Annotated in this window: 48 protein-coding genes, 3 tRNA genes and 1 pseudogene (2 of these 52 cut by a window edge); 10 read left to right on the forward strand and 42 right to left on the reverse strand. The window is 50.5% G+C overall.

Annotation, left to right across the window (positions count from 1 at the left end; genetic code table 11):
- The 3 genes from asnS to IPN95_21125 form a co-directional block, all read right to left on the reverse strand.
- Positions 1-934 carry the 5' portion of an asparagine--tRNA ligase gene (gene asnS / locus IPN95_21115; protein MBK9451870.1) on the reverse strand. The gene continues 464 nt to the left of window position 1, outside the view, so 934 of the gene's 1398 nt are visible here — the first part of the coding sequence; the start codon lies at positions 932-934; the stop codon falls past the left edge of the window.
- Positions 935-1018: 84 nt separating this feature from the next.
- Positions 1019-1423 (reverse strand): hypothetical protein, encoded by a 405-nt coding sequence (locus IPN95_21120; GenBank protein ID MBK9451871.1) that lies wholly within the window; start codon positions 1421-1423, stop codon positions 1019-1021.
- Positions 1424-1427: 4 nt separating this feature from the next.
- Entirely contained in the window at positions 1428-1925 is a 498-nt protein-coding gene (locus tag IPN95_21125) for a hypothetical protein (GenBank protein MBK9451872.1), read from the reverse strand.
- 326 nt (positions 1926-2251) lie between these two features.
- Here IPN95_21125 and IPN95_21130 point away from each other — a divergent pair, with 326 nt between their 5' ends.
- The gene (locus IPN95_21130; GenBank protein MBK9451873.1) at positions 2252-3385 is read left to right on the forward strand and encodes a hypothetical protein; all 1134 of its coding nucleotides are present in this window, start codon (positions 2252-2254) and stop codon (positions 3383-3385) included.
- A gap of 266 nt (positions 3386-3651) precedes the next feature.
- Here IPN95_21130 and IPN95_21135 read toward each other — a convergent pair whose 3' ends face one another.
- Both IPN95_21135 and IPN95_21140 read right to left on the reverse strand, forming a co-directional pair.
- Positions 3652-4041: an endonuclease domain-containing protein gene (locus IPN95_21135; GenBank protein MBK9451874.1), complete on the reverse strand. Its 390-nt coding sequence runs from the start codon at positions 4039-4041 to the stop codon at positions 3652-3654.
- A gap of 16 nt (positions 4042-4057) precedes the next feature.
- Positions 4058-4672: an FKBP-type peptidyl-prolyl cis-trans isomerase gene (locus IPN95_21140; protein MBK9451875.1), complete on the reverse strand. Its 615-nt coding sequence runs from the start codon at positions 4670-4672 to the stop codon at positions 4058-4060.
- Between the two features lie 33 nt (positions 4673-4705).
- Here IPN95_21140 and IPN95_21145 point away from each other — a divergent pair, with 33 nt between their 5' ends.
- On the forward strand, positions 4706-6415 hold the full coding sequence (locus IPN95_21145; GenBank protein ID MBK9451876.1) for a hypothetical protein: 1710 nt from the start codon (positions 4706-4708) through the stop codon (positions 6413-6415).
- Between the two features lie 4 nt (positions 6416-6419).
- Positions 6420-7112, forward strand: a complete 693-nt coding sequence (locus IPN95_21150; GenBank protein ID MBK9451877.1) for a hypothetical protein — start codon at positions 6420-6422, stop codon at positions 7110-7112.
- A gap of 262 nt (positions 7113-7374) precedes the next feature.
- Here the strand turns inward: IPN95_21150 and IPN95_21155 are convergent, their stop codons facing one another.
- From IPN95_21155 to IPN95_21175, 5 genes are all read right to left on the reverse strand, one after another.
- Positions 7375-7536, reverse strand: a complete 162-nt coding sequence (locus IPN95_21155; GenBank protein MBK9451878.1) for a hypothetical protein — start codon at positions 7534-7536, stop codon at positions 7375-7377.
- A gap of 117 nt (positions 7537-7653) precedes the next feature.
- Positions 7654-8643 (reverse strand): hypothetical protein, encoded by a 990-nt coding sequence (locus tag IPN95_21160; protein ID MBK9451879.1) that lies wholly within the window; start codon positions 8641-8643, stop codon positions 7654-7656.
- Positions 8644-8654: 11 nt separating this feature from the next.
- Positions 8655-9251: a hypothetical protein gene (locus IPN95_21165; protein MBK9451880.1), complete on the reverse strand. Its 597-nt coding sequence runs from the start codon at positions 9249-9251 to the stop codon at positions 8655-8657.
- A gap of 136 nt (positions 9252-9387) precedes the next feature.
- Positions 9388-10014, reverse strand: a complete 627-nt coding sequence (locus IPN95_21170) for a response regulator transcription factor (protein ID MBK9451881.1) — start codon at positions 10012-10014, stop codon at positions 9388-9390.
- Between the two features lie 40 nt (positions 10015-10054).
- On the reverse strand, positions 10055-13099 hold the full coding sequence (locus IPN95_21175) for a hypothetical protein (GenBank protein ID MBK9451882.1): 3045 nt from the start codon (positions 13097-13099) through the stop codon (positions 10055-10057).
- Positions 13100-13501: 402 nt separating this feature from the next.
- Between IPN95_21175 and IPN95_21180 the strand changes: the two genes are divergently transcribed.
- Entirely contained in the window at positions 13502-14065 is a 564-nt protein-coding gene (locus IPN95_21180) for a hypothetical protein (GenBank protein ID MBK9451883.1), read from the forward strand.
- A gap of 472 nt (positions 14066-14537) precedes the next feature.
- Here the strand turns inward: IPN95_21180 and IPN95_21185 are convergent, their stop codons facing one another.
- Positions 14538-15566: a hypothetical protein gene (locus IPN95_21185; GenBank protein MBK9451884.1), complete on the reverse strand. Its 1029-nt coding sequence runs from the start codon at positions 15564-15566 to the stop codon at positions 14538-14540.
- A gap of 364 nt (positions 15567-15930) precedes the next feature.
- On the opposite strand from IPN95_21185, the gene IPN95_21190 reads away from it, so the two are divergent.
- Positions 15931-16530 (forward strand): tetratricopeptide repeat protein, encoded by a 600-nt coding sequence (locus IPN95_21190; protein ID MBK9451885.1) that lies wholly within the window; start codon positions 15931-15933, stop codon positions 16528-16530.
- A 144-nt stretch (positions 16531-16674) separates the two neighbouring features.
- On the opposite strand, the gene IPN95_21195 is transcribed toward IPN95_21190, so the two are convergent.
- The 6 genes from IPN95_21195 to IPN95_21220 form a co-directional block, all read right to left on the reverse strand.
- Entirely contained in the window at positions 16675-17508 is an 834-nt protein-coding gene (locus IPN95_21195) for a hypothetical protein (protein MBK9451886.1), read from the reverse strand.
- A gap of 35 nt (positions 17509-17543) precedes the next feature.
- Positions 17544-18584 (reverse strand): VWA domain-containing protein, encoded by a 1041-nt coding sequence (locus IPN95_21200; GenBank protein ID MBK9451887.1) that lies wholly within the window; start codon positions 18582-18584, stop codon positions 17544-17546.
- A 172-nt stretch (positions 18585-18756) separates the two neighbouring features.
- Entirely contained in the window at positions 18757-20085 is a 1329-nt protein-coding gene (locus IPN95_21205; GenBank protein MBK9451888.1) for an ABC transporter permease, read from the reverse strand.
- Positions 20082-21506, reverse strand: a complete 1425-nt coding sequence (locus IPN95_21210; protein ID MBK9451889.1) for an ABC transporter permease — start codon at positions 21504-21506, stop codon at positions 20082-20084. The genes IPN95_21205 and IPN95_21210 overlap by 4 nt, the downstream gene beginning before the upstream one ends.
- A gap of 23 nt (positions 21507-21529) precedes the next feature.
- Complete coding sequence (locus tag IPN95_21215; GenBank protein MBK9451890.1) at positions 21530-23338, reverse strand: hypothetical protein; 1809 nt, start codon at positions 23336-23338, stop codon at positions 21530-21532.
- Between the two features lie 111 nt (positions 23339-23449).
- Positions 23450-25246: a hypothetical protein gene (locus IPN95_21220; GenBank protein ID MBK9451891.1), complete on the reverse strand. Its 1797-nt coding sequence runs from the start codon at positions 25244-25246 to the stop codon at positions 23450-23452.
- A gap of 77 nt (positions 25247-25323) precedes the next feature.
- On the opposite strand from IPN95_21220, the gene IPN95_21225 reads away from it, so the two are divergent.
- The 3 genes from IPN95_21225 (at position 25324) to IPN95_21235 (ending at position 25757) form a co-directional block, all read left to right on the forward strand.
- Positions 25324-25412: transfer RNA gene (locus tag IPN95_21225), tRNA-Ser, on the forward strand.
- A gap of 79 nt (positions 25413-25491) precedes the next feature.
- Positions 25492-25569 (forward strand) — tRNA-Pro (locus IPN95_21230).
- Positions 25570-25683: 114 nt separating this feature from the next.
- A tRNA-Arg gene (locus IPN95_21235) sits at positions 25684-25757 on the forward strand.
- A gap of 102 nt (positions 25758-25859) precedes the next feature.
- Here the strand turns inward: IPN95_21235 and IPN95_21240 are convergent.
- From IPN95_21240 to xdhA, 12 genes and pseudogenes are all read right to left on the reverse strand, one after another.
- Positions 25860-27158 carry a hypothetical protein gene (locus IPN95_21240; protein MBK9451892.1) on the reverse strand — a complete coding sequence of 433 codons (1299 nt, stop codon included), beginning with the start codon at positions 27156-27158 and terminating at the stop codon, positions 25860-25862.
- A 137-nt stretch (positions 27159-27295) separates the two neighbouring features.
- Positions 27296-28726: a phosphoenolpyruvate kinase gene (locus IPN95_21245; protein MBK9451893.1), complete on the reverse strand. Its 1431-nt coding sequence runs from the start codon at positions 28724-28726 to the stop codon at positions 27296-27298.
- A 118-nt stretch (positions 28727-28844) separates the two neighbouring features.
- On the reverse strand, positions 28845-29153 hold the full coding sequence (locus tag IPN95_21250) for a type II toxin-antitoxin system RelE/ParE family toxin (protein MBK9451894.1): 309 nt from the start codon (positions 29151-29153) through the stop codon (positions 28845-28847).
- Entirely contained in the window at positions 29138-29380 is a 243-nt protein-coding gene (locus IPN95_21255) for a hypothetical protein (GenBank protein MBK9451895.1), read from the reverse strand. Before IPN95_21255 ends, IPN95_21250 begins: the two co-directional genes overlap by 16 nt.
- A 125-nt stretch (positions 29381-29505) precedes the next feature.
- The gene (gene uraH / locus IPN95_21260) at positions 29506-29847 is read right to left on the reverse strand and encodes a hydroxyisourate hydrolase (GenBank protein ID MBK9451896.1); all 342 of its coding nucleotides are present in this window, start codon (positions 29845-29847) and stop codon (positions 29506-29508) included.
- Positions 29844-30350 (reverse strand): 2-oxo-4-hydroxy-4-carboxy-5-ureidoimidazoline decarboxylase, encoded by a 507-nt coding sequence (uraD, locus tag IPN95_21265; GenBank protein MBK9451897.1) that lies wholly within the window; start codon positions 30348-30350, stop codon positions 29844-29846. Before uraD ends, uraH begins: the two co-directional genes overlap by 4 nt.
- Before the next feature lies 1 nt (position 30351).
- Entirely contained in the window at positions 30352-31368 is a 1017-nt protein-coding gene (gene alc / locus IPN95_21270) for an allantoicase (protein ID MBK9451898.1), read from the reverse strand.
- Between the two features lies 1 nt (position 31369).
- Positions 31370-32719 (reverse strand): allantoinase AllB, encoded by a 1350-nt coding sequence (gene allB / locus IPN95_21275; GenBank protein ID MBK9451899.1) that lies wholly within the window; start codon positions 32717-32719, stop codon positions 31370-31372.
- 189 nt (positions 32720-32908) lie between these two features.
- Positions 32909-34162, reverse strand: a complete 1254-nt coding sequence (locus tag IPN95_21280; protein ID MBK9451900.1) for a urate hydroxylase PuuD — start codon at positions 34160-34162, stop codon at positions 32909-32911.
- A 484-nt stretch (positions 34163-34646) separates the two neighbouring features.
- A complete protein-coding gene (locus IPN95_21285; protein MBK9451901.1) occupies positions 34647-35609 on the reverse strand; it encodes an XdhC family protein in 963 nt (320 codons plus the stop codon).
- Positions 35518-37955: pseudogene (gene xdhB / locus IPN95_21290) on the reverse strand (xanthine dehydrogenase molybdopterin binding subunit). The gene IPN95_21285 and the pseudogene xdhB overlap by 92 nt, the downstream one beginning before the upstream one ends.
- A gap of 34 nt (positions 37956-37989) precedes the next feature.
- Positions 37990-39450, reverse strand: a complete 1461-nt coding sequence (gene xdhA / locus IPN95_21295) for a xanthine dehydrogenase small subunit (protein ID MBK9451902.1) — start codon at positions 39448-39450, stop codon at positions 37990-37992.
- Positions 39451-39549: 99 nt separating this feature from the next.
- Here xdhA and IPN95_21300 point away from each other — a divergent pair, with 99 nt between their 5' ends.
- Positions 39550-40020: a nucleoside deaminase gene (locus IPN95_21300; GenBank protein MBK9451903.1), complete on the forward strand. Its 471-nt coding sequence runs from the start codon at positions 39550-39552 to the stop codon at positions 40018-40020.
- A gap of 66 nt (positions 40021-40086) precedes the next feature.
- Here IPN95_21300 and IPN95_21305 read toward each other — a convergent pair whose 3' ends face one another.
- From IPN95_21305 to IPN95_21355, 11 genes are all read right to left on the reverse strand, one after another.
- A complete protein-coding gene (locus IPN95_21305; protein MBK9451904.1) occupies positions 40087-40500 on the reverse strand; it encodes a hypothetical protein in 414 nt (137 codons plus the stop codon).
- 38 nt (positions 40501-40538) lie between these two features.
- Positions 40539-40949: a hypothetical protein gene (locus tag IPN95_21310; protein ID MBK9451905.1), complete on the reverse strand. Its 411-nt coding sequence runs from the start codon at positions 40947-40949 to the stop codon at positions 40539-40541.
- Positions 40950-41103: 154 nt separating this feature from the next.
- A complete protein-coding gene (locus IPN95_21315) occupies positions 41104-41751 on the reverse strand; it encodes a carbonic anhydrase (GenBank protein MBK9451906.1) in 648 nt (215 codons plus the stop codon).
- A gap of 130 nt (positions 41752-41881) precedes the next feature.
- Positions 41882-42652: a bestrophin family protein gene (locus tag IPN95_21320; GenBank protein MBK9451907.1), complete on the reverse strand. Its 771-nt coding sequence runs from the start codon at positions 42650-42652 to the stop codon at positions 41882-41884.
- Positions 42568-42843: a hypothetical protein gene (locus tag IPN95_21325; protein MBK9451908.1), complete on the reverse strand. Its 276-nt coding sequence runs from the start codon at positions 42841-42843 to the stop codon at positions 42568-42570. Before IPN95_21325 ends, IPN95_21320 begins: the two co-directional genes overlap by 85 nt.
- Before the next feature lie 146 nt (positions 42844-42989).
- Positions 42990-44654, reverse strand: a complete 1665-nt coding sequence (locus IPN95_21330; protein MBK9451909.1) for an FAD-dependent oxidoreductase — start codon at positions 44652-44654, stop codon at positions 42990-42992.
- A 16-nt stretch (positions 44655-44670) separates the two neighbouring features.
- On the reverse strand, positions 44671-46074 hold the full coding sequence (locus tag IPN95_21335) for a cyclic nucleotide-binding domain-containing protein (GenBank protein MBK9451910.1): 1404 nt from the start codon (positions 46072-46074) through the stop codon (positions 44671-44673).
- Positions 46075-46215: 141 nt separating this feature from the next.
- Positions 46216-47988 (reverse strand): ABC transporter ATP-binding protein, encoded by a 1773-nt coding sequence (locus tag IPN95_21340; GenBank protein ID MBK9451911.1) that lies wholly within the window; start codon positions 47986-47988, stop codon positions 46216-46218.
- Positions 47989-48162: 174 nt separating this feature from the next.
- Entirely contained in the window at positions 48163-48675 is a 513-nt protein-coding gene (locus tag IPN95_21345; protein ID MBK9451912.1) for a hypothetical protein, read from the reverse strand.
- Between the two features lie 78 nt (positions 48676-48753).
- Complete coding sequence (locus IPN95_21350) at positions 48754-50433, reverse strand: glutamine--tRNA ligase/YqeY domain fusion protein (GenBank protein MBK9451913.1); 1680 nt, start codon at positions 50431-50433, stop codon at positions 48754-48756.
- A gap of 302 nt (positions 50434-50735) precedes the next feature.
- A complete protein-coding gene (locus IPN95_21355) occupies positions 50736-52517 on the reverse strand; it encodes a tetratricopeptide repeat protein (GenBank protein ID MBK9451914.1) in 1782 nt (593 codons plus the stop codon).
- Positions 52518-52746: 229 nt separating this feature from the next.
- Here IPN95_21355 and IPN95_21360 point away from each other — a divergent pair, with 229 nt between their 5' ends.
- Positions 52747-54522 carry an alkaline phosphatase D family protein gene (locus tag IPN95_21360; GenBank protein MBK9451915.1) on the forward strand — a complete coding sequence of 592 codons (1776 nt, stop codon included), beginning with the start codon at positions 52747-52749 and terminating at the stop codon, positions 54520-54522.
- 16 nt (positions 54523-54538) lie between these two features.
- On the opposite strand, the gene IPN95_21365 is transcribed toward IPN95_21360, so the two are convergent.
- Both IPN95_21365 and IPN95_21370 read right to left on the reverse strand, forming a co-directional pair.
- Positions 54539-55999, reverse strand: a complete 1461-nt coding sequence (locus IPN95_21365; GenBank protein MBK9451916.1) for a hypothetical protein — start codon at positions 55997-55999, stop codon at positions 54539-54541.
- A gap of 235 nt (positions 56000-56234) precedes the next feature.
- Positions 56235-57671, reverse strand: the 3' end of a protein-coding gene (locus tag IPN95_21370) for an HYR domain-containing protein (protein ID MBK9451917.1). 8277 nt of this gene lie beyond the right edge of the window; 1437 of the gene's 9714 nt are visible here — the last part of the coding sequence; its start codon lies off the right edge, out of view; the stop codon is at positions 56235-56237.

The following is a 57671-nucleotide window of genomic DNA, read 5'->3' on the forward strand; positions in this document are numbered from 1 at the left end:
AGGTGATCTGCTCAAATTCGTTGTCGAGAATGTTGCGCAAACGTCCCAAAAGGCCTTTGTCGACCCATTCGTTGAAGAATTCCATCTCTTCAGGCGCCTTTTCCAAGACATAGTTGAAGATGTACTTGATCATGTCTTCGGCCAAGGCCTTGTCTGCCTCCAAGTCGCCAAAGGCAATCTCGGGTTCGATCATCCAAAACTCGTTGGCATGCTTGGGCGTGTTGGAATTCTCTGCGCGGAAGGTCGGCCCAAAGGTATAGACGTTGCGGAACGGCACACAAAATGGCTCCACGTTGAGTTGACCACTCACGGTCAAATAGCCGCGGGTACCGAGCAATTCTTCGCTCCATACCACGTTGCCTTCCTTGTCGTATTTGTAGTCCTTGGGTTCGATGGTGCTGATGCGGAACAATTCTCCGGCACCCTCTGCATCTGCGCTTGTAATAATAGGTGTATGCACGTACACGAAGTCACGCTCCTGAAAGAAGGTGTGGATCGCATGCGCGAGCAAGGACCGCACGCGGAACACGGCCATGAAGGTGTTGGTGCGCACGCGCATGTGCGGAATTTCCCGGAGGAACTCCATCGTCATGCGCTTGTTCTGGATCGGGTTGCTCAGATCTGCAAGCCCTTCGATTACAATTTCATGGGCGTCGATGTCATGGGCTTGGCCTTTGCCTTCGGAAACCTGCAAAACACCACGGACCGTGATCGACGAACCAAGGCTTGCCCTTGCGATTTCATCAAAGTTGGGCAGCGTATTTTTGGCGACGACCTGCATATTGCTGTAAAATGTGCCGTCGTTGAAGGCCAAAAATGCGACGTCTTTCTGGTCGCGGCTACCGCGGATCCAACCTTTGACTTCGATGGGTTTTCCGAGAAGCGTCTCTGGCTTCCGGTACATGTCTTTGACTCTAGCTGCCTCGTATTGCATCGTCTTGTTTTGAAAAATTCCGCGCAAAAATAGCGAATAATCTGACGAATTAGATGTCATTGTGAGCAATCCTGAATACAAATCTCACATCGGCAGCCCCTTGTCCTTGAGGTGGTCTTTGATTTTCTGCAGCTTGATTTTGGCAAAAGCCAAACTTCGACGGTTGCTTGCCTCAAATAAGACGGGATCAAAGAAGCCATCATAGCGCGCCTGCCTTGATGCAGAGTAAAGACTTGCGTAATTGTTTGCACATGCCATGTCAACATCAAGATTCGGAACCGAAGCGCCTTGGTTGCTCATGGCAATCCCTAGTTCCTTGTGTGAACCACCAACATTTACTCCGGTGTTAACAGCATACGCACGCAGCAGATGAAGGGCCGCATAAAACACCAACGTCACTTTCCAATCATTGTATTGAGTTGGAAACTGATATTCCAAATGAGATAGCAACGACTCATTGTGAGCCGCCTGCTTCAAATGATTGTCCATAAAATCAGAGGATGGAAATTTTGTTTGCTGGTAATAGCGCGATTTCGGTCTCCTGAATCACATTAAAACGAACGGCGTAGACGTCAGCAAGGTCGGATTGATGGTATTTGACGAGAAACGAATGCACCTGATCCCAAGTCGCCTCTGTTTCATCTGCCAAAATCAAATAATAGTCCAGCATCAATGCGTTGAGTGGAACCAAGTAGGCCTCGACCACGAGATTCGCATTCTTCAACAGGTGAGATTTGAACACATGGTGGAGCAATGACAATGCAGTCCTATTCACAGACAAGGCAACATTCATCACGTTTTGAAAGGGATCTTCGATATCCTTTTCCAGCTCTTTGATCAGGGCAGTCTTCGCTCCAAGCTCAATCAAAGCATTGCTTTTCTGCACCTCATCCAGTTGATCTTGGAGATGCGTCTCCAACAAAAACAAGATTGCCTTGATTTGCTCATCCTTCTTTTTTTCGTCAGTGGCCTTTTCTGGGCTGGTTTTCATCGTTGTTGTTTTCTTAAGCTTTATGAATTCAATGACCACCACTTACAGTACAAATATAGTGCATTTTGCTGATTTTGTTAGACAATTACGCAAAACTTCGATACTATTTTTCTATTTGAACGGATGACAAAGGTAGAGCCTGAAGAAGTTGATGCGCGTTTAGCCACCCACTGATCCAACTTTGAGCACGCTTCGTACCTCTTAGTGAAATGCTTGAATCCTTCTAACAATAAGAAACGCCCTCCTAACAATTATCCCATTCGATGAAAAACCCATTCCTGACGATAAAAAAATGCTAAATTCCATCCCACAATCGCGTTGCATTTATGAATACGAGAACTGCTGAAATTCGCTGGTCGGTGATTACCAGCTTGTTGTTTTTGGATTTGGCCATTCTGATCTCCTGGTTTGCCTACCATGGCTACCAAGGAGAATTGCTGACCAAGTTTGGGGTCATCCGCCCGGGAGTGGTGCACGATGCCCTCTGGTTGGTGATTTTGCAGGGGTTTATCCTGTTCATCACCCCTCCCATCGCCGGTTTGGCCGCTGACCGACTGATGAAAAAACGCGGAAATCTGCTTCCTGTCGTGAACATCGGCATCAATTTCGTGTCGATGGTCTTCATGGTTGTGGCGGTGACCATTTCGATACAAGAGCCGAGTGCATTTCTGAAGTTGATTTTCCCCATCATGGTGGCGCTTTGGCTGATCTCCATGAACATCTTTCACAGCCCGGCGATCTCCACGATCGAGACGTATGTCCCGGAAAACAAATTGCCGATCGTCATTTCGATTTTCGCCATTCTTGCCGATTTGATTGCGGCAACGGATCCGATCCTGACCGATTTGATTGAAAAAATCAGTGCGCCGATCACATTTGCCGTCGGTGGTGCCCTTGTTTTTGTGACTGGGCTTTGGTTCAGTAGAGCTGCGAAGAAAATGCAAGTTCAGGAGGGCGAATCACCGGCGGCTGTTTCAAGCACAAAAAAGACCAATTTCCCGGTCGTCTTCCTGCTCGGCCTCGTCGTCGGCGCTGCAACCACCTGCTTTTTCAAGTATTTTCCGCTGTGGATGGATGCCAAACATACGGATGTCGCCGCGCTTGTCGGGCTTGATCCAGCGGTATTTACATCCATTCTGATTGCAGGCGCTGCCGTTTTGTCCTTTCCGCTGGGCTTACTCGCCTCCAAGTTTGGAACCAAAAGAATGGCGATTGCGTCCGCGATCGTTTGCGCGGCCATCATCTCCGGGGTCATGACGAGCCATGGCACGCCTGCTTTGATTCTCTTCTGCTTGTATCCCTTGGCATTCGCAGCTGCAACGGTTTCGTTCCTGCCCATCGCGTTTTCGCAATTGGAAAAGCGCCATCTCGTGCTGGGAATCGGCATTTTCTTTTCGGGCGTGGAATTGTTGAGCAGTGTGGTGGATGTGATCAATGTGGCAGGGGCGCCGGTGCCGTGACCTCTCCCCCAACCCCCTCTCCATCGCTTCGCTTCTGGAGAGGGGGCTTTTTCTTCAGCAAGAAGGCAAAATCATCCTAGAATCTTTGCATTCGCCGATGACCAAACAAAAGGCTTATCAACCGGTAGAATTACGATTTCCATTACCCCCTCCCCAAAAGCGAAGCGATGGGGAGGGCCGGGGAGAGGAAAATCAAAATTCGTCTTAGCCCCCTCCCCAAAAGCGAAGCGATGGGGAGGGCTGGGGAGAGGACGCTAAAAAGCCGTTTACCATCGCTTGACCCGCGTCCTCAGCACCGCCAAAATCCTTCCAAGCAATTCATCCAGATTCTCCAAATCCTCATTCTTGAACCGAATCACAACTATCCCCAGCCGACTGATCAACGCATCGCGAACCTGGTCGTAGTCCTTGCTGAAATCATGGATTTTGCCATCCAACTCAATCGCAACTTTGCACGCTGGGCAATAAAAATCGGGAATGAAGAAAAGCCGACGCCCATCGGCTTCGTCATAGTAGACGAATTCCTGCCGACGAAATTTGTAACCTTCGAGTTTATGGTTTCGCAACGCCTGCCAGAGCACTTTTTCGGCGGGCGTTGCCTGCTGCCGCAGCTTTCGCAACAACTCGGTGACGTTGGTATAAGGTGGTCTGCCCACTTTCTCTGTCTCCCCCTCAATTCAAATCCACCAGCTTGATCCGAAACAACAAATCGGAAAACGGTGGAATCTCACCGGCGACATTGGGGCCGTAGGCCAATTCGCAGGGAATCCAGAAATAGCCCTCCTGCCCTACTTTGAGCATTTCCACGGCGCGGTCAAAGCCCGGGACGACTTCGTTCATCTGAAATCGGAACCGGAACGGCTTCTTGGAGCCAAAGTTGCCATCAAACACGGTTCCGTCTTGGAGGCAGCCTTCGTAGAATACGCCCACACGTTCGCCTTGGCGCGGAGCGGGTGCATTGGTTTGGGCCTGACCTGCAATCAATTGAAAGCCAAAACCATCCTCCTCCATCGTCAGGTTCAACGGCGGAAATTCGTTGCGTTTGCGTTTGGCATCCATCCTCACATCATCGATCAACAGCCCCTGATCGTCCCAGGTGCGGAAGGATTGCAAAACCCCCTTTTCGTCATGCACGACCTCGGCCTTGATTTGATCATTTTGATCCTTCCAAACGTGACGGCCGATTTTGATGCGGTCGTTGGTTTCGCCTTCGTGGGAAATCTGGGCGCATGCAAAAAACGGGACCATCGCAAACAGCAGGGCAATAAGGATCGATTTTGATTTCATGGCATTGAAATTACAAATTCCACCTGAATTCGAATGAAAATTGCCAGAACGGAAAGACGATTCGAAGCCGCCCCAAATGTGCAATTTGCTTCTTCCCTGCATCCTAACCATATTCACCCGTTGAAATTGAGTCCCAACATGTTGCTGCTTTTGTTTCGGTCTCGCGTATTGAATTTGCGTCTTGATGGGCTGTTTTCCATCCGATCCATCGCCGCGTTGATGCTTTTGGGCCTGTTCTTGCTCCAATCCTGCGACAAGGATGCGCCCGAACCGCCTCCTTTCGGTCAAATTTGCCTCTGGGATGTTCCTGCACGCCAACGCTATGGCTTTCAGGATGTCAAAGGCGGGCCGGATTCCGTGGATTTTATCGGGAGGGTGTATCAGGGCGTCACGACGGGCAATTGTCAAACGCCGGATGGCCAAAAACATCCCTTGGTGATTGTGGCCCACGGTCGCATCGCCATCGGAGTGCCCTACAACTATCTGGGAATGACCTATTTGACCCATCACCTTGCCTCTTGGGGCGACATTGTGCTTTCGCTGAATCTCGATGTGGTCAATTCCTTGCAAGGCGAAGAGACCGAATATGGCATTCCCCACCGCGGCGAATTGATTTTGCACGCGATTGACTACATGCTCGCGCAGAACCGTACGCCGGGCAGCCGATTCTTCCAGCAAATTGACACGACCAAAATCGCCTTGGTGGGACATAGCCGCGGCGGCGGGGCAGTGATTTATGCTGCGAATGCCAACGCGCGGATGCACAACCATGCCATCAAAGCCGTTGCCACCCTCTCCCCTGCCAATTTCGGGACGGAAGCCTTGCAAGTTCCTGTACCCCATATTTGCCTTTATGGATCCTGGGATGGCGATTTGTACGAAGGCCAAGGCCCCGATCTTTGGTCGCGCGGCAGCCGCAACGCCCCACGGGAGCTCGTCGAAATCTACGGGGCCAACCATTATTTCTTCACCGACAAGGCCCAATTTCCCTCAGAATCCGCCGAAATCACCCGCGAAGACCATCATCTCCTCGCCAAAGGCATGGTCAACGCCTGGTTTGACCGCTACCTGCGTGGGAAGAACTCCTTCGAATGGGGCCGTTACCTGACCGGCGACATTCGCCTGAGCAATCAACTCGAATATTACGTTTCCTTTCAGCATTCCGAATTTTTGCCGATCACCCACAATGCGGAAAATGCAGATGGCGGAAGTCAGGTCAAAATGGGAAAAATGGGCACCAATATCCTCTCGGTGGGACTTTGTGATCTCGCGGATGTCGAATTGGGTGGCCTCCCCTGCTATGGGACCGGCACGGCCGTGCAGGCGGGTTGGGATGCCCGCAATGACCGTTTGGAGTTTGTATTTGCCGCGATGGATGCCAGACCATATCCCTATCTCAGCTTTCGGATGAGCCAAGTCCATGGGGATTCCTTGAATGAGGTGGATTTCAAGAAGGACTTCCATGTGCATGTGACCGACGCCCGCGGTGTCGATGCCAAGGTTCGTGTGGCAGATTACCTCGGTGGATTGCAGTATCCCGATCTGTCGGGTTCCTTGCCGCCCGACGACCCCAACAACCGTAAGCAGATCATGCGCGGTTTTCGCATCCCCGTAGCTGATTTTCAGGGAATTGACTTTTCCAAGGTGACCGGCGTCAAATTCGTGTTTGACCGGCCTGCAGCCAAGGGCTTTGACAACCTCAGCGGCGCGATCAAAGTGGCCGACCTTGAATTCTCCAATTGAATCTATGAAAATGCGCAACAAATTTGGTCGAAGGAGTTGGTTGATTGCAGCCGTCTTGTTGGCGGCGGTGATGCTCATCGCGCAACGTCCCAACCGCAAAAACCCTTCCCCTGCCGATCCGGGGATGCAATTTACCCCGAAAAAGAAGGGGGTCACAAATCCGGAGCAACCCTCCGCACCACCGCCCACCGATGATCCGAACGGAGGAATTTCGGCCGAAGATGACAAGGATGACCCCAACCAAGGCGATATGCCGGACCCGAACGACGATGAGACGCCCGCCGATGATAATCTCCCACCGCCTACGGTCCAAGTAGCCAACACCGAAATTTGGCGAATCGGCAATGGCAGTGACGTCGGTCAGACTGGCGACTGGATGCTCGTGTTGCGCGGGCAAGGATTTTTTGAGTCCGAGCGCCCACCGGTCGTCCATATCGGAGATGCAATCCGATTGACGGATGTTTATGTTGGGAATCGCGGCAAAGAGCTCTTCGCGTGCATCCCGCCCGAAGTCGCATTGCAGGTCATTGCCAGCGATTTTGAGAAAATTTCTGTACAAAACCCCGGCGGACTCAACCGCGATCCTGGCCGCTGGGTTCCGTTTTTGATTCAACGGCCGACGTTTGTCGCGTCCCTGGAGACTGCGCCCAAGGCGACTTTCAAGTTTGGGGCGTATTTTTTGGAGCGGGGGAAGTAACTGGATGTAACTTGTTCAAAAGTCATTCAGGGTATTCGATGTGTCCAAGGAAAATATTTGCTCAAGGAAGGTCAAATTTTCATTTAAAGGCGTTACCCAAAGTGCGTCAAGCTTCCATTCTCGGGAGTCGGAAAAGGTGGCTATGTTCTGATGGATTCTCTTCTTTGGCTACCAACGAGATCCCCTCCAAAACAACTTTTGAGACCACTACTTCGATACAGAATTCGACACCGTAAGCCCGCAACTGATGCAATGCGCATAGTCATTGGGCTCCCCGGGCTACCCTTTGTTCGTTTTGCAGCTTTGGTCGGTGAATAGGGCCTTTGCTGTCGCCGGGCTTGACATTTGCCTTGACTTCGTCCCAAAAATTGCCTTTCACCAGCTTGTCATCGTAGTGAGAATTCAACTTGAGTTTCAATTTCATATCGAATAGCTATTTGAGCCAATCCAAATTGAATTACAATCGACATTGATTTCCAATGAGGATCGAAAAATGTATTGCGTTGGAGTGTTCCGAAAGTTCGGCGCAAAGATTAAATGGTCATTTGTTGTCGTATTTGGAAGACATCGCATAGGTCTTGTCACCATGAAATACATTGAATGAGAAACTCAGGTTAAAGTAGTTATAGCCAGGCAATCCCAGGGCGAATCGTTTCGGTCTTTGTCCGATTTCAAACCGGGTAACCACGCCCATTTGATCCCATTCAAAACCAATTCGGTAGCCAATAGGACTAGGCTGTTTTGTTTTAACGGTATAAACACCATTGGCTGCCTGAATACTTTCATACGAGGTCCCTCCAATGAGCGCATCCAGAAAGATCCTTCTGGAAAAGTGTCTGAAATTTTTATAGCCATTGTAGGAGACACTGGCTTTTCTTATCTTCTTGAACACCAATCCAGCTACCAAGGCATTCGAATTGCTCCTGAAAAAATATATTTGACCTGGTGAAGGTGCAGCACCGCTCGTTGTTACAAATTCATATGTACCATCACTCGCATTGCTCGCACCGGCAGTCTGATTGTAATGTAACAAGCCCGCATGAATCCCAAACTGCTTTCTTTTATCACAGACCGCGTCAAAATACCTGTACACCGTAGTCGTAAATCCTGCCTCAATTCTTACGTCGGATTCATCTTTTTTAAGCTTATCAACAAAGAAATAATCGATACCTCCTTCGAGATACTTCATCGATTTCAAGTTTTCAGGATTCACTACATTGTCTTTGGGGGTAAAGAGCTTTTTGGCAATGTCTTGACGGTAAAAGACTTCATACCCCAATTTCCCCTTTGCTCCTTGAACCAACAATCCAACCTGCGGCTTGATATTGTCTAGGGAAAGTGCTGTAATTGAGACTTTTAACGGACTCAATTTATCAGTGAAATTTGTGGTTTTATATTCCGCAGTTTGGGAAAACAATGCCACGCTAGGTATTGTGAATAGCATCTGCAAGATGCAGATGTTTCGACGAATTCCATTGCAAATGCAAAGGTTCACCAAGCCTGCCACCGACATGGAGAGGGTCCTTTTCATTTCGATCGTCCCTATTTAGACACAAAAATGGATACCGTTAGGCCGCAGTTGATGCACAACGCATAACCCTCAAGGTCTTCGCCTTTGTTGTTTTTGCAACCCTGACCGATAAATTTTCCGACGACGGTTTTGCCAGGCTTTGCTGTTCCTTTGACTTCATCGCCAAAATATCCCTTGACAAGCTTGTCATAATAGTTGGATTTAAGCCGAATTTGCAGCTTCATGTCCGAAGTATTTTTGACTTCCACCACATAATTGCAGGCCAATGCTCTCTTGGAATCCAGGGCAATCCGATACTCAATCACAGCATTGGTATTGTCTCCAAAGTCAACATCAGCCTTTTTCCATTCTGTAAACTCGCCCATTTTGCCACCTGCATCAGGCTTCAAATCCGATACCACTTGCGCATTGACGCTCAAAAAGGTAATACAAAACGCAATCATCAAGAATAAACTTTTCATAATTCGTGTAACAATTAAGATTCCTAAATTGGGTTTAAATCGCTGGGGAATTGATTCTCCAAGCATCTTCACAAAAGTAGAAATGGATAAAAAACAGGGCAATACCACTTTAGTAGTATTCGAACGCTGGAGTTGATCCTCAACCATCTAAGTGCGCAGGATTAGGATTGCAGGATGCTCATGCAAGAGCATCCAATTTTACTCAGCGTTGAATAACAGATTTCGTGCTTAAAATGCTGCCACAGCAATGGAGTTTCCTGCGCGTTCGCGACTAAGGTGGGAATCATTCACTCCCAAACACCTTATTCAACGCATCCGTCCGTGACTGCACCTGCAACTTCTCGTAGATATTGCGCACATGTTTTCTCACGGTTTCTATGCTGATGGAAAGCTGATCGGCAATTTCTTTGTATCGGAAGCCCTTGGACAACAGCGCCAACAATTCCTGTTCTCGAGGGGAAAGTTTTTGCAATTCGACGTTTTCCCTCTTTTGTTGGAAGCGTTGGACGACCTTTCGTGCAATCGGGCCGCTCATGGGTGAACCACCCTGATGAATGTCCTGAATTGCGGCCAATAACTCAGAGAAGGGAGCTGTTTTCAAAATGTAGCCACAAGCTCCGGCTTCAAGGCCGGCAAAAATATGCTGGACATCATCAAAAATGCTGAAAATCAGGTATTGGACTTGCGGATACAAAGGTTTCATCGCTCGGATGCAATCAATTCCCGAATTGCCCGGCAAATGGATGTCCATCAAGACAACATCGGGAGACAAGTCCGGAAGCGCCTTCGAGAAATCTTCCGCATTTTCAAAGGATGCAATGCAATCCGTCGTATCGGTTCCATTCAGAAGCGCGACGAGGCTCTGGTTGACATCTACGTTGTCTTCGACGATAATGACTTTGATCGACATATTACACCTGCAAAATTAACCTTCGATCGGCTTTGGACAATCACATTTTAGTAGTATTGAGTCGAGAAGCAGCCTCATCCAGTCGACAAAAAATTTCGATCCTTGTCCCGTGCTGCGGTGCTGAATAGAATTCCACCGTTGCATCAATCTCCTCGAGGCGCGTCTTCATATTCGTAAGTCCATTCCGAAACTTTGGTAAACGCGTGACATCAAACCCAACGCCATCGTCGCTGATCATCAACCGAAAGCCTTGAAAATCTGCCTCTATCGAGATGTCCACGTTATTCGCCTTGGAATGCTTGGCGATATTGTTCAGGGCCTCTTTGAACACGAAAAACAGGTTCCTTCGCATTCGATTGTCGAGTATCGTGGTGGACGCTTCGGAAATTTCAGGAAAATCAAATGAAAGCCGTATCGGGAGATTCTCAAAAAAATCATGGGCATAGGCATGAAAGTAGGAGACCAATTCGTCCAGCCGGTCATATTTCGGATTCATGGACCATATAATCTCGTTCATATTTGCTACGATTTGCCTTGCGGAAAAGGAAACCTTCTGCAGTTTCTCCTTGGTACCGTCCGTCAAATCGGGCCCTTGATTAGCCATTTCGCACAAAAGGGAAATTTTGGACAATCCCGCCCCGATGTCATCGTGCATGTCACGCGCGATACGGGTACGCTCGTCTTGGACGATTTTTTCCCTTTCAAGCTGTTTGACGCGTCTTCTCAATCTACGCGTTGAAACGTACCACGCTACAAAGCAAAACATCGCGAACAGAAGAATGCCGTTCAGTACGAGGAACCAAGTACGCTTCCAAACAGGAGGAACGATGGTGATGCGCAACTCCCTGGCTTGTGTCGTCCAAGTTCCGTCATTGTTGCAGCCTTTGATTTGCAACACATAGTCCCCTGGTGGAAGCGCGATGAAGCTCAAATTCCTTTCCGAACCCAGATGCACCCAATTGGAATCCAGTCCGAGCAATCGGTACATCAGCAGGTTTTTCTTAGGCACGGTGAAGTCAAGTGGCGCCAAAGTAAATGAGAGTGTGTTTTGATCGTGCGGCAAGGTTAATGCATGCAAAGCATTGATGCTGCTGTCTCCTTGGTATTCGTTGTGAAAGATGCGGCAAGAAGTGATGGCAATTGCAGGTGGAAGCGGATTGTCCACAATAGAATCTGGGAAAAAGGCGTTGAAGCCGTTGACGCCGCCAAAGAAGATCTCTCCTCGTTTAGAAATGTAGAATGCATTGGAATTGAATTCCAGGGATTGTAGGCCGTCGCTGAGATCGTAGTTGGAAAAGGTCTCCTTGGCGATGTTGAATTTAGTGAGGCCCTTGTTGGAACTGATCCACAGGTTTCCTTTTCCATCAGGGAGTGCAGAATAAATGACGGAATTGGGAAGCCCGTCTTCTGCCGTATATATTCTCAAGATGCCATGCTGTGCATCCGCTTTGATCAAGCCAATGTCTGAAGCCAACCAGATATGATTCTCTTCATCAGAAGCGCAATCCCTTGAATTTGAAAAAATCAGCGTCCTCTCGAATTCATTAAGACGCTTCACTTCGAAAATACCTTTTGCCCCAAGCGATGTATATTTTCTGGTTCCACAGATGACACCATCATCCAAATATTTGAAATTCGAGATTCCCCAAATCGATGGAGAAATGGAAAGAGATAGAAATTTCTGCGTTGCAGGGTCAAATAATGTTGTGGTTGATCGAGTGCCAACGAGGATATTTCCATTTTCTGTTTCAATCATGCTGATTGGCTGCTGATCCCTATTATCGGCACTGCTGATGAAGTCGAGCTTGCCGCTCTGTCGCTCAAATTGGGCAATGCCGCTTGTGGTTCCGATCCACACCCTTTTGTGTGAGTCGATCAGGATGCAATTGACAGCAGAAAAGGCTGGGGCTTTTATGCCGTTTGGATCAGCAGCATAGATCTGGGCTGATGTGCGATCGGGGCTTATGACAGCTAGTCCGCCATGAGTGCCTACGAATAAATATCCTTCATCGTCTATGGCGAAACAGTGGATGTGACTGGACGGCAAGAATCTCCTGCCATTTTGCATCTCCCCGAAATGGTCAAACCGATGGTTGCCAGAAGCTTTCTCGATCCCGTGGGAATCGGTTCCAATCCAGAGGTTTCCGTTGCGGTCGTAGAACAGACTTTCTATAGAGGGATGGGTTATTGCGTGCGGGGCAGATGGCGAAGGAAGATATTGTGTTGCCATGGATAAACTGGCGTTTGCAGCAAGGACCCCATTGGAAGATGTCCCAATCAACAATTCGCCCCACGGTGATAGTAGAAGCACCTTCACAGTTCCGATCGATAGCCTGAAGTCTCCAACGGCAATTTCTCTCAGCCACTTGCCTTTTTGTGTAAATAGGTTGAAGACTATGATGCCATCTCCAGTACCCAAAAATAAGTCATTAGGCCCAAGCACGGCAGATGTGATGGCATTCAGGCCCAAACCAAACATTGCTACGGAGTCCAATTCCCTGTTGTTCCAATCGTAGAAGTGCAAGCTATTCTCGCGCGAAAACACTGCCCTGTTCCCGATGCTGTGCGTCGAGTAAGGCGAAACATCCTTGATCCAAGTCATAGCTTGTGTTGGGGATGCTGACTTGATAGTCCAAGATTCAGGATCGATGCGTTGCCATGCCTGCCCAACAAAAAAGGTCTCACCATTCCTACATTCTCCACGTGCAAACGTTGCGCCTTCCTTTCCCCTAAATTCTGGAACCACAACCCTTCGAAATCGGTCAAATTCAGGAAAATAGCAGCAAAGGCCGGATTCGGTCCCCACCCAAAGCCTTCCCTTTGAATCAGGGAAAATGGACCGGACAAAATTTCCAGGAAGGGAGTTGTCGTCTGCCGGATCATGGCGGTAGATTTTCAATTCGCGGCCATCGTACCGACACAATCCATCGGCTGTTCCAAACCACATGAATCCAGTCTTGTCTTGCGCTATTGCATAAACAGAGTTCTGGGGAAGTTCCTCCTCAAAATCGACATGTTCAAAGCGCAGGCGTGATGTTTGAGAATAGGCACGCGTACCCGGGTATCCCAAAGACCAAGCTACCAAGAAGCAAACGAAGGAAATGCAATGTCGAAACAGGAACCGTGAAGGATGCGCTTCTGATACAGCGGTTGGCCTTTGACAGAGAAATCCTCCATCGAAACACTTCCAAAACTGCGCCACTATCCTACCAACCGGAAAATCCACTGCTGCCAACTGTGATTCGTGAAATGAACATTCGCTTTGAGCAGGTGGTCAATTCTCTGTTGACAACTGCGAATTCGTCCTTCCTTCCAAAGCGACAATCCAATTTACAAATAAATTGATGTTCGCAAAAAGTCCGTTTGATCGAATGCCGCAAGGCGCGGTCGGTTTCTTAAACCATCCGAATCGCCCGCAAACCGATCTGCCAATCATGAAAAGCAACCAAGCCACAACCGCAAAAATCCTTCCCCTGCCGATCCGGGGATGCAATTTGCCCCGAAAAAGAATGGAAGACCAAATCCGGAGCAACCCTCCGCACCGCCACCGACGGATGATCCCAATGGAGGAATTTCGGCCGAAGATGACAAGGATGATCCCAACCAAGGCGATATGCCGGACCCGAACGACGATGAGACGCCCGCCGATGACCATCTCCCACCGCCTACGGTCCAAGTAGCCAACACCGAAATTTGGCGAATCGGCAATGGCAGTGACGTCGGTCAGACTGGCGACTGGATGCTCGTGTTGCGCGGGCAAGGATTTTTTGAGTCCGAGCGCCCACCGGTCGTCCATATCGGAGATGCAATCCGATTGACGGATGTTTATGTCGGGAATCGCGGGAAAGAGCTCTTCGCGTGCATCCCGCCCGAAGTCGCATTGCAGGTCATTGCCAGCGATTTTGAGAAGATTTCGGTACAAAACCCCGGCGGACTCAACCGCGATCCTAGCCGCTGGGTTCCATTTTTGATTCAACGGCCGACGTTTGTCGTGTCCCTGGAGACGGCGCCCAAGGCGACTTTCAAGTTTGGGGAGTATTTTTGGGAGTGAGGGAAGTAGGGACGGAGTTTTTTTGGGTTGATTGGTCCTGGCACTGCAGCTTCTAAAATATTCAATACGTCAAGGTCATTTTCCTCCTCGAGAGGAATTGACGATATGTACCCATCGGGGCTTATGATCCAATTCGAAATAATTTAGGTGCCCACCTTCACCTTTTCCACTATTTCGGCGATAGACTTTGCTTACTCGGAAATACTTGCCATTAATCTCAAAATAGCTGCCCCTCCCTACGATTGGAATTGTTGGATGTCCCGAAATACCCAGTTGAGCAGCTGTTCGAAAGCTCGGTAGATAGTAGGAATTAAGGAAAAGCATTCTTCGGAATCCGTGCGAGAGTATGCGTACTCCGGCAATCTCTTGCGAACAACCGTAGCACATTTTATCCTGCAGACCTTGGGCTTTCAACGGAAATTGCAAAAGGAACAAGCCAACAAATACGACCAAAATGTAACGCATGGCCACCTTATCGATTGATTTCCGCGGATGGCTCCTTGGATACATTGATATATGTAAAATCTTCAAAATACTTGGCGATCAGGTCGACAGGAAAATCAACCAAGTGCGCATATTGGTTGGAATCGTAAAGCGAAACGGTATTATTTCCTTCATTGATATCCATAAGTGCATAGACATGTGGACCAAGGATTGTAAAATCTCCCACTTTTTTGATCCCACCTAGATCGATTGTGCTCAGAGCAATAGCATTTCCAGATTCTTGTAATCGCTTAAATGTTGGAATTATTTCCCAAGAATGAAGGCTTTTCAAATTAGTTTCAATTTTCGGGGCCCATCGCTCCAGATCCTTAGAGCTTGCACCTGGGTTCTGCTTAGAAAATCTCTTGAGCATTTTATCGTTTTTTGCATCGACTTCCTCCTTGCTGGATTTTCGGTCGGAAAAGTAACCGGATGAGCTTTCCATACCAGTAATAGCCTCGTAAGCTTCATCCAAAAATGCCCTTCTATCAATTTTTTCGTATCCGCCATTTAGCTTAGCAAAAGCCTTCTCAAGAACCATAGCCCATATCTCTTGATTATCTTCCCCATAACCTGCCATAAGTGGTTTGCCGATACGTGTATGAAAGGGATACAATCTTGTGACTGTAATGATCTGTGGCGTTAGTGACGCCTTGGTATCATCAGAGCTTCTAGCGTAAAGTGTCACCTCAAAATTTCCGTCACCACGATCACGAATGGCATTTTCCAACAGGGATGGATTTGCTTTGGCAATTGATGCCACAGCACCCAAAAACCAACAGTTCTCCAATTGCCCTTGTTTCACATCATCTGGAGCAAACGCATGCTGGTCGTTGGCCCCTTTCTCAGCAAGAGGACCTTCAACTTTCTGCCAAGGCTTATAAAGTCCATCCTTGTTTCTTTTGTCTCCCTCACCGGCTGTCAATGAAAATTGCGGTGGGGGATACCCTACCATGGACGTTGATTCCGCATGCGATTCATCAACTTGAGCTGATTTCCTATGTTCACGTGTATTCATTTTATCGATGGCTAAAATTCATTACAATTGTAACCATTTTACGTCTAAATCTAGCTTCGAATCTCAACATTTTTCGATTTCGGCGCGGATTCTGCCCAATCCCAAGAATACCCTACAGGCTTAGAAATGAGGTCAATCAGGCTGGACTTAATCAAAAATCGGAAAGGTGGAACAACAAGAAAATGCCCTTCTGACTGCGTTCGAGGTGCTTAACGAATCACTTTTTCCCGTTTGTGCCGAAATCTCGCTCGGTAGACATTTTTTCGAGTTCAAAAAAACAACTAACTTCCGTTAATGAATCTCCTCAAAACCATCGCTTTCGCCAGCCCTCCTCGGCCTGATCGCTTGCGAATCTCCTCAAAACGTGGAAGGAAATACCTTTGTTGGGCAACAGGGGGACGGCGTCGACGATACGGAAGTTCAAAAATTGAATCAAGAAGCCGATTTACTCCTCGAACAAGGCAAAACAAAGGCTGCAAGAAAATTGCTGTTCCAATCTCTGGAATTGGAAGAAAACAAAACCACCTACAATAGCCTCGGGATTGCCGATCAGTTGGACCTCAATTATCCATCCGCCATCGCCTACTATGAAAAAGCCTTGGCAATGGACTCTAATTATGTCTATGCGCGGCTGAACCTCGCAAGGACCTATTTTGAAAGCGGGAACTCCGAGATGGGTATTCGGCTCAATTTGCAGGTCATTGCCGCGAAGGCTGATTCTTTCACGGTTGGAACGGCGCATTTGCACATCACAAAAATCTACGTCAAACTCGGCGAATGTGGTGCTGCCATCAATCACCATGAATTGTCGAAGGTGATCCTCGCAGGAGATGTTCGCACAAAAGAACAGCTGGAACGTAACGCCCGGCTCATCGAAAAAAGCTGCCATACACCGGAGGCAAAATTCAAAATGTGGCTGAAAGCGCATCCGGGAGAAGGCGAAATGCACGATTTGAGCAAATAATCGCTCTCACCCTTCGACAATTTACAAATCAACAAGTTGTAAAAGTTCGTAAGCCTCTCGTTTCGCAACCGTCCCCAAATCTCGCAACAAAGCATCCCCAAACGTCCCCAAAACCCGTCCCACGTCCACGCCGAAGGCGTCTTCTCACCAATCCGGACCGTCGTGGTTGTACGTCTTGTGCTTCTTGCTCTTCTCCATTTGCTGCAAGAACTTCTTTTCGTTGGCATTCATCGCCGCGAGGATGCGCTCTGCCTCCTGCTGACTCATTTGTTCGGCATCCTTGGGTTCGCCCTGCTCGCCTTGATTGCCTTGATTTTCCTGATTCTGAGGCTGCTTTTTCTGCTGCTGTTGTTGATCCTGCTGCTGTTGCTGCTGATCTTGTTGCTGCTGCTGTTGGTCTTGCTGATCTTGATTGTCTTGGTTTTGCTGATTCTCGTCTTGCTGCTGCAGCTTGCGCTTGATCAATTCGTAGTTGTACCGCGCGATGTCGTTGTCATTGTCCTGTTTGAGGGCATCCTTGAAGGCTTGCAAGGCCAATTCGAGCTTTTCCCGGGAGACTTGTTGGCCTTGGCCCATGCCGCCGGCGCCGCCCATTTGGGGCATCATGGCCGCGCCGGGCTGACCGCCGGGTGACATCTGTGGCTGCCCTTGCGCAGGCGCATCCTTGCCCGAAGCAAAGATCGTCCCGATCTGATTCCAAGCCCAAGAGGCCATCTGCGAATTTTCGGCATGCGCATTGGTGACTTTGCCATACCAACTCATGGCCCTTTGCGCCGAATCCTGCATCAGCCAACATTGCCCCATGTTGAAATTGAGGGCTGCATGCTGCGCCATGTATTGTTCGAAGGCTTTCTCGAAAAGCGGAACCGCGACCGTGTATTGCTTGGCCTCGTAGGCTTTTTTGGCCTCCTGCACATCGCTCGGTGGCCCAAACAGCCAACCCAACATCAAGACAATCAATACAATCCCTTTGCGCATTTTCTAATTTTCCTTCGATTCAAACTTACGCAATTTCACTCAGTCTTGCTTCCACTGCGACGCTTGGTGCTGTAGGGCAACCAAAACATCGAAATGATCAGCAAAACGACGCCAATCGCCAAAAAAATCTGGTATTGATTCACCTCCGCCAAACGCTTTTCCCGGTCCAATTCCTGCGAAGACAGCAGTTTGATCTGATCCAATACCGGATCCAAGTTGTCAAACTGATCGTCAATCGCCAGATATTCCGTGTTGAAGCTGCTTGCAATGTCTTGCAGCGTTTCGTCCTTCAACTGCGAAATGGCAGGACTTCCGTCTTCGGCTTTCTTGAGTCCGACCTTTTGGCCGTTGCGGTATTCGGGGACTTGCGCGCCTGCGTAGGTGCCCACGCCCACGGTGAAGACGGTAATTCCGCTGTCTTTCAATCGCCCGACGACGGAGGTATAGGTGTCGCCAAAATCTTCGCCATCGGAAATCAAGACAATCGACCGGCTGAGCTTCTTGTTGACTTCCAAGGAGTCTTCCGCTTCCTGAAAACGCGTCAATGCGGTCTGAAGTGCTTCGCGGAAATTGGTGCCGGAATTGCTGAATTGGGCGGTTCCGACCAAGTCGAGAAAGAGATTCGCAGCGTTCAAATCACTCGTCAGCGGACATTGGACGTAGGCATCCGAAGTGAAGACAATCAAACCTACACGGTCGCCATTCATCTGCCCGATCATCTTTTTGACCTCGCGTTTGACCTTTTGAAGGCGCGACGGTGCAATGTCTTCGCAGTTCATGGAGGCAGAAACGTCGATCAGCACATACACTTCGCGGCCACGAATGGGCACTTCCTGCTCCGTGCGGCCCCAATAAGGTCCGAGCAAGGCAAGCAGGATACAAACTGCCGCGACACCACGCATCACAAGCTTGACTTCGGGAAGGAAAAAGCCGTATTCGCCTGGCGCAAACCAGATTTTCATGGCTTTGCGGTTCTTGTAATAAACGATCCCGATCAGCACCAACAAAGGAATGAGCCCAAAGGCAAGCGGCCAATAGTCTGGCGTTGTCAGAAAGGTATTGAGAAAGTCACTCATCTTTTCGCCTTCGAATCGCTTGGTGGGCGTTGATCTACCATCGTGCCGCAAAATTATCCGCTAGAGAGGGATTGTGCAAGCAATAAGAATGGTCTTTGGGGCTCCAACTTTGTGAATGATTGTTAAAGTTCAATTTTCCAGGTGATATTGTCCACTCGGCTGGAAATCAAACTCAGGACTGTTCGTGTCGCAACTTGGGGTCCAATGCATCGCGAAACCCTTCACCGATGACGTTGATGGCAATCACGGTGCAAAAGACTGCCATTCCCGGAAAAACACTGAGCCACCAAGCAGAAAGGCTGCTGCGGGATGCACGCAACAAGGAGCCCCAAGTGACCACGTTGTCGGGAACACCGATTCCGAGAAAGCTGAGTGCTGCTTCCAACCCGATTGCGCCGGCAACGCTGAATGTCAGGACAACGACGACCGATGCCAAACTATTCGGCAAGGCATGCCGAAACATCAGGCGGAAATTGTTGAATCCCATGGAACGCGCCGCCTCCATGAACTCCTGACTGCGTGTGCGAAGCATTTCGGCACGTGTGAATCTTGCGACGCCCGTCCAACCCAAGACGCCGATGATCACCATGATAAAAAAGATGCTGCGCTTTTCCGTAAGTGCCATCACCGTGATGATCAACAGCAGGGTTGGGATCGTACTGAAAATTTCGATGACGCGGGAAATGATCATGTCGAGCCAGACATCTCTGCGTTTTCCTAGAAACGGGACGTTCTTGAAAGGACGTGCGAGTTGGATGAACAATGCTGTCGTTCCACAGAGAATCAAGACGCTCAACAAAAATTGTGGAAAGATCGCCATGGGGCCCATTGCAAGTGCTTCGCTTAACAGCAGGCCACGAACTTGAAATCCATAGAAATAGCCCAACACGATGCCGAGGAAGCCCAAAATCATGCCTGCGGTCGTCAATTGAAAACGCGTATCCCCATAGTATCCTGCGATCGAACCCAGGATCATCCCGATGATGCCTGCGATTCCGGTTGCTACCAAGCCAATTGTGAGCGAAATCCGCGTTCCATGAATCAACCCGCTGATGACGTCCCTCCCATCGCGGTCGGTTCCCATAAAATGCCATCTTTTCCAAGAGGAGACCCGTTGCTTGGCAAACGGACTCATGACCCGCTGATTTTTATAGTCAATGTCTGCTGGCAAATAGCGGATGGGTGCCCAAAAGGCCCATTCGTACTCCATCTCATGCCAATCTTGGTTGATCAGGTCCTTTTCCCATTTGTAGAACCCAAAATCAGCAAGGTAATCGGCGACTACGGGAAAATAGATGGTTTCCCCCTTCTTGCAGACCAAGGGTTTATTGTAGGCCAAAAAATCTGCAAACAGAGCCACCGCCGCGAGAAAAACGATAAATCGAAAGGCAATCCGGTTCACTGCCCGCTTTTTGAAGCGCAACCAAGCCGATTTCCAGAAGCCGAGGCTTTTGCTCCGGCCCGTTGGGGTGATGCTGGACACTGTCGATTCCGCTTTCATCGTTTGGTGAAGGAAATGCGTGGATCGACAAACGCATATAGGATGTCGGAAATAAAAAAACCCGTCAGCGTGGCAATGGACGTCAAGGTGTAAATGCCCACGACGACCGGATGGTCGAAGCTTCCCAAGGCATTGAGGGTGAGCAGTCCCATTCCTGGAACGGAGAAAATGAACTCGGTGATCATCGCCCCGCCCACCATTGCAGGCAACAGCCCGCTGATGAGCGTCACCAATGGCAAAAGGGCATTGCGAAAATTATGTCGCCAAATCACCACGCGGTCAGAAAGGCCTTTCGCCCTCGCCGTCCGAATGTAATCTGCGTTAAGATTCTCCACCATTCCCATGCGTAACTGCCGGCTGACGTAGGCAATCCCGTGGTAGGACATCATGATGGTCGGCAAGATCAAATGATAGGCATGATCGAACAACCTTTCAGGCCAAGACCATAATTCACTGCCGTCGGATGCAACGCCTGATGTCGGAAACAACTGCCAATAATCTTGATTGCAGAAAAAGGTCATCACTAACATGGCGGCGACAAACGTAGGCACGGAATTGAGCAAAAACAGGCCGATGGTCACCGCATTGTCCTGCCATTGGTGGCGATGGCGCACGCTGTACACCCCGACGGGAATTGCAATCAAATAGGCAATGCAGAAGCTGAAAAAGCCCAGAAACATCGTCCACGGCAGGGCTTCGGTGATCATTTTGGAGACCTTGCGGTCATGGGAATAAGACTTTCCAAGGTCGCCCATCAGAAGCCCGGTCAACCAATGGTGGAACTGATTCTTGAATCCGAAAAAATGCAGCGTGGGCACATAAAGCTTCCATTTCGTCTCATGGGCGCGAATGGAGGCATAATTGCTGGCGATTTTTGCAATCTCCGATCCCAATGAATCTCCCAACAGCGGTAAGGACTTGGTGAGAGATTGCAGTTGATCTAGCCGGTACTGCACTTCAGCATCTGCGGTGGTCATTTTCAATTCGCTCACCGCTCTTTGAGCGGAAAGGTAGTCCATCTTTTGGGCCTCTGGAACCGCCAACTTGGCGATTTTGGCTTCTACGGCCTCCAAATGATGGAAATAGGTACTGATCTCCGGCCAATTCCCATAAACGCCAATCAATTTGGAGAGCGCATTTCGTTCACTCAACACAGGAATTCGGTGCAAGGTATCAGGATAGGCCAATTGGTTGAGGCTCACGTAGAATGTCGGCAGATCCAGTCCCATTTCATGGCTGATCCGCAGGTATTCACGACTGCGAAGTTCCGCATCAATCTGGCTTCCACGCTGGTAAACAGCATCCATCCGGCTATACACTTGGTCACCGGGAACATTGCGACTAATCAGAAACGACACCAGAAGAATGACGAACAGCGTCGGAAAGAAAACCACCAACCTTCTTGCAATGTACCTGAGCATCGTTGATGGTGCCTCGCTGAACGTTACTTGAACTTCTGATCGGCAAGCGGTACCCAGAACTCCTGGACCTTGTAGCCGGGACGCAATTCGGTACCTTCGGCATTTTTGAAACGCTTGTGAATCAGAATCTTTTCCTGAGGCGCCATGATCATGAGCATGGGCAAACGCTCATTGAAGATTTCCTGGAACTTCCAATACAACGGTTTCCGGTCCTCAGGCTTCAGCGTAACCCTGATTTGCTCGATCAAGGAATCGGTCATGGCATCGCCAAATCCAAAATAATTGGTGCCGTTGTTGGCCCAGTTTTCGGTTGCCCAGACCTGCTTCAGGTCCGTTGGCAGCGGTGACGAACTGAAACCAAGGCCAAACATGTCAAAATCATGCACTTGAATCCGGCTCGTCAGCGTTCCGAAGGCAATCGGATTGGCCTCCAACTTGATCCCGACACGGCCGGCTTGATCGGCAATCATGCGGATCATGCGCGGTCCGGTTTCAGAGGTATTGGAGATAAGCACCTCGATTTTCAAATCAACCTTCTTGCCGCGAATCATCTTCTCCCGAACGCCATCGCCATCGCCGTCAACCCAACCTGCTTCGTCCAGAATCTTCTTGGCCATCTCGGGATCAAATTTCCGGGGCTGCAAGTCGGTATTGTATTCGTCTTTGTGCAAGGGCGAAACAGGGCCGATTTGACGCTGACCGAAGCCCAAGTAGATGTTTTCGATGATTCCGTCGATGTCGGTGAGGTGGGCCAAAGCTTTGCGCACGGCGACATCTTCCACCACTGGATTCCTGCCCGCGGGTGGACGGCAGTTAAATCCAAGATAAATCGTTGAGAATGAGGTTGGCGTATGGAAATTGTAGTTTTTAAACACGCTGCCAGCGGTATCTTCCCGCAAGGCAACAAAATCATCCGGTGCCATGTCGCGGATCACGTCGAGTTCGTCGTTTTTCGCAGCAGCAGGAAGCGTTGTCTTGTCGGCGACCGTCTTGAAGATCAACTTCTGGGCATAAGCCTGAAAATACCAGCTCTTGCCACGAAGTTTGTCGCCCCACCAGTCCTTTTTGCGTACCAAGGTGACGTTGTCCCCGGGTGTCCAGCTTTCCAATTTGTAAGGACCGGAACCGTAAATTCTTGCCGGATCGGTTCCATTGGTTTCCGCATTGAATTCCTCCGCAAATTTGATCATGGCCGGATCTTTGGCAATCTCCTCTTCCTTGGTGTAGAAATCGATGACCTTGTACTTGTCCAAAGCCTTACCCGGGTCAAAATGGTTTTTGGAGACGATTTCTACACCGGAAACGGCCGTTTCGGCAAGGAAAAAGGGTGCATCACAAACGACGGTGAATCTACGGTCGTTGGTAGAATCGACCTTTACATCCTTGACAAAGCTATGGTAACTGCGCTGCTGTGCATTGTCAGTCAACGGATTCTTGATGCATTTGATCGAAAACTCATAATCGTAGCCGGTAATGGGATCGCCATTGTCCCATTTGGCTTCAGGACGCATTTCATAGGTGAAGCTGAGTCCGTCAGCGGAAACTTCCGGTGTTCCAACTGCCAAGGAAGGTACGTGCGCCATCGTACGGGCATCGTAATCAAAGAGGTACATGTAAATATTCTCCTTGATGAAGGTGGCGTAGGCATTGCGCGAATTGTAAGGATGGAGCCCGTCAGGGTCAGCGGCATGGTAAACGCGAATCCAATCGCCCATTACGGGATTGGTGTCTACAGCCGGCTCCGTCGTTTTCGGTTCCGATCCACATCCAACAAACAACAACAGAGAGAAGGAAAATAAAACAGCAAGGAAAGCAAGAGATGTTCTTTTCATATCAGGAAAACGTGTTCTTTGACTCGCCTCCAAGGTAGACGAATTCGATTGAAAATGCAAAAATAGGGTGAAACGTTGATCGTGATTCCACTGACGATCTTTCGATGGGAATTATTGCTGGGCTGGGCGAAATTGGCCTGGATCATAGCAAGGACGCTGACCATACCATCCCGTATTGACCAACCTTTTGTTCCAGCCAATCCTCGCCGAATTGGCAAAAAGAAGGGTGTAGGGCTGATCATCATAGAGAATTTGCTGAATTTCACGGTGTAACGCATACCGCTTTGCATCGTCCCATTCGACGACAATTTGCTCCATGACACTGTCGGCAGCCGCACTGGAATAGCTTCCCCAATTGTATCCTTCGTTGAGAATTTGACTGGAATGAAACAAAGAAAATTGATCCTGCTCGTCACTGTCATACACCCAACCTCCAAGCCAAGCATCGATTTCATGCTTTTTGAGCCGATCCAACAGAATCGAACCGTCCAATTCCTGGACTTCCACCTTGATCCCAACGCGCTTAAACTTGTCTTCGATGTGCCGCGAGATACTCTTTCGCAACTCATTTCCCCGCTTATAACTTAAGGTAAATGCAAATTCAGTCTTCTGACCCTGTACCGTTTTGTCAATCGTCCCGTTGCCATCGGTGTCGACCCAACCCGCTTCTTGCAGAAGGGTCTTGGCTTTGGACTCGTCATAGGCAATCACCTTCAAATCTTTGTTGTATTCCGGCCGATCAAAGTAGATCATGGAGGTGATCGGCTTGGCAGTTCCGTGGAGAAAGTTTTCAACGATTTCGTTGACATCCACAAGATGGCTCAGCGCCCACCTGACTTTCCGATCTGCAAAAAAGTTCATTTCCGGCGAATCCTTGATGTTTTGGTTCCAGCCGATGTATTCGTAGAAAGGATATGGGACGCTCACCTTGCCAAAATGCCTGTCGTAATTTGCTCCCGACATTTCCTCCGCATACTGATTGGGATCAAAGTTGTCAGAAAAGTCAATTTCGCCTGATTTCAGAGCCTGCATGGCGGTTTGGATGTCTGGAATGATCTTGTAAATGAGCGTATCCATGCCTTGTTGGTCAAAAGGCGAACCCGAAGCGGCATTCCAATAATGCAGATTCTTCACCAATTTGACCGATTGACCGGACTTCCAACCTTCAAATACATACCTCCCGGAACCGACGATGTACCCTTTGTCACGCTGAAATTTCTCATCGTCAAAAAAGGTAGCAAACTCCATCATAGCGGTTTTTGCAGGTGTATTGATCGAATCTCCTATTTCCGCCGAGGCTTGGGTGTCCAAGGCATTGTACCCGTCGCTGAGGTTGTTGGGGTCGTAAATGTGCTTGGGAATCACAAAGAAATTGATAGCCAGACGGTTGAGGTTGAATGGTCCAGAATTCCGAAGTTTGAAGACCACTGTATAATCGTCGGTGGCAAAACAATCGCTGAAATTTTGCAATTCGGCGCGTCGCGGAGCCGAAGCCACGTAGGGATTCATGATCGCCTTGAAGGAAAAGACCACATCTTTGCTGGTAAGTGGCTGACCATCCGCAAAAAACACACCTTTTCTTAACTTGAAGGTCAGGCCGAGTTTGTCTTCGGAAACCGTCGGCATGGCCTCAGCCAATCTCGGCACAAGCAGGAATGACTTGGGATCCAATGCGATCAGGTGATCAAACAGCAGGTTGTGAAGATTGACCGTCTCCGCCCCTACCGTATTGACCGGGTTAAGTCCCGCCGGATCTTCTTTGAGATGCAAAATCATGGTTTTGATCCGCCCCTTTGCAGGATTCCCGTCAGAGGACGAAGAATTGCAGGCCGGAAACAAAAAAATACAGGAAACGAATGCTCCTAATAACCAAGCTTTTGCCTTCAACATGTCTCGAAATCTTCTCAAAAGGCATACAAATTAAGAAAAAATCTTGACAAAACTGTTGCACGGGTAAAATGGGTGCGTATATTTGCAATCGAATTGGAGGGGTGGGTGAGTGGCTGAAACCAACGGTTTGCTAAATCGTCGTAGTCTGCAAAGGTTACCGAGGGTTCGAATCCCTCCTCCTCCACTCGAAGAATCCCAGGTATTGCACTTGGGGTTTTCTTTGAAACAAGAAATACAGAAGCGGCTTTAGCAACCGTTTCGATCGAGGTGTGGCGCAGTCCGGTTAGCGCACCTGCTTTGGGAGCAGGGGGCCGCAGGTTCGAATCCTGCTACCTCGACCACTAACAGTGTGAGATTTCAGTGTGAGTGAGGAGATTGATGCTCCATTCCACTAAGGTTCTTACCGGTGAGCAAGCAAATCTTTATCCCAACACTTCGTACTCACACTGTTCAATGGGTCCATAGCTCAATTGGATAGAGCACCTGCCTTCTAAGCAGGGGGTTGTGGGTTCGATCCCCGCTGGGCCTACTTGGTTTTTGGGGAGTTGTATGTGAAACGCCTTTTGGGGCTTTTTTTTGTTTGTGCAACTCTCCCGAGGGAAATCCACATCAACCCAATCCTGCAGCATTCCTACGGGATCTGATAAGGTAGCGCGGCATCGGGATGATTGTTCGCTTCGGGAACGGTCAAAGCCTTCATTGGAATCTGGAACCCGGCAAACCACTGCATTTTCCATTGTGCGCGGAGGGCGTCACCTTTTGCATAGAGCGCGGCCGCACGCGCGTCGCAGGTCTTTGACCGCAACAAAAGCTGGACTGCAAAACGTTGATAGAGTTCAAAGTAGAGGGGGAACTGCGCAATCAAGTTCTCGAAAATGGCCTCGACAACGCGGATTGGCAACCGAAGGTGAATGTCCAACTCCAACGCAGTTTCCAAGTCCCGCGGCGAATGATGGGGTTGCAACGTAGCCAACAGCTGTCCGACCGAATGCGGATCCCAGCCTCGACCTGCAAATTGTTGCACGGCTTGGGTAAATGGCAACGTGATCTTCACCTTTTTCGACTTGCTTGGACCCAAAAACCGCGTGGCAGCCTTCAGCCCCGCTGAATGGTAAAGTTCACTGACTTTTGCCTTCTGCTGCAAGTAATCTCCCTCAGCCACTGCACGCCATCGCGCAATTTCATCCCAATGATGCATCAATTTCCTCGGAAGAAATTGCCCCGAATTTGGGGGATAACCCTCAAAAGGTGTACTGAGCGCGATCAATTCGGCCAATTCCCTTTGAAAGATGCTGCGATTTTCAACAGGAATACCTCCCCTCACGATATCGCCAAGGACTACAGCATTCTTGATTTTACCTCCTCTAAGTGAGGAATCAAGATTGGCTTTGGCCAAATAGGAAGTCCCCATCCGTTGGTCCATCAGCCAGAAACCCATGGCAAATTCCGAATCCCATTCTTTTCCGAATTTCGACTTCTTCCATCCATAAACCTCCCAACATGCCTCGGCGGCAGCTGCATCATCCATCAATACAATGGCAGTCATGCAAGACCGAATCAATTCACGGCGGTCCGTAAGGCGCAAAGTTGATACGATCTCCCCAATGTGCTCCTTCGCCTTCAAGATTCCCGCAAACCAAGGAAAGAGGTTTTCACTCCCCCAGAGTTCCGCCTGAAGCGATTGAATTTCCTTGGAACGTTCGCAAGCGCCATCAAACGGTGGCAACCCGTGAAACATCAGCATCAGCATGCGCAAATCGTCTATGTGGTCATTGTTCAGCCTGGAAAAAATCAGGCGCAATGCCGTGAGCCATTCGGGAATGGCATGGAAGACGCTGCGAAAACTGTCATGGAACAATGGATACCGAAAGGCCGCCTTGATCATCGGGGCATAATCTGGCGGCCAATATTTCAGTTTGGGCGGTTCCACGAAGTAAATCTACATGCATTTGGAGACAGATGAAACGCCTGCCAATTCGCCCAAAGGCCAAGAAATACCGAAAAGCGATTTAGACTCAGACCGTCGATCCAAGAATTGAACAAAAATGAACGTTCAAGTGCATCGACCTACTGCCCTCTCCTACCCCGCAATATCCTTACAAACGACCGCGAACGAAGCTCTTCCATGGTCAGCCCCGTCGCAAGCGCCTCTGCTTCAGTAATCGCGCCGCAGTTCAGCGCAGCGATGAAGTAGTTCAAGAGGCCTTGGCCTGTCGCAGCATCGTCAAAAATGTCGCCCGAAAGGGTCACGCGCGCTGCAGCCTGCATGAAGTTGCGAAGACGGGCCGCGGCATCGTCGTAGCTTTCCAGAAAGAAAGCATAAACGGCCGCATAGCGAATCGGAAACTGTGCGGGATGCAAGTCCCAGCCTTGGTAAAAGCCATTGTAGAGCGAATGCCGCACATGGTCGTAGCCCAATTTCCATGCGCGGTGAACCACCTCCATGTTCTCGAGGATCTGAACGGGGCTAAGATTGTCGCCGCGGTGCGGGCCCACAGGCATGACGTTGGTCGCGCCATCGGCAAGCATGAGGCCCGTATGCCCGAGCGCGACGCGCGTCATGTGGTGCGCGAAGTCGCAGACAGGGTGCGACATGGCTTGATACTTGGCGGTGATATTGCAGCTTGCCGTGTAGTCATAGGTCCCGAATGCCGTGGCAACCATGCGCCCACGTGCCGCATCCATAAACTTTTTCAGCGGATTGGTGCCGTCGCTCGCCATGATGGCTTGCGTTTGCTCCACCATGATTTCCATTTTCAAGGCGCCACTTTCCAGTGCCGAATTGGCTTCGATCACCTCAAACAAATCAATCAAGGCGCTGATTTGCTCCGGAATCGTGACTTTGGGCAGCATCACCACAAAATTCTCGGGCAACTTCCCTCCTGTCGCATCCGCCAAGGTCGAGACAAAAATGTCCATGGTTCGCAGGCCGCGGTCCTTGAGGTCCTCGGTAAACGGTTTGATGCGAATGCCTATAAAGGGCGAAAGGCTACCTGCTTGCATGCCTTTGGCAACTTCGAGGGCGGCCTTTTCTGCGAATTGGTCTTCTTCTTCGTCGCTGCGGTTGCCAAATCCATCTTCGAAATCAATGCGAAAATCTTCGAGCGGTTCGCGTTTGAGTTTGGCGACCATCTTGTTGTAGATGGTATAACTCATCCATGCGGGGTCGCTTTGGCCGTCTTTGGGATTCATTGCTTGCAGGCGGGCTTCCAAAGCAGCGACGTCAGCGGCGGCTGTGGGCAGGGCGGCGTGGCCGTCGAGTTCAAGCGCCTTGGCGAGCACGCAGAAGTTGGGTGCGTAAAGCTCAAGGTGCGCAAGCGCGGCCTTGCCCATCTTTTCGGCGATGTCGCTGCTGAAGAGGTTGGCGCCGCCATAGACGGTATGCACAGGCTGCCGTTGGCCGGAATCGCCCGGATATAGCTTCTGGAAGGCGCGGTTGGCGGCGCTCAGGCTACCAAAAATCTTGTCTTTATCGGCTGCAGGGATCGAGGACTTCATTTTCTTCAAGCGTTTTTTCGAGACGGTGAAGATAAGGGAATGGGGTGAAATGTCAATTTTTCAAGTGGGCAACGAATGAAGGGGTACCCATCCATTCTCCAAACCACGGTAGTACCGATCAGAAGGGTTCGTTTTCCGGATTTCGGCGGGCATCCCAAATGCGGAGGATGTGCAATTCCTCCTCGGAATACTCGAAGAAGAGTTTGTAATCCCGGACAAAAATGTATCGTACCTCAGGATCGGAAGTCGGATGTCCTTTCCATCCCAACCCACTTTGAACCAAAACCAGAAGATTCCGTGCTTGAACAACGAACATCGACTGCAATTTCCGGCTGTAAACGGGCGATTTGTTTCTTTCCAGCCAATAGGCCAGAATCTGCCTTCGGTCAGCTTGGGCTTGTGGTGACCAGACTATTTTCCCAGCCATTCGTCAATTTCACGATTTGCCTCCTCTTCCGAAAGACCTTTTCCGTCCCGAATCGACTTCCGTGCTTCTTCTAACAAATGGGCCTCGGATTCTGAGAGTTGGTAAATGCCATTCACAACTTGTGCATTCTCCAGTTGAAGCCATGCATAGATTTCCGCCAACAAATGTTCGTCCTTCACACTGTTGATGTGAGCGATCAGCGATTCTCTAATATCTATCGACGCCATGATGAATACTTTGCATTCGTGAACTACCTTAATCCAAGTGAAAGATAATGACTTTGGGGCAAAAAAGGAACCTCAGCGATGCGAATCAATGGTAAATGGTTTGGACCCAATCTAGCAACTTGACATCAACTCCCCCGGTAGGTCGCATACCCGAACGGGTTGAGCAACAGCGGCACATGGTAATGCGTTTCATCGGTCACATCAAACACGATCGGCACGAATGGATAAAAACACTTGCGACCGCCGTCCAGAAAATAGTCTTCGATTTCGAATACCAAGCGGTAGGTTCCGATCGGAAGCGGCGCATTCGAAGGCAATAAGTTGGGAATACGGCCGTCAGCGTTGGTAATGCCACTTCCGATAAGCTCCCATTCATATCCTGCAATTGGTTTTTCGAGCCTTACGGGAACGCCAGCAGCAGGTTTGCCAAGCGATGTGTCCAGAATATGCGTGGTGATCTGACTCATGTTGTCAATAGTTTTTCTAAGCGAATGATGGTGATTTTCATTTGTTCGGCCATTGCGATCCGGATTTCATCTTCCTCGGTATTGGGAAGCCTCGCATTCAGGAGGTCAAGCATCTCTGCTGCTGATTTTCCCGTCGCGCAAACGATGAAAATATACCCGAACTTCTTCTTGTAGGCCACATTCCCATCCGCCAAGGCTTGCAAAACCTCCGTGGTAGCCTGGTTTACGCTTGCCTGCTCGCCCGAGGCCCATTCACTTGTGGATGCAAATTTTTTGGCCAATTCTGCTGTACCCCCAATTTGCGGATGGTGCATAAACGCCTCGGCGCCATCATAGATGTTGCAAGCTTCCCAAACCGAATTGGCCATCGCAATCAGCGATTCCAAATTTACAAATGGCCTCGCGTTGACCATTCTTCTCACCCAGTTTCTCGCGCCGCAACATTTTGAAAACGCAGCCTCGGCATCTTGAATTGTCAGCGAATTGAGCTCTTGAATTGTCATTTTACTTGCTAGCCCTCCCAAATATCCGCAACCGGCTAATGCCGCCATCGGGGTAGATTTTCATTCGCACGTGGGTAAACGGGCCATGGCCTGTCAATTCTGCCTTGAATAGGTGCTCATGGTCGGCTTGTAACTTGGTTTGAGGCAAAAATTCTGTCCAAACTGCGGATTCCCAAGCTTCACCCTCTGCAAGATTGCATCCTTCCAAGGAGCAGCGATCGGGATAATTTCCCTTAAAATGGCAAGTGTCGACCAAGACATCGTCGATCAAGCCGCGATGACCGAGCTTCAATACGACCCAATCGACATTTCCAGGTGTGCGGTTGCGTTTGGTTTCCCAGCCATCGCCCATGTTCACGCCACGGTTGGGCATGATCAGATTGTCCTTGCTGCTGAAAAACATATCGTTGCAGGCCAATACTTTGGCGCCGTTCTTCGCCGCGGCCAAATCAATGCGCTCATCGTCAGCTACCAACGACCAATCCTTGAAGACTTCGCCGTAAACTTTGAGCCGTGCCACGCCGCCGTCGGGATAAATGTGCAATTTCAGATGTGTCCAAATTTGCTTGTCTTCGATGGCATAATAATGCTGACTCCCAGGATTCAATGGCGACTTCGGCAGAATTTCGGTCCACATGGCATCTTCGTGCAGGTCCTCCAGCAAAATCCCTTCCGGAGCGTTGCAAGCCTCAATCGAGGCATGCGGAGGATGGTTTCCAAGGAAAAAATTCGTGTCGATGTCCACGCCATGGATCACGCCCGGGGCGCCCAATGCCAGGATACACCAATCATGGCCGGGCACGCGTTTGCGCCGCGATTCCCATCCGTCCATCCATTTGCCGCGGTCGGTGTATTTGTCGTGAATGAAAATGCCACGCCCCGGCTTGATCAGATTCTCCTTTTCCGCAAAAAAGTCGTCTGTGGCATACAGCACCACCGCGCCGAGCTTTTCGGCAGCAAGGTTGAGCATCTGTGCCCAAGCAGGCGCGTCTTGCGCGATTTCTTCGTTGATTTTCATCTTAATTTTTCCTCAAAATGACGTTTCCGCAGCCCAAATTGGGAAAATTCCCTTGATCAAACACGATTTTTCCTCCGACATAGGTCTGCAAAACCTTCCCACGCAGGTTCATCCGTGCATACGGACTCACGGGATGCCTATGCTGAATATCGGCTTTTTCCGTCGGGCAGGCGGATTCCGGATCCCAAACAACAAGGTCGGCATCCATTCCACTTGCAATTGCGCCCTTATGATGCTGCAAACCAAGGAATTCCGCGACATGGGTACTCATCCACTTTACGATGTCGCTGAGATGAAAACCACGTTTTTCCGCCTCGGTCCATGTCGCTGGCAGGGAAAATTGCAGGGAAGCAATGCCGCCCCAAGCTTCGCGGAAGCGGCCATCTCCCAAGCCTTTCAAGTCGGGTGTCGCCGGCGAATGATCCGTCACCACCATCGTGATCAGACCCTTACGCAACGCCTCCCATAGCAGGTCATTGTTGGCGCGTTCGCGGATCGGCGGTGCGCATTTGAACAAGGTTTGTCCGTCTTCGATGTCTTCGGCTGCGAATACCAAGTAATGCGGGCAGGTCTCCACGGTAATCGGCAAGCCTTCATTCACAGCCGCTTGCAGCATCGGTATCGCCTCCGAGGACGCCAAATGGACAATATGCGTCTTGCAACGGAATTCGCGGCAAAGCCGGATCATCAATGCGACTGCGTCATTTTCCCAATACTTGGGCCGAGAACGCAGCCAAGCTGCGTGCGAACGAGGTTCCTCATCCATGACATGAACATCGGGGTGGTCGGAGACGAGCTCCGCATGCACAAGCAGGGGCACGCCCCCCGCCGCGATTACGGGCATGCCTGCACGCAGGTCGGCTTCCTCGACGTTGGGAAATTCGTCAATCCCGGAATGGCTCAGGAATGCCTTGATTCCCAAGACGCCGGCCGCGATCAGTGGCGCCAAATCATCGCTATTTCCGGGTACGATTCCGCCGTAAAAACCGCAATTCACATGCATTTTCCCGTTGGCAGCTGCGAGTTTCTGCTGGAATGCTGCCAAGGTTGTGGTGACCGGGCTCGCATTCAATGGCATGTCCACCAAGGTGGTAATCCCGCCTGCTGCAGCCGCTTTGGTGGCGGTATCAAAACCCTCCCATTCGGTCCGGCCCGGCTCATTGATATGGACATGCGAGTCGATCAAACCTGGCATCAGCACAAGATTTCCCAATTCCCGACATTCAACGCCCGCCAATGCAGCCTCCAAAACAGCTCCGATTCGGCCATTTTCAATCAAAATCCAAGCCTCCCGCACCCCATTCGGCAGCACCACCCGCTGCGAATGCAAGATATATCTCTCATTTTCCATCGTATCTCCCATCATTTCCAATTTCCACGATCCACCGCTACATACACAAACCTTCAGGCAAAAAATCGTTGTGCAAAAACCCCAACAAAATCACCTCCTACAGCGCATTCTCACCCAAAACTCCCATTAAGAAGCAACCCCAAAATGTTGCTCTCCACTTTTCACTTCTCACTTCTCACTTCTCACTTCTCACTTCTCACTTCCCCCTTGGCTAATCCACCTCCCGATCAATTCCCGTTCGGCATCGGTCATTTCCGTTTTGTTGTTTTGCGGCATGGTTTTGGTCACCACGGCGCGCACCATAATACGGTCCTTCTGCGCGATAATTTGTTCGGGGGTGTCCAACATGATGCCGTTAGGTGCAAGGACATTGACATCGTCGATGGGATTGGCACTGTGGCAGGGTGTGCAACGGCGAATTACAGTCTGATAAACCTGATAAAATTCCACCTTTTCGACCTTTCCACCCCCGGAGGCGGAATCGGAGGCGGGTTTTGGAGCCGTGACAAAAAAGACGACCATCATACCAACGGTCGCCGCAGGAATCAGAAAGGGATTCTTTTCGCCTTTGTCCTTGAGGTTGAAGTAGTGTTTGACACCTGCACTGATCAGCGTCAATGCGCCCAAAACTGCCCAATTCAACGTATTTCCATACGTGCTTGGAAAGTGATTGCTGATCATGATGAACAGCACAGGCAACGTGAAATAGTTGTTGTGCAGCGAACGCAGACCAGCGTGTTTTCCAAGTTCGGGATTGACTTCCTTGCCTTCCTCGGCGGCCTTGACCATGGCTTTTTGGGAGGGAATGATCACGCGCCAAACGTTGCCGGCCATCATCGTTCCGATCACGGCACCTACGTGGATATAGGCTGCACGAGGGCTCAGCCACTGTGAAAGGAAAAATGCGATCAGGGTGAGGTAACCTAGCATCAGGAAGAAAAACACAGGTTTGTTGAGCACCAACGGCGATCGGCAAAGAATGTCGTACACAAACCAGGACGTCACAAGCGTGCCGATGCCGATCGCGATTGCTGTTCCGTTGGAAATATCCGCCACGGTTTTGTCGACCAACAACGAACTCGCATTGAAGTAATAGACGACGAAAAGCAGGCAAATTCCTGAAATCCACGTGATATAGGCTTCCCATTTGAACCAATGCAGGTGGGCGGGGAGCTTTTCGGGGGCTACTTTGTACTTTTCAACATAATAAAAGCCTCCGCCATGGATCGCCCACAGGTTGCCGGCTAGACCTTCCCGAATGCCGGGGCCACGATAAAGGGCATTCTCCAAGAAAATGAAATAGAACGAAGCCCCGATCCAAGCCACGCCGAAAGTCACATGCCCCCACCTGACAATCAGGTTCATCCATTCGTTGACGTGGCCTTCCCAGGGGCTGCCTTTGATTTGGTGATGGATCCAAAATCCGACGATGAAAATTGCCATTCCCACCGTGAATAGCTTGCGCAATAGTTTCAAATTCTCGTAAAGCGATGCCAAACGGGCATGCAAGGGCATTTTTTCAGGTTGACCTTCGACTTTGATCGCTTGCAAATGAATGGATTGCTCCAAAATGTACAGCAAGACGGCAATCAGGGCCCCGGCAGCCAAAAGCGCGATCACCACCAAAGTCAGCAATGAAAACGGCGTTCCCGAGATCGTAGACCCGAAATCAATTCCGGATGTTCCAACGGAATCGGCCTGCGAGATTGCTGGTGCCGTTGCGGCAACAGTCGCAATGGTCGCATTGGAGTCTTTGACAACCAATGAATTGCCCACCGTATCCTGCGCCTTTCCTGCAAAAGCCAAGGCCATCCAAATTCCCAGAAGGGGTATCCATCGCAAGTAGCGTTTCATGGACGTATATTAAGACTTTTTAGCGAATGGAGTTTTGCTAAAAATGGCTTAAAATTCACTGCATCCAGAACAATCACCCCCCATTCCGCACGGCAATCATCTCAGCAGCCACACTCACAGCAATTTCAGCCGGGGTTTTACAATGGGCGACCAATCCAACAGGTGTACGAATCTCCTGGATCTCAGCCTCCAAATAACCATCCCGCCGAAGGTCGGCCAACAACTTGGTGACCTTGGCCTCACTACCCATCATGCCGAAATACTTGAATTTCCGGCCGATCAATGCCCTGATCGCCTGATCGTCGCCACGATAGCCGAAAGTCATGACAATGACATAGGCATTCTCGCTGGGTGCGACATACCTTCCGAGCTCAGGGTATGGCGAGACCACCTTCCGATGCGCGAAAGTATTGGCTTCCATCGTGTTGAGTCCCTGACGGTCGTCATAGTTCACCACGAAAAAGTCGAGCAACGACAAGATCCGGCACATCTCCAAGCCGACATGGCCGGCGCCGATCACATGCGCGATGTCCTTGATCCCCAGGACTTCCGTATATTGCCATGTTTCATCGGAGGATTGCTTGAATCCCGTCGCATGTTCATTTGCATCGTACGCTAGCGTAGAAAATCCTTCATCCGTGATTTGAATGCAGCAACTCCGTCCCTCACGCAGGCAATCAACAATAAACATAATCTCAGGAATCACATCGGCCTTCAAGCGGAGGATCGCCAACTTCTGTTCGCCCGAACAAATCATCCCGCTTTGGTCTCTCGCAGCATCCTTGGAATGAATCTGCCTGCGCACCTCCCATACATCAAAGTCCGCAATCAGGGACGAGCGCATGTATTCCACGAGTTTCTGCTCCATAATGCCGCCGCCGATGCTTCCCTTCATCCCGCCGTCCTTGGCGACGACCATTTTGAATCCGAGCCTGCCGGGGCTACTACCGGTGCTTTCGACGACCACCAACAAGCCGACTTCGCCCGCATTTTGAAGCTGATCGAATACATACTCCCAAAGCACCAATTCCCTCATGGACGCGGAATTTCCAAGTTCCTCGCGCGGATTTTTGCCGCAAGTCCTCGACCGAAACCAAGATCGCCTCATTGGTCATCGGCAATTGGAACTTCGGTTCAAATTCATGTTGACCAACCGCAGAAATGGCATCCTTAATGGCCAACCAAGCCGAAAAAGCCAGCATCAAGGGCGGTTCACCCACAGCTTTGCTGCGCCGAATCGTATTGTAATTGGGAACACCTTGCAGCAAGTTCGTGCGAAAATCTGCAGGGATGTCCTGTACGTTGGGAATCTTGTAGGTATCGGGGGAATGATTCAGCAAATTGCCTTTGTCATCCCATTTGCATTCTTCCGTCGTCATCCAGCCAAGGCCCTGAACATAAGCACCTTCAATTTGACCAATGTCAATGCCGGGATTCAACGAATCGCCCACATCGTGCAACAAGTCTGCTCGGAGAAGCTGAACGTGTCCGGTAAGTGTATCCACCTGCACCTCCGTCACCGCCATGCCGAATGAAAAATAATGGTAGGGTTTCCCTTTGCCAATCGCTCGGTCAAAATGCACACCGGGCGTGCGATAATACCCTGTGGCACTGAGGCTAACTTGCTGAAATACACAAGCTTCACAAAGTTTGGCAAATCCTATTTGGCGACTCGGATGGTGGCGGTCAAATGCAATATTGTTTTCAATCACAATATCCGCGGCAAGACTTTGGCTTTCGTGTGCAGGCAAATCCTGATTGAATATTTTGGCTGCGACCTCCTCCATGCGAAGTTTGATCTGCTCAATGGCATTTTTGACGGCCGCGCCATTCAAGTCCGTCCCTGCAGATGCCGCTGTGGCTGAGGTATTTGGGACTTTGGATGTATTGGTCGCATTGACTTTGATGCGCTCCAAATCCACACCCAATTCCAAGGCTGCAATCTGCCGAATCTTGGTATGCAACCCCTGCCCCATTTCCGTTCCGCCGTGGTTGACCAAAACGGTCCCGTCCTTGTAAATATGCACCAATGCGCCGGCTTGATTCAAAAAGGAAGCAGTAAATGAAATCCCGAATTTCACGGGCGTCAAAGCCAACCCCTTCTTGATGAATTCATTCCGCGAATTCCACTCCGCTATTTCGGAACGCCGCGTGGCATATTCTGAAGACGCAAGCAATTGCTCGCGGAGCAAATAAAGTCGATTGTTTTCCACGACTTGGCCATAGGGCGTAATATTGCGGTCCTCCAGACCATAATAATTCCGCAATCGAATATCGTCAGGGTCACGCTTCAATTGCCGGGCAATGCGGTCCATAATATTTTCGGTCACCGCCATGCCTTGCGGTCCGCCAAATCCACGGAAGGCGGTATTGCTCGGCAGATTCAGCTTCCACGGATGGCCGACGATGGTAATGTCCGGCAAAAAATAGCTGCTGTCACTGTGCATCATGGCCCGTTCCAGAACGGCCATCGTCAGGTCCGTGCTCGAACCGCCATCCGCATTCAGCTCAATTTCAAGGCCTTGAATCCGACCCGTATCGTCAAATCCCACTTCGTAGCGCGCAAGAAACCGGTGGCGTTTCCCGGTCATTTTCTGATCGTCGTCGCGGAAAAGCCTGATTTTGACGGGACGTCTAGTGGCCTGACACAACAATGCTGTCCATATTGCGGTATGGTTGGCTTGCGTTTCCTTACCCCCAAAAGCGCCTCCCATGCGTCGAATTTGCACTTCCACCTCCATCTTGGGGATGTGCAATACCTCGGCAACCAAGGCTTGCGTCTCGGAAGGATGCTGCGTGCTGGAAAACACCTGAATTTCAGCCCCTTCACCGGGAATGCACAAGCAAACCTGAGTTTCCAAATACCAATGCTCCTGTGCACCAATTTCTAATTCGCCGGAGATCCGATTTTTTGCGTTTGCCATTGCTGTTTGGCTGTCTCCTGCAGCAATTTTTCGGCTGGGTTGCACTTTTCGCCGTGGGCGATGGCATCCCGCAATGTGACCACGGCCGGAAGCACTTCATACTGAACCTCAATGAGTTTCGCAGCTGCAAGTGCAGTCTCCTCATTTTCGGCAGCAATCAAAAACATGGCCTGCCCCACAAAAATCACCTCGGATTCGGCCAACACCACCTCGTCATGAATCGCCGGACCCATTTGATTCTCGCCGGGAATGTCTTTGTAACTTAGTACCGCAAACACACCGGGATGGGCCTTGGCCTTCGACAAATCGAATTCCAGCACGCGGGCATGGGCATGTGGACTCGTGTACACGTGCCCATGAAGCAGCCGCGCATGCACGAGCATGTCGTCGATGTAGGTGGCCTCGCCGGTGACATGGTAAGCGCCGCTTTCGTGGGGGACTTTGGTATTTTCGCTCATTGGAATCCGTTTTGGGGATTTTTCTAGTTGTTGTTCAGGCAGGTTGAGGCAACGTGGTATCTGCCCAAAACTTGAGCAAGAGATTTCGGGCCATGATGCGACGGCCTTCCTTCCCCGAACGCGCATCGGAAATAGGCGTGAATTCCGCTTCAACAAGGTCCATGGCAGCCTCGACATTTTCCCGCGTCCAAGTCCGCTCCAACAAAAATTGTTCAGCCTTGGCTGCATGCTTGGTCATGGCGGCCATGCCTCCGTAGATCAATCCGATGGATTTTACCGTGCGTTCTGCGTCCAAATCCAGCCAAAATCCGGAGCTGACGGTACTGATGTCCAAGTCTTTGCGCTTGGAAATCTTGTAGGATTTTACGATTCGCCCCGACGGGGTTGGTGGAACAATGATGGCTGTGATCAACTCATTGGCTTTCAGTGCCGTGGTGCGATAGCCGGTGATAAATTCGGAAACCTTGAGGATGCGCGTTCCCTCAAGGCTTTGCAATTGGACGGAGGCATCGAGGGCCATCAAAACGGGGGGCATGTCCCCGATGGGCGACGCGTTGGCGACATTGCCGCCCAAGCTTGCCTGCTCGCGTATTTGGCGCGAACCGAATACGGCGAGCATGTCATACATGGCCGGGAAGCGGCTTTTGCAAATGCTTTTGACTTTTTCCAGACTCAACGAAGCACCCAATTTGAGTCCATCGGCCGTTTCCTCCGTGCCTCGCAGGGATTCGATGCCCGAAAGATCCAGTACCAGTGGCAGATTCAGTTTCTTTTTTGTGACCATCAACCCTACATCCGTTCCGCCGCAAACGATGAGTGCCTCAGGCCGCTCCTGCCTGATTTTCAGGGCCTCCTCCATTGAGCTGGGCCGGAAATACGTGTTTTCAATCGTGGTTATCTCAACGCTTGGCTGATGAATTTTCACTTCCTTCAATTCCGCTGCCACCATCGGTTCCTTGGCCCAAATCCGGTCTTGGCAATGTCCAGAACAGCTTTTTGCCGCCGCCTCCACAATCGGACGGTAACCGGTACAACGGCAGAGATTCCCCGTCAACGCATCCAAAATCTCCTCGCGGTCAGGAATTTGCGCGGTTTTGTACAATGCAAACAGTGACATGATAAAACCGGGGGTGCAATAACCACACTGACTGCCGTCGCAGTCGACCATCGCCTTTTGTACGGGATGCAGTTCCTCGGAAGTACCCAGATTTTCAACCGAAATCAGGTGCTTTCCATGGATCATCGGCAGAAAAACGAGGCAGGAATCGATCGCCCGGTAGGTCATTTTACCATTTTCATCCGCCTCGGCAATGGCGACGGTGCAGGCGCCACAGTCACCTTCGGCGCAACCTTCCTTGGTGCCCTTGTGGTTGGGAAGACTCCGCAAGTAATTGAGCACGGTCGTAGTAGGCCGCCATTGCGTCTCTTTTCCAAAGTCAATGTCGACCCGCCGGTCATCCATCCAAAACGAAATCTGATTGCTCACTGCTTTCATGCATGGAAAATAGGGAATTTTGAGGCTGTTTTGAAATTGGAAATGAAAATTTGGAGGATCATCTTCGAATCTCTATTTTCCTGAAAATTAAAAGTGGCGATGGAACACGAAAAATGGATGCAGGCTGCGGTCGACTTGTCGATTGCGGGCGTAACGAGCGGCGAAGGTGGCCCGTTTGGGGCGATTGTAGTGAAAGACGGGCAAATTGTCGGTCGGGGAAACAACCGCGTGACGACTACAAACGACCCTACGGCGCATGCTGAGGTCGTAGCCATCCGCGATGCCTGCAAAAATCTGGGGACCTTTCAGTTGATTGGCTGCACCGTGTACACATCCTGCGAACCCTGCCCGATGTGCCTCGGCGCGATCTATTGGGCGCGTCCTGACCGCGTATTTTTTGCCTGTACCAAGGCTGATGCCGCTGCCTCGGGTTTTGACGATCAGTTCATTTACGATGAAATTGAAAAGGAATTCGGCGAGCGCAGAATCCAATTCGAACAGGTCGGACAATCCTTGGCGATCAAGGCTTTCGAGATTTGGGATGCCAAATCAGACAGGATTGACTATTGATTTCGGCACTTGGAGTGGTATTTTCGGGAATCGACGGGATCGTCAGCTGACCGAAAACCCATTCGCCTAATCCTCAAATTTGAAGAAGAAAAAGACCACTGCTGCCCAGTCCCGGCGCACGCCTCTTGCATAGCCCAAAGTGCGGTAACTGCCATCCTGCACCTCGCCATCCTGTTTCACGTAGCCAATCGTGCGGTAGCTGCCGTCCTGAACCTCGCCATCTTCACGAAGGTAGCCGACCGTGCGGTAGCTCCCGTCTTGAATGCTCCCGTCACTGCGAATGTACCCGATGGTGCGGTAGCTGTCGTCCAAAATCGACCCATCCTCACGGATATAACCCTGTGTGCGGTAACTGCCGTCTTGGATCGTCCCGTCGTCCTTGATATAACCGGTGGAACGGTAACTGCCGTCTTGAATGGATTGACCTGACATTTGTAGAAAGCTAAAAACGACGAAAAACGTGAGGAGAATGGCCTTCATTCGACCTTGATTTTGGTAAAAATCGAATTGAAAAACGCTCAATCAAATTTGAAGAAGAAAAAGACGACCGCTGCCCATTCCTTTTTGATTCCGCTTGCGTGCCCGATTGTGCTGTAGCTCGCATTTTGAACGGTTCCATCGTCCTTGATATGGCCAATGGTGCTGTAGCTGCTGTTTTGCACAGTTCCATCGCTTTTTACATGTCCAACGGTCGAATAACTCGCATCCTGAATCGTGCCATCGCTTTTGATATGCCCGATGGTACGGTAGCTCGCATCCTGAATGGTGCCATCGTCCTTGATATGGCCTTTGGTTGAATAGCTCGAATTTTGGATCGTGCCGTCACTTTTGATGTGTCCGGTCGTCGAATAACTGCTGTTGGTAATGCTTTGGCCCTGAACCAAGGCGAAACATAGAACTGCAAGGAGCGTGAAGATGTATTTTTTCATGGTGAATATTGACTGATTCTTTAGGATTTCAGTTGAACGAAGTTAGGGAAAATTTTGAGCAATGATGCTATTCGTTCAAAGCGAACGGATTGGGGGATTTAGTCGGTTTCAGTGTGAGTGCGAGTTTGAGTGAGGAGGGTGAACTGCTAGCAGCTCAATGCCCCACAATCCCCATTTCAAACTTGCAAGTTTCCTTCAAAGCTTCCTCGTCGCCGATGTCGCTCGTCAAGCTTTTGATAATGCCCGTTCCGAGATCATAAGCCCAGCCATGAATGAAAGGCTTGCCTCCTGATTTCCAGGCATTTTGAATGATATTTGTCTTGCCCAAATTGTGAACTTGCTCGATCACGTTGAGCTCCACCATCCTGCGGCCTCTTGCATGTTCGTCCAAATCCTTGAGCTGCTGCCAATAGTAATTTTGCGTATCCTTGATCGTACGCAACCAATTGTCAATCAGGCCATACTGATGGCTTCCCATCGCGGCAAGCACGCCTCCGCAGCCATAATGCCCGCAGACGATGACATGCTGCACTTTCAGGACTTCCACGGCGTACTGCAATACGCTCAGCATGTTCATATCCGTCTGAACGACCAAATTGGCCACGTTGCGGTGCACGAAGATGTCACCGGGATGGGTTTTGGTGATTTCGTTGGGCGGAACGCGGCTGTCGGCACAGCCGATCCACAAAATGCTGGGAGATTGTCCCGCTGCAAGCCGCTCAAAATAGCTAGGATCGAGGGCAAGTTGCTCGGCCACCCATTCGCGGTTGTTGCTGAGCATTTTTTCGATGACGTTGTCCATTTTCGGAATGAGGAATTAGAAATGAAAAATTAGAAATGACGTTCAGCGGAGCTAATTTAGGAATTAGAGAGATGTTATCGCTTGTCTAGGTGGCTCTGAAAACCCTGCTTCGCGACGTTTGAAGGCATCATTAAAAAATCTTTTGATACAACTCCGTCGAGGCAGCGTCGGCCTTTTCGGCAGCTTCCAGCGAATCAGTCAAGGCCTTGTCGTCCGTTTCGGCTTCCAGAATCTCGAAAACATTGGTTTGGATTGTTTTGGCCAACGTGCCCGTGGGCAGGTTGTTGCAGTCCAATCCAAATGGATTTTCGATTTCCTCGGCCATCATTTCGATGCCGATGAAGGCAAAAAAGATCAGCATCATGATCGGCGCAGTCCAAACTCCAAAAGAATGCACCAAGGCAAAGGGCAGCAAAACACCATAAACCGAGATGAATATTTTGATAAACACAGCATACGAAAACGGGATCGGCGTTTTGCGAATGCGTTCGCAGGCACCTAAAATGTCCAACAAATCCTGCGTATGCGGTTTCAAATTCAGATAATCCTCGCCCGTGATACCGCCACCTTTGTAAACGCGGTGGATCAATTGGTGAATCTGCAGCGAAATATGGTTGGGAATATGCGCTTTCCGTTCATATTCAGCGCGATCGGCTTCCGTCAGGAGAATCAATTCATCCATTTTCACGCCTTTTCGGAGGTGCTCCTTGAAGGCAATGCAGAAGTTGGAAATGTGTTTGGCCATCAAATGCCGGCTATGCCGGTCCTCCTTGGGAAAGGTCGTGTGCACGGTCACCGCCAAGTTGCGGCAGGTATTTACCAAGGCTCCCCATTGTTTTCGTCCCTCCCACCATCGGTCGTAGCTATTGTTGGTTCTGAAAACCAGCAAAATACTGAGCACGATCCCCAAAAAGAGAAAATGGAGGCGTCCATGAGTTCGTGGTCGGGAAACGCCAACATCATCAAGGCGGTAACCGCACCCGCATAAACGCCCATGCCAAGTACCATCCGCATGATTTTCACCATCGTCCAGCTTTTGGCAAGGTGCAGGATGTCACCTAGAAAATGTTGGTTGGGTTCGTAGACAATCATTTGAATTGAGAATTGAGAATTGAGAATTAATTGAGAATTAGCAGTAGTCGACGGCGGATTTCTGATTTAAGATTTATGAAGGACGATGGAAAATGTTGCAAACAATGCTATCTCTGTCTCCATTTTCCATTCTCAATTTTCCATTCTCAATTCTCCGCCAGGAATCGGTGAACGTACGAAATCGCCATCGAGCCCTCTCCCACTGCGCTTGCAACGCGGTTCATGGCTCCTGAACGCACATCGCCGGCAGCAAAAATGCCTGGAACGATCGTTTCCAGCAAATAGGGATCCCGTTGAATCTTCCAGCGCTTTTTGTACTCCGAATGCAGCACCAAATCGCGCCCGGTAACCAAAAATTCCTTCTCGTCCTTCAGAAAAGCCTCTCCGAGCCAATCCGTATAAGGCTTTGCGCCGATGAACACAAAAAGTGCATCGCAAACAACCTCCTCATTTACTTCGGATTGTGAACTGTAAAGCGTGATCTTCTCCAAACGGTCGCTGCCCGATCCGCCGACTACTTCGGTAAATGGCAACACGGCAATGTTGGGAGTTCCCGCGATTTGGTCGATCAGATAGGAGCTCATCGTGGCCGTCAGGTCCTTTCCGCGAATGACGATCGTGACCTTTCCAGCAAAATTGCTCAAGTGCATCGCAGCTTGCCCTGCCGAATTCCCCCCTCCGACGATGTACACTTGCTTGTTCCGACAATTGGCAGCCTCCGTGGTGGCCGCGCCATAGTAAACACCAGCTCCTGTAAAATCCTGTATGCCACCGCCTTCGAGCTTGCGGTAGTCCACACCTGTCCCGATGACAATGCTCTTGGTTTTGACCTGCGAGCCATCCTTGAGATGCAAAACCTTGTAGGTTTCCTTCAATTCGATGCGCTCGACGGATTGCGGGGAAAGCAATTCCACCCCAAAACGCGTCGCCTGCGTGATCGCCCTACGCGACAAGTCGCCGCCGCTCAGTCCCGTTGGAAAACCCAAATAGTTCTCAATCCGCGAACTCGTTCCCGCCTGCCCGCCAGGGGCGCGACGCTCGATCAGCAAGGTTTTGAGCCCCTCCGAACCGCCGTAAACGGCTGCGGCAAGCCCAGCAGGACCCGCGCCGATGATGGCGACGTCATACAAATCGCTGCTCGCCTTCGGATTCAAGCCCAATTTCGGAGCCACATCCTCATTTTCGCGGTAGGCGACATAGGTGCCGTCCTCAAAAACAACGACCGGCAATTCCGATTCCTTAAACCCATACAAGGTCTCAAATTCCTCTGCTTTGGGGTTGGTGCGAAAATCGATCCATTCGTAGGGAAAAAGATTGCCCGCCAAAAAGTCCTTGATCGCATGACTTTTGGGTGAAAACTGATAGCCAACCACGCGTATTCCGCGGAATTCGGGTTGGTAACTGCCTTGCCAGCTTTCCAACAGGTCGCTCAACACAGGAAACAGCTTCTCTTCCGGCGGATCCCAAGGCTTGAGCAAATAGTAGTCGAGTTGTACGTCGTTGATAGCACGGATGGCGGCGTCGGTGTCACTGTAAGCGGTGAGCAAGACACGCTTTGCGCTTGGGAAATAAGGCTTTGCCTTTTCCAAAAAGTCCACACCGAGCATTTCGGGCATGCGTTGATCGCTCACGAACATCGCCACGGTCTCTCCTTTTTTCTTGAGGTCGGCAACTGTTTCCAAAGCCTCATTGGCACTTTCCGTGGCCAACACGCGGTATTCCTTGCGGTATTGTGTCTTCAAATCGCGGCTCAATGCCCGCAACACGTTGGGGTCGTCGTCGACAGCAATGATGATGGGAAGCTGACTCATGGGGATTCGATCTTTTTCAGAAATTCAATGGAAAACAAAGCATAAAGGTCGTTTTTCCTGGCTCGGATTGCACCTTTACGTCGCCGCGGTGGCGATTTTTCATGATTTGTTGCACCACATCCAAGCCGAGGCCGGTGCCTTTGCCGATGTCTTTGGTCGTGAAAAACGGATCAAAAATTTTAGCCAGAATCTCGGGCGGAATGCCGGTACCGCTGTCGGAAATGTCGATTTTGACGAAATCTCCATCCTTCCGGGTTTCAATCGTGAGCGTACCACCGTTGGCCTCCATCGCGTCGACGGCATTGTCGATGATGTTGGTAAACACTTGATTCACCTCTCCGGGGAATGCAGGAACCAAGGGCAATTCGGGATCAAATTGCTCATTCACAGCTACTTTATGATTCCGGATTTTGTAACCCAGCATGGTCAATGTACTGCGGATGCCGGCATGCAAATCAGTAGGCTGCTTGTCGTTGCTGCGGTCCATGTGGGTATAATGCTTGACCGAACCAACCAATTCAGAGATGCGTTTGCTGGCATCAGCGATCTCATTGACCATTTTTTCAGTAATCAGGTTGCTCACGATCCAACCAATCACTGCAGGAAGGTTGTGATCTGGCACGACCGCATTCACCTCGTCCAAATCAGCTGTATTAAATTCGAAATCGGCCAAAGTCTCGGCCCATTCGAAGGCATGGTCAAACCCGCGTTCATCCATCCAATCGGCCAAATCATCTTCCAACGCCGTGCGTTGCATCAACGTAAGATTGGATTTTCCGCCGTTTTGGATGCGCCGAAAGATGACATCGTTGACTACATCCACCTCAGCGTCACCGACTTTGATGTTCATCACCTGCTTGAATTTGTCGGGAATGGCTTGCAGGTGATTTTTGAGGGCATTGCTGCTCCGCACCACCGCGGCGGCCGGATTGTTGAGTTCATGGGCGAGGCCCGCACTCAATTTCCCGAGGGAAGCAAGCTTGTCGTTTTGTTGCTGAAACTGCGTAAAAGCACGCACACGACTCGTCATAAAATGCACCAAAGCCTCCGTGAGCGGATGGTGGTTGCAGATCATGTCGCGAAAATGCTCTTTGTGCAAGGCCAAAATCTGCGAATCCACCTTTGCCTCTCCATAGCCCGAGGCTTCCTTCATCCGCGAATACGGCAACAAACCCGTAATCGAGCCTCCTTCGATTTCCATCAGTTCATGGCGTTGGCCATTTTGCAAGGCGTAGATTCGAAAGGCGCCCTCCAACACGATGAGCAACCGATCAGCAGCCATTTTGGGTGCAAAAAGATGCTCGCCTTTTGGAATGATGGACAACTCCGAATTGTCAACCAGCCATTGCAGGTCGGAAATCGGCACTTCTTTCAATTCAGCAATTCCCTGGACGATTGCCAAGGCTGATTCTTTGGTCATTGCGTGACGCTTTAGTTGATTCTTTTCCTTCTTGGGCAGCTTGCTGCACAACCAATTTTGGAACTAAAGATCGGAGAAAAATGTTTTCCTTCACAACGAACTTACCGCGTGACACTTGCGGGAAGACCTGCGCCCCAACAATTAGATCCTCGCCTGATACTTGTGCAATTCGCTGTAGCGGCCACCGAGGGCGAGCAGGGTTTCGTGGTTGCCTTGCTCGGCGATGCGGCCGTTTTCGATCACGAGAATTTGATCGGCTTGGCGAATCGTACTCAAACGGTGGGCAATGACGAAGGTCGTGCGGCCTTGCATCAATTCGGCGAGGCTTTTTTGGATCATCGCCTCGCTTTCGTTGTCAAGATTGCTTGTGGCTTCGTCGAGAATGATGACCCTTGGATCGGCCAAAATCGCCCTAGCGATCGCAATGCGCTGCCGTTGACCACCGCTGAGCTTGACGCCACGCTCGCCGATCACAGTGTCCAAGCCCAGCTCAAAGCGCTCGGTGAATTCAGTTACATAAGCTGCCTTGGCGGCGGCCAAGATTTGCTCTTCAGATGCATTCGGTCTCGGAAAAAGGATATTTTCGCGAATGGTGCCTTCGAAGAGAAAATCATCCTGCAAAACCACGCCCAAATGCTGTCGATAGCTTCCCAAACGCACTTTGCTCAGGTCTTGGCCATCCAACGTGACTTTTCCGGATTGTGGCGTCAAAAAGGTGGCGGCCAAGCCTGCAATGGTCGATTTTCCCGAACCAGAGGTTCCGACCAAGGCCGTCACGCTGCCAGCAGGTGCCTCAAAACTGATGTCGTGGACGACTTCCTTGCCTTCTTCGTAGGCAAACGACACATGGTCAAAGCGAATGTCGCCTTTGAAAGTTCCTAACTCGACGGTCCTGCTTGCAGGATCGTCTTCCGGTTGCATTTCCATGATCTCCTGCGTGCGGTCCAATCCCGCAAATGCCTCTGTCAATTGGCTGCCGATGTTGCTCATTTGCACAATTGGCGCGATCAAAAAGCCGAGAAAGATGGTGAAGGCAAGAAAATCCCCGGTCGTCATCAGCGGTTGGCCTGCTGCATCGGTATGAATCATCAGCCAAGCGCCGATTCCCATGATTCCCACCGAAGCGAGTCCCAAAAGAAAGGTACTGCTACTGGTAATCAAGGATGTAGCCGTTAGACTTTCCTTGACATTGTTAAACAACCGATCCACACCCCGTTCGAAGGATTTTGCTTCTTGCCCTTCGGCATTAAAGCCCTTGATCACCCGTACGCCGTTCAATGTTTCGGTCAATCGGCCGGTAACTTCGGCATTGATCACGCCGCGAGTTTTGAAAATGGGCCTTATTTTCCCGAAAGCGCGCATGGCAATCACCGCAAAAATGGCCACCGGAACCAACACCATCAAGGTCATCCAAGGATTGATGTTGATCAGGAACACGAGGGAAACAATCGCCGTGAGTGTACCACCGATCAGTTGCACCAAACCGGTTCCCACGAGGTTGCGCACCCCTTCGACATCACTCATGATCCGGGAAACCAAAGCCCCCGACTTGGTATTGTCAAAGTAGCTGATGGGAAGCGATAGAATATGTCTTTGGACTTTGGATCGCAACTGCGAAATCAGGCGTTGGGCTTCAACGCTCAACAATTTGGTAAGCAAGAAGGATGTGACGGCTTGCACAAGCAAGGAAACAACAACGGCAATCAACAGATACGTGAGTAGATCCAGATTTTTCTTGTCGACGACGTCATCCATCAGAACTTTGCTCGACCAAGGCAAAACGAGCCCCGCCGCGCGGCTGATCACAATGAGAATCAGACCGATACCGATGATGCCGCGACGCGGCCAAATAAATTCCTTGAACGCCTCGCGGAGGCCGACTTTGCTTTTCTTCTTTGCTTTTGACTGATCCATGTGGGAGGATGAAATTGATTTAGAATGGAAGATGAACCGCCAAACGTTGGGATTGTTTGGTAAGGGGAATCAAAATTGAGGAGGATTCGCATCGACCGGACCCCGCAATTCATTCAGCGCAAGCTATTGGAAACGGAGGCACTTTAAAAGACTTGGCACCACATTGTGGGATGGTTATTGCGCCTGTCCTTGATTCCTTCTTTCGATGAACATATTCACGCCGATGACAACCAGCATATTGGTAAGCGCAAACAGGCCTGAAAGTACCAATCCGAAGACGAAAATGGTAAAGAAGATGTACATCATGACCGCACCAACACCTGCCGCAACGCCATTTCCTGAGGCCCAATCCCAAATGTAACCCCCTGTTCCCCAAAGCAATTCCAGAATCCAACTGAACAAAATAGGGCCTACTATGGCGAGGATGATCCCGAAAATCGCCATCGTCAAAAAGGCCCCCAAAAGGAATTTGAAAAAGGCACGCCAATAGGTTGGCTTCGGAAAAACCAATGCGACCAGCAATGAAGCCACGGTACACAAGACAGGAATGGTGATCCAATACCAAGAATCGCTTTGCGACCCTTCAGGCTCAATCTTGCTTAAAATGGTGATCCCCATCGAGAGGAATGCCAAAAATAGCATCGATTCCAAAACGGACCGACCGACAGTTTTTACAGATATCGCCATGAATCAAATTAACAACATGAATCCATGGCGACCAAATTCGATGCGAATTGATTGCCCAGAAACCGTTTTCACCAATACTCAACCCTTTTTCCAGGTATCGCGGAGATTAACGGTCAAGTTGAACACCTTCTTTGCATCGGTGCTGTCCTGATCGCAAATGAAATAGCCCTTGCGCATGAATTGGAAGCGGTCACCAGCGTTGGCGACGCCCAGACAAGGTTCGGCTTTTGCATTCTCGATCACCTGCAACGAATTGGGATTGATGAATTCCACGAAGTCGCGGTCCTCGGCAGTGGATTGACCATCAGGATCTTCCACGGAGAACAAACGGTCGTACAAGCGCACTTCAGCGTCCACGGAATCTGTTGCACTTACCCAGTGAATGGTTCCTTTGACCTTTTTACCGCTTGTATCACGTCCACTTCGCGAAGTCGGATCGATGCTGCAATGGATTTCGGTCACATGGCCATCTGCGTCCTTCACAAAGTCCTCACATTTGATGATGTAGGCACCTTTGAGGCGTACTTCCAAGCCCGGTCCGAGCCTGAAAAAGCCCTTGGGCGGATTCTCTTCGAAGTCGTCGCGCTCAATCCACAATTCCTTTCCAAACGGCACCAAACGTTCGCCGGTGGATGGATCCTCGGGATTGTTTTCGATTTCCATCATTTCCGTTTGGCCAACTTCCCAATTGGTAATCACCAATTTGAGCGGATCCAAGACGACCATAGCGCGAGTGGCGATTTTGTTCAGGTCTTCGCGAATCAAGAATTCGAGGAGGGAATAATCGGTGACCGACTTGACCTTCGTGACGCCGACGCGCTCGGCGAGGTTGCGCAGGGAAGCGGGCGTGTAGCCACGGCGGCGCAGACCGCAGATCGTCGGCATGCGTGGATCGTCCCAATCGCTGACGTAGCCTTCGGTGACCAAACGCAACAACCGGCGCTTGCTCATCACGACGTAGGTCAGGTTCAAGCGTGAAAATTCGATCTGACGGGAAGGAAAAATCCCCAATTGCTCGATGTACCATTCATACAGCGGGCGGTGGACTTCAAATTCGAGGGTGCAGATCGAATGCGTGACTTTTTCGAGCGAATCGCTTTGACCGTGCGCGAAGTCATAGGTCGGATAGATGACCCACTGGTCGCCGGTGCGGTGGTGATGCTTTTTGAGAATGCGGTACATGACCGGATCGCGCATCTGCATATTGGGCGAAGTCATATCGACTTTGGCACGCAAAACGTAGGTTCCCTCGTCAAATTCGCCATTTTTCATGCGCTCGAAGAGGTCGAGGTTACGCTCCACACTGCTGTTGCGGTGGGCGCTTTCCTCGCCCGGACGTGAAGGCACGCCGCGCTGACGGCTCATCTCCTCCTGCGGGGTATCGTCGACGTATGCCTTTCCTTGCTTGATCAATTCGACGGCCCAGTCGTAGAGCTGCGGGAAATAATCGGAGCAATAGTATTCAGCATCCCACTGAAAACCAAGCCATTGAATATCTTCCTTGATGCCGTCGACGTAGCGGGTCTCTTCCTTGGTCGGGTTGGTATCGTCAAAACGCAGGTTGCATTTGCCGCCATATTCCTTGGCAAGTCCAAAATCCAAGCAGATTGCCTTGGCGTGACCGATGTGCAAATACCCATTCGGCTCAGGCGGAAACCGCGTCTGAATGCTCAAATGCTTGCCCGACTTCAAATCTTCGGCAACAATCTCCTCGATAAAGTTGCCCGGGGAGGATGAATTTTCAACTGGATGGCTCATGGCGCAAAGTTAAGTGAATAGTGAAAAGGGAAAAGTGAAAAGTCTGTGCTTTCACTTAGCAGTTAGAAATTAGCGGTTAGCAGTTTTGCAATTTGGAATTAGCTCGCTGATCCCTACAGGTTTACTAACGTGATTGCTCTCATGTGTAAACATTCAAAGACTCAGTTTGCTTTTCAAGGTCTTGTGATGTTGTGCTATGCAGTTGTTCTCAGTTATCCTTGAGCTTGGCGGGGCCCCTCTGGGGGACGTGATGCTTCGCAATTGACTTCGTCGATTGCTTCGCAGTTCTCCATTCTCCATTCTCAATTAGCTTCGCTGAACCCTTCGGGTTTCTCAATTCCCTTCACCTTGAATCCCCATCCAAAATCGTGGACTTCGCAGTCAATGGTGACGGGCTTGCCAGGTTCAGGCGCTGGCGTGAGCGGATAAAATGCTTGTCCCCAGTGTTCAAATTCGCCGCCGGGGCCGCTGCTGCGGAGGGTATCTGCATCCAGTTCCAGTTCAAACCACATCAAAATGCCATCGATATTTTTGTTTTCGACGTTTTCAAAGCGGATGGAAAATCGCTCGGGTTCTTCTTCTGAAATGGCCTTTCCGGGGCGCAAGAAGTCAAAAACGCGCAGGGGCAAAATCTCGGAAACGCCATAATCGTGGTCTGAACGCAAGTACATGGTCTTGCGTCCACCTGCTTGACGGAATTTGTCAAATTCGCGGAGATCAAATCCTTCCACATTTTCAAGGCCGGGATCATAGTAGCTTTCGGGCAATTCGATCAATTGCACCATCACGGTCGCACCTGCTGGAATGACGCGGGTATCTTCGTGCGCCAAACTCCGCAAGGCTGCCCGGATACTGGGCAACATGCCTTCGCCCAGCAGAGAAACATCCAAAATTTCCGACACGATGACATCGACGCGTTCGGCAACTTCTTTGCCCAATTTCAGCAAGCGGGAGTCAAGTGCATGCACTTTGACCTTGTCGGCATAACCGTTTTTGAGGATGATCGCCTTGGCGACCTCGGCGATGGCCGGCTCTCGCTCGCAAGCAATCACCTCCGAGGCACCTGCGCGTATGGCCATCATCGCGAGCAGGCCCGAACCCGTTCCGATATCCAGAACGGTGTCGCCGGGTTGCATCAAACTGCGCAAGACCTTGTCGTAGGCGCGGTTGCGCCCTTCATCTGCCAACATCGAAAAATGCCATGCAGGCACTTGATCGGCCAAAAGCAACTGCAAGTTGCGCGCGGCTCCGCTGTGACCCGGCTGAATCAGCAAGGCGCGCTCAAATGCCAAGCGTGCATCGTCGATGCGCCGCATGTCGCGCAGCGTATTGCCTTTTTGGATCCATCGATCTACGAGTGTGGGATCGATTTCAAGGGCCTTTTCGATCGCCGCAAGCGCTTCTTCAAAACGACCTACGTCAGACAAAAATTTACCTTTGAGCGTCCATAAAAGGGCCGCATCCGGCAAGATTTCCAATCCCAGATTGAGTTGCCGCCAAGCTGCCGGCCAATCTCCCAATTCTGACAGCAATGCTGCGAGGTTGTGATTTGCACCGACATGCGCGGGGTTCACGGAAAGTGCTTTTTCAAACGAAGAAAGGGCCTCAATCGGGCGGTCTGTCTTCGCGAGCACATTTCCGAGGTTAAAATGGCCCTGGAAAAGCTCAGGATTCAGCGCTGTGGCGCGTTTGAACTTCTTTTCGGCCATTGCAAACTCACCGCGATCAAAGAAGATATTCCCCAAATTGTAATGGGCGAGGGCATTCTTTTCGTCGAGATGGAGCACCTGCTGATAAGCTTGTATCGCCTGTTCCTGCTCGCCGATTGCCAACAAGGTAGAGGCGCGATTGATCACCGCATCCAAATTAATGGGGTTGACAATCAATGCTTTATCGACATACTTCAAGGCTTGATCAAAATTCCCCTTGGTGTATTGTATGGCGGCCATGTTGGTCAGGACAGCATCCGCCAAGGGTACATCCTTTAAAATTTGGCCATAAAGTAGTTCGGCTTCCGCAAGTCGGCCGGCTTTGTGGGCAGCGACGGCCTTTGCGTAGCGTTGTTCCAATTCCTTCGTATTCATAGAGATTCAGCGGGTGGGCGGCGAAGTTACGGAAATTTTGGTGGCAGCAGACTAGCCTGATGGATTCAGGGGGCAAATGCTCCGTGGCGGTGTGGAAATGAAGCGCTTGCTGCCACAAAATTCAGGGTTTACATGAAAACAAATCATTGCATTTCCATGCCTGAAGCCTTTTACCTCCCCCATTTGAAGGAAAAAATCTAACTTGTATCCGAACACAAAAATGATTGCGATGAAGCGTTTGACGCATGTTATTGTTGCTATTCTGATGCTTTTGACGGTGGTTTTACCGTTGAAATCGGCCGCACAATGGATCACCCACGGACCAATTATTGGGGCTGTCGGCCCTGACAGTGCATCCGTTTACATCCGAAGTACGTTCGCGATGAGCTTCGATTTGGAATATTCCACCGATCCCCAATTTGGGAGTGGCGTATCAACGTTGAGTTCGGCGACGAGCCCCAATCTCGACAATTCGAAGATTGTTTCACTTCAAGGATTGGTGCCTTCGACGCGTTATTACCTCCGGTTCAAATTCTCAGGGCAAATCGATTCAACGCAAGGCAGCTTCAAAACCTTTCCCGTTTCCGGTCAAGCAGGCCACTACGTGCTGACGGCAGGTTCCTGTCAAGAAACCGCCGATATGGACGTATTTCTCGAAATTCCACGACACGACCCCGATCTTTTCATCCACCTCGGCGACTGGACCTATCCGAGTTATCAATTGCCGAGCAACTATCCCGAGGATTGGAGCATGGTAGAATTGAGTTACCGCAAGCGTTACGAGGAAATCAATATGCGCGAGATGTTGCGGGACTTGCCCGTGGACTATGTCTATGACGACGACGACTTCACCGAGGGGGGCAGCACCCGCAATTATTACAACGACATCCTGGATTCGACAGTGGGCCTCCTCACCTATCACCGCATTGTGGAAACCTATGTGCCCGACTCCGTGCGCCGAAATGTGATTAAAGGCTATCAGCAGTTTTTTCCGCATTATGGCCTCGTGGACACCAGCGAAGGGATTTTTCACAAGTTCACTTTGGGAAATGCAGAAGTGTTTTTCCTGGACACGCGCAGTACGGCGAGCCCCCTCAGCAGTACCTTGAAACTGGATACCCAATCCGGCCAATATTCCTTTGATCCGGGGCCGGACAATACCCTTCTACGGCAAATCCAGATGAATTGGTTGCTCGATGGACTCCGCAACAGCACAGCAGATTGGAAGGTGATTTGCATTGGCAATGTGTTCAACAAGAGTGAAAAACGCTACATCGACTTTGGATTGCAGAGTCAATTGGTGAATGTACCCGGGGTCGGATCGGGATTCAGTTTTGCGACGGCTTTCAGCAACAATTGGTCGGGTTTTCCAACGGATCAGAACCGGTTACTCAATTTCATCGACAGTCTGGGATTGAAGGACATTTTCATTTTGAGTGGCCAATCGCATAACAATGTGGTCGACGATGGAACCAATGCCGGCTTGCCGGAATTGAATGCCAGCGGATTGAGTGTCGCGGACCGCAGCCTTTCCCAGCAAATGCAATTGCTTTCCTTGTTTGGGTTGCCGGCATTGACCGATTCCCTGTGGAATGGCGGCGGAAACGGACTCAATGGTGGGAGCTTGAACAATGGCTTTGGCAAGGTCGAGATCTTTGGACGCGATTCCTGCCGGTTAAGCGCTGTCGACAAAGTCGGCGACGTGATGGGAAGTGTTTTGTTGTTGCATTCTTCCTTACTGAGCGCAGCAAACAATGCTGAGCCCGTCCTGGAATGGCAAGTCTCTCCAATCCCGAGCAATGATCAAATCACGATTCGCCTCGGCAACCCACCTTTTGTGGCGGATTTCCAGCTTGTGAATGAATTTGGTGCCGTGGTGAGATCAGGTAGAATGGTTGGGGGTGAATATGTGATGTCGATCGATCGGCTACCTGCGGGCGTGTATGCCTTACGCATCGTGCAAGGCGCACGGTCGGATGTGCGAAGGGTCGTGATTGCGCGCTAATCCGCAGATTACCAACCTATTCAACAATAATGGAACGCACCCAATGGCCTCCATTTATCTCAAAATCCAAGTAATACGTTCCTGGTACAGACTGTGGAAGTGTGATTTGGCCTTTTGAAGGTATTCCCTGTTTTTCGGTGATCAGCGTCCCTTTTGAATCCAGCATCCGTAGGTGGATGCTTGCCGATGGTGCTTGTTCAAATTCCCATCGAAGGATACCATGATTGGGGTTAGGAAAAACCTTGAGCCCTGCATTCCATGCGCTTGAGTTCGAAACGGGCACCACAAACAACGAATCAGAGGTCAGTCGATGGTGGAAAATGCTGTCGACCTGAACGGAAACCTTGTAGTTTCCTGGAGCTGTGACCCAAAGCGTATCTGATTGGCCTCCTAGCGCTGTGGAAACGGTATCTCCATCACGGTACCATTGCCAGGCATAGCCACCCGTCGTCCAAAGCTGCTGCCCATTTTGCTGCAATTGAGGTCTTGGCATCGCCATCACGCGCAGAATTTCGTTTGCCAATATTCGGTGCGTCGCCGAATCAGGATGGATCCCGTCGGGAAAGCCTGACGAAAGGTTTGCGGTAAAGCGTTGCAGGTCAATCTGATCCAAGCAATATTGGCGTGCATGTGCCTCGATTTTTGGCACGATCGAATCGGTCAACACCTGTGGATCAATCCCGAATAATCCGCTGAATGCCGTTGTGGGTAGCCCGATCCAGCAATGGGGATTGGAAGACAACGTATCGACAGCCCGCCACAAAGAATCATAATCTGCAGAAAATCGACTGCTGTAGGTTCCCCAAATTCCTGCCTTCGAATCGTTGATTCCCAGCAGAATCAATACCTCCTCAGGTCCAAAAAGCAACAAATGCCGGAATGGGTCGCTGAGGTGGTAGGGATTACCTGCCGCTCGAATCACAGCCGTACCCGAAGCTCCAAAATTCCCGACAAGGGTCCCGATTCCCAATGAATCTTGGATTACCGTCGTGAAACTCTCCCGCGGAGGATCTGAAAGCCCGTAGCCAAATGTAATGCTGTTCCCGACGAATGCCACCCGACGACCCGTGGGTGATGTGCAAGCCGAGTCACAAAATCCGAAGCAAACCATCGGCAAAAGGGTATCGTTCAATGGAACGGTCAGCAACCGATAGGTATTGAAAGCGCATTCGCCCCAAACGCCTTCCGTTTCCTGCCAAGTGTTGCCATTCACGAATTTGTACATGATCTCCGAACCTGTAGCCAAGTTGATCGATACAGCGTATTGCCCCACTCCTACCGCCGTCATCGCCGTGGCCGCCGGATCAAACCCGTTCAATGTTCCCAAAACATGAATGCCATTCGGAGAAAGATTGGGTTCATGGCTAAGATCGACTTGGAATGTCACCACAGTTGCCTTTCCTGTCTGGAAACCCAATGCCCAGAAGGCGATCAACACCCAAAAGCAAAGCATCAACCGTGGCTGAATCGTATTCATTCCCTCAAAATAGACGAAATTATTTCAGAAATGGCGAATCCAACCTCTCACGACCACGTTTGACGCTTCCGACCTGCGCTTTTCAATCAACCAGATCTATCTGCAATCTCCTGCGAGACGTTTATAGGCCCCCTGTCGAATTGGTAAAAAAGAAGATTGGCAGCCAGCCATTCCCAAGGGAACAACCGACTGCCAATTCTCCATTTTCAATTATCAACTTTACATTGACAGATGATTACCTGTTCAGCACCAACTTCTTGGTCATCACCGTGCCGTTGCTTGTAACAAGCTTGGCAAAGTAGATACCTTGAGCGACGCTTGAAGGCTTCCATTCGACTTCATAGCTGCGGTTGGCTTCTGCCAAACCGTCAAACAGAACTGCAACTTCCTCGCCCGTCATGCTGTAGACACGCAGTTCGGCAGCGCCATCCTGTGGAAGGCTGAAGCGCACCGTTGTCATGCTGCTGAATGGGTTAGGGAAGGCTGCCAATTCAGCCTCGCCACCGTCTTGAGCGGCAGCTGCGCTGCTTGGCTCATTGGTTTTGAGGTTGGTACATGGCGATACCGCGCCGCAAGCGCCGAGGTAGTCAGCCGTGTGTCCAGGGATGTGCTGACCAACTGCATTGACAGCGACACAGATCGTCTGCGGATTGCCACCGTTTCCGGGAGGCGTGTGGCAGATGGTGATCTTCTGCAGGTTGTTTCCGCAGCGGATGTCAGTGGCGTTCACCACCATGCAATCGGTGTAGGTACAGCCGTTGGCATCGGTCACCGTGTAGCAGTAAGTGGTGGTCACCGATGGGCAAACCGTCACCGTTGAGCTGTTGCTCACCAATGTTCCGGTCGACGAACCGATGTTCCAGCTTACGACATAAGGTGCAACACCGCCAGTTTGTGTTCCCACGAGGGTTGCACAGTTGTTGGTGGTGTAACCGAAGAGCACGCACTGATCAGGACCTGCATCCGACACCACAGGCGCAGGCTGCGTCAGGGTGAATGTGCTGGTCGTGCTGCAGCCGTTGGCATCGGTCACGGTCACAGTGTAGGTACCTGCGGACAAGCCGCTGACATCTTCTGTGGTTGCGCCGTTGCTCCATGCAAAGTTGTAGGCCAGGCAGCTTGCGCCACCGGTGACGGTCAGATTGATCGAACCGTTGCTTTCGCCGAAGCACCTGATGTTGTAGCCACCCACGTAGGTTGCCGCAACGCCGCTGCTTTGCAACAATGTAGGCTCGGTCAGCGTGAAGCTGCTCGACGTGCTGCATCCGTTGGCATCGGTGATCGTCACAGAATAAGTACCGGCGGTCAAGCCAGATACGTCTTCGGTGGTTGCACCGTTGCTCCAGTTGTAGGTGTAAGCCACGCAGCTTGCGCCGCCGGTTACCGTCAAGTTGATGCTGCCATCAGCTGCACCATTGCAGCTCACGTTGGTTCCGCAAGCATAAGTTGCTGCGACGCCAGCGCTAGCCAAAACTGCAGGCTCGGTCAGCGTGAAGCTGCTCGAAGTGCTGCATCCGTTGGCGTCGGTGATCGTCACAGAATAGGTTCCGGCAGTCAAGCCAGAAACGTCTTCGGTGGTTGCACCATTGCTCCAGTTGTAGGTGTAAGCCACGCAGCTTGCGCCGCCTGTCACTGTCAAGTTGATGCTTCCGTCAGATGCACCGTTGCAGCT

It is taken from the genome of Bacteroidota bacterium (assembly GCA_016718825.1).
Taxonomy (GTDB): domain Bacteria; phylum Bacteroidota; class Bacteroidia; order J057; family JADKCL01; genus JADKCL01.

Coding starts and splice junctions, on each gene's coding strand:
- IPN95_21210 (MBK9451889.1), bottom strand. CDS start 21,506: ATGCTCAGGTACATTGCAAGAAGGTTGGTGGTTTTCTTTCCGACGCTG.
- IPN95_21120 (MBK9451871.1), bottom strand. CDS start 1,423: ATGGACAATCATTTGAAGCAGGCGGCTCACAATGAGTCGTTGCTATCT.
- IPN95_21145 (MBK9451876.1), top strand. CDS start 4,706: ATGAAAATTGCCAGAACGGAAAGACGATTCGAAGCCGCCCCAAATGTG.
- IPN95_21215 (MBK9451890.1), bottom strand. CDS start 23,338: ATGAAAAGAACATCTCTTGCTTTCCTTGCTGTTTTATTTTCCTTCTCT.
- uraD (MBK9451897.1), bottom strand. CDS start 30,350: ATGACAATTCAAGAGCTCAATTCGCTGACAATTCAAGATGCCGAGGCT.
- IPN95_21180 (MBK9451883.1), top strand. CDS start 13,502: ATGCAATTTGCCCCGAAAAAGAATGGAAGACCAAATCCGGAGCAACCC.
- IPN95_21160 (MBK9451879.1), bottom strand. CDS start 8,643: ATGAAAAGGACCCTCTCCATGTCGGTGGCAGGCTTGGTGAACCTTTGC.
- uraH (MBK9451896.1), bottom strand. CDS start 29,847: ATGAGTCAGATCACCACGCATATTCTGGACACATCGCTTGGCAAACCT.
- IPN95_21170 (MBK9451881.1), bottom strand. CDS start 10,014: ATGTCGATCAAAGTCATTATCGTCGAAGACAACGTAGATGTCAACCAG.
- IPN95_21340 (MBK9451911.1), bottom strand. CDS start 47,988: ATGGATCAGTCAAAAGCAAAGAAGAAAAGCAAAGTCGGCCTCCGCGAG.
- IPN95_21280 (MBK9451900.1), bottom strand. CDS start 34,162: ATGGCAATTTTCATCGTCGGATTTTGGATCCATCACCAAATCAAAGGC.
- allB (MBK9451899.1), bottom strand. CDS start 32,719: ATGGAAAATGAGAGATATATCTTGCATTCGCAGCGGGTGGTGCTGCCG.
- IPN95_21285 (MBK9451901.1), bottom strand. CDS start 35,609: ATGAGGGAATTGGTGCTTTGGGAGTATGTATTCGATCAGCTTCAAAAT.
- IPN95_21300 (MBK9451903.1), top strand. CDS start 39,550: ATGGAACACGAAAAATGGATGCAGGCTGCGGTCGACTTGTCGATTGCG.
- IPN95_21350 (MBK9451913.1), bottom strand. CDS start 50,433: ATGAGCCATCCAGTTGAAAATTCATCCTCCCCGGGCAACTTTATCGAG.
- IPN95_21355 (MBK9451914.1), bottom strand. CDS start 52,517: ATGAATACGAAGGAATTGGAACAACGCTACGCAAAGGCCGTCGCTGCC.
- IPN95_21360 (MBK9451915.1), top strand. CDS start 52,747: ATGAAGCGTTTGACGCATGTTATTGTTGCTATTCTGATGCTTTTGACG.
- IPN95_21345 (MBK9451912.1), bottom strand. CDS start 48,675: ATGGCGATATCTGTAAAAACTGTCGGTCGGTCCGTTTTGGAATCGATG.
- IPN95_21335 (MBK9451910.1), bottom strand. CDS start 46,074: ATGACCAAAGAATCAGCCTTGGCAATCGTCCAGGGAATTGCTGAATTG.
- alc (MBK9451898.1), bottom strand. CDS start 31,368: ATGAAAATCAACGAAGAAATCGCGCAAGACGCGCCTGCTTGGGCACAG.
- IPN95_21305 (MBK9451904.1), bottom strand. CDS start 40,500: ATGAAGGCCATTCTCCTCACGTTTTTCGTCGTTTTTAGCTTTCTACAA.
- IPN95_21185 (MBK9451884.1), bottom strand. CDS start 15,566: ATGAATACACGTGAACATAGGAAATCAGCTCAAGTTGATGAATCGCAT.
- IPN95_21365 (MBK9451916.1), bottom strand. CDS start 55,999: ATGAATACGATTCAGCCACGGTTGATGCTTTGCTTTTGGGTGTTGATC.
- IPN95_21325 (MBK9451908.1), bottom strand. CDS start 42,843: ATGATTGTCTACGAACCCAACCAACATTTTCTAGGTGACATCCTGCAC.
- IPN95_21255 (MBK9451895.1), bottom strand. CDS start 29,380: ATGGCGTCGATAGATATTAGAGAATCGCTGATCGCTCACATCAACAGT.
- IPN95_21165 (MBK9451880.1), bottom strand. CDS start 9,251: ATGGTTGAGGATCAACTCCAGCGTTCGAATACTACTAAAGTGGTATTG.
- IPN95_21150 (MBK9451877.1), top strand. CDS start 6,420: ATGAAAATGCGCAACAAATTTGGTCGAAGGAGTTGGTTGATTGCAGCC.
- IPN95_21245 (MBK9451893.1), bottom strand. CDS start 28,726: ATGAAGTCCTCGATCCCTGCAGCCGATAAAGACAAGATTTTTGGTAGC.
- IPN95_21155 (MBK9451878.1), bottom strand. CDS start 7,536: ATGAAATTGAAACTCAAGTTGAATTCTCACTACGATGACAAGCTGGTG.
- IPN95_21315 (MBK9451906.1), bottom strand. CDS start 41,751: ATGGACAACGTCATCGAAAAAATGCTCAGCAACAACCGCGAATGGGTG.
- IPN95_21310 (MBK9451905.1), bottom strand. CDS start 40,949: ATGAAAAAATACATCTTCACGCTCCTTGCAGTTCTATGTTTCGCCTTG.
- IPN95_21125 (MBK9451872.1), bottom strand. CDS start 1,925: ATGAAAACCAGCCCAGAAAAGGCCACTGACGAAAAAAAGAAGGATGAG.
- IPN95_21195 (MBK9451886.1), bottom strand. CDS start 17,508: ATGCGCAAAGGGATTGTATTGATTGTCTTGATGTTGGGTTGGCTGTTT.
- IPN95_21130 (MBK9451873.1), top strand. CDS start 2,252: ATGAATACGAGAACTGCTGAAATTCGCTGGTCGGTGATTACCAGCTTG.
- IPN95_21205 (MBK9451888.1), bottom strand. CDS start 20,085: ATGAAAGCGGAATCGACAGTGTCCAGCATCACCCCAACGGGCCGGAGC.
- IPN95_21330 (MBK9451909.1), bottom strand. CDS start 44,654: ATGAGTCAGCTTCCCATCATCATTGCTGTCGACGACGACCCCAACGTG.
- IPN95_21140 (MBK9451875.1), bottom strand. CDS start 4,672: ATGAAATCAAAATCGATCCTTATTGCCCTGCTGTTTGCGATGGTCCCG.
- IPN95_21200 (MBK9451887.1), bottom strand. CDS start 18,584: ATGAGTGACTTTCTCAATACCTTTCTGACAACGCCAGACTATTGGCCG.
- IPN95_21250 (MBK9451894.1), bottom strand. CDS start 29,153: ATGGCTGGGAAAATAGTCTGGTCACCACAAGCCCAAGCTGACCGAAGG.
- xdhA (MBK9451902.1), bottom strand. CDS start 39,450: ATGAAAGCAGTGAGCAATCAGATTTCGTTTTGGATGGATGACCGGCGG.